The organism is Ruegeria sp. AL11 (genome assembly GCF_056540865.1).
Genome location: NZ_JBQFXO010000002.1, coordinates 222,537 through 278,772, shown reverse-complemented (window position 1 = coordinate 278,772; position 56,236 = coordinate 222,537). Strand labels below are relative to the sequence as shown.

Annotated in this window: 57 protein-coding genes and 2 tRNA genes (2 of these 59 only partly in view); 30 read left to right on the top strand and 29 right to left on the bottom strand. The window is 58.6% G+C overall.

Going from position 1 to position 56,236, the window contains the following annotated elements; all coding sequences use genetic code 11:
- The 3 genes in view from ACR0IP_RS05080 to radC are tightly spaced (at most 36 nt apart) and all read left to right on the top strand, a layout consistent with a single transcriptional unit that may run on beyond the window.
- Window positions 1-138 carry the 3' end of an ABC transporter ATP-binding protein gene (locus ACR0IP_RS05080; protein ID WP_170689509.1) on the top strand. Its footprint begins 588 nt before the window's first position, so only the last 138 of its 726 coding nucleotides appear in the window; its start codon lies off the left edge, out of view; the stop codon is at window positions 136-138.
- On the top strand, window positions 135-869 hold the full coding sequence (locus ACR0IP_RS05075; protein ID WP_170643454.1) for an ABC transporter permease: 735 nt from the start codon (window positions 135-137) through the stop codon (window positions 867-869). Before ACR0IP_RS05080 ends, ACR0IP_RS05075 begins: the two co-directional genes overlap by 4 nt.
- 36 nt (window positions 870-905) lie before the next feature.
- Window positions 906-1,661: a RadC family protein gene (gene radC, locus ACR0IP_RS05070; protein WP_170689507.1), complete on the top strand. Its 756-nt coding sequence runs from the start codon at window positions 906-908 to the stop codon at window positions 1,659-1,661.
- 277 nt (window positions 1,662-1,938) lie between these two features.
- Here the strand turns inward: radC and ACR0IP_RS05065 are convergent, their stop codons facing one another.
- The 3 genes from ACR0IP_RS05065 to secA form a co-directional block, all read right to left on the bottom strand.
- Window positions 1,939-3,495, bottom strand: a complete 1,557-nt coding sequence (locus ACR0IP_RS05065) for a phosphate ABC transporter substrate-binding/OmpA family protein (protein ID WP_480524175.1) — start codon at window positions 3,493-3,495, stop codon at window positions 1,939-1,941.
- A gap of 24 nt (window positions 3,496-3,519) precedes the next feature.
- Entirely contained in the window at window positions 3,520-4,428 is a 909-nt protein-coding gene (locus tag ACR0IP_RS05060; RefSeq protein WP_170550697.1) for a hypothetical protein, read from the bottom strand.
- A gap of 100 nt (window positions 4,429-4,528) precedes the next feature.
- Window positions 4,529-7,246 (bottom strand): preprotein translocase subunit SecA, encoded by a 2,718-nt coding sequence (secA, locus tag ACR0IP_RS05055; RefSeq protein WP_480524173.1) that lies wholly within the window; start codon window positions 7,244-7,246, stop codon window positions 4,529-4,531.
- A 176-nt stretch (window positions 7,247-7,422) separates the two neighbouring features.
- Here secA and ACR0IP_RS05050 point away from each other — a divergent pair, with 176 nt between their 5' ends.
- From ACR0IP_RS05050 to mutT, 3 genes are read left to right on the top strand one after another with little or no spacing between them, the layout of a single operon-like run.
- The gene (locus ACR0IP_RS05050) at window positions 7,423-8,271 is read left to right on the top strand and encodes a peptidylprolyl isomerase (RefSeq protein ID WP_480524171.1); all 849 of its coding nucleotides are present in this window, start codon (window positions 7,423-7,425) and stop codon (window positions 8,269-8,271) included.
- 6 nt (window positions 8,272-8,277) lie between these two features.
- Window positions 8,278-9,504 (top strand): bifunctional glutamate N-acetyltransferase/amino-acid acetyltransferase ArgJ, encoded by a 1,227-nt coding sequence (argJ, locus tag ACR0IP_RS05045; protein WP_480524169.1) that lies wholly within the window; start codon window positions 8,278-8,280, stop codon window positions 9,502-9,504.
- Window positions 9,501-9,899, top strand: coding sequence for an 8-oxo-dGTP diphosphatase MutT (gene mutT / locus ACR0IP_RS05040; protein ID WP_170334201.1), 399 nt, complete (start codon window positions 9,501-9,503; stop codon window positions 9,897-9,899). Before argJ ends, mutT begins: the two co-directional genes overlap by 4 nt.
- Window positions 9,900-9,959: 60 nt before the next feature.
- Here the strand turns inward: mutT and ACR0IP_RS05035 are convergent, their stop codons facing one another.
- Window positions 9,960-10,886, bottom strand: a complete 927-nt coding sequence (locus tag ACR0IP_RS05035) for a sterol desaturase family protein (protein ID WP_480524167.1) — start codon at window positions 10,884-10,886, stop codon at window positions 9,960-9,962.
- A 406-nt stretch (window positions 10,887-11,292) separates the two neighbouring features.
- Between ACR0IP_RS05035 and ACR0IP_RS05030 the strand changes: the two genes are divergently transcribed.
- The 10 genes from ACR0IP_RS05030 to ACR0IP_RS04985 all read left to right on the top strand — a co-directional run bounded on the left by ACR0IP_RS05030 (window position 11,293) and on the right by ACR0IP_RS04985 (window position 22,196).
- Window positions 11,293-13,236 (top strand): AMP-binding protein, encoded by a 1,944-nt coding sequence (locus ACR0IP_RS05030; protein WP_480524322.1) that lies wholly within the window; start codon window positions 11,293-11,295, stop codon window positions 13,234-13,236.
- A gap of 79 nt (window positions 13,237-13,315) precedes the next feature.
- Complete coding sequence (locus tag ACR0IP_RS05025; RefSeq protein WP_170380262.1) at window positions 13,316-14,134, top strand: ABC transporter ATP-binding protein; 819 nt, start codon at window positions 13,316-13,318, stop codon at window positions 14,132-14,134.
- Window positions 14,135-14,163: 29 nt separating this feature from the next.
- On the top strand, window positions 14,164-15,150 hold the full coding sequence (locus ACR0IP_RS05020; RefSeq protein ID WP_170462900.1) for a branched-chain amino acid ABC transporter permease: 987 nt from the start codon (window positions 14,164-14,166) through the stop codon (window positions 15,148-15,150).
- 2 nt (window positions 15,151-15,152) lie between these two features.
- Complete coding sequence (locus ACR0IP_RS05015; RefSeq protein WP_170380264.1) at window positions 15,153-15,410, top strand: hypothetical protein; 258 nt, start codon at window positions 15,153-15,155, stop codon at window positions 15,408-15,410.
- Between the two features lie 3 nt (window positions 15,411-15,413).
- The gene (locus tag ACR0IP_RS05010; RefSeq protein ID WP_170380265.1) at window positions 15,414-16,490 is read left to right on the top strand and encodes a branched-chain amino acid ABC transporter permease; all 1,077 of its coding nucleotides are present in this window, start codon (window positions 15,414-15,416) and stop codon (window positions 16,488-16,490) included.
- A 75-nt stretch (window positions 16,491-16,565) separates the two neighbouring features.
- Window positions 16,566-17,849 carry an ABC transporter substrate-binding protein gene (locus ACR0IP_RS05005; RefSeq protein WP_170380266.1) on the top strand — a complete coding sequence of 428 codons (1,284 nt, stop codon included), beginning with the start codon at window positions 16,566-16,568 and terminating at the stop codon, window positions 17,847-17,849.
- 72 nt (window positions 17,850-17,921) lie between these two features.
- Window positions 17,922-18,755: an ABC transporter ATP-binding protein gene (locus ACR0IP_RS05000; protein WP_170380267.1), complete on the top strand. Its 834-nt coding sequence runs from the start codon at window positions 17,922-17,924 to the stop codon at window positions 18,753-18,755.
- 19 nt (window positions 18,756-18,774) lie between these two features.
- On the top strand, window positions 18,775-19,992 hold the full coding sequence (locus tag ACR0IP_RS04995; RefSeq protein WP_480524320.1) for a phenylacetate--CoA ligase family protein: 1,218 nt from the start codon (window positions 18,775-18,777) through the stop codon (window positions 19,990-19,992).
- Window positions 19,993-20,107: 115 nt separating this feature from the next.
- Window positions 20,108-21,772, top strand: a complete 1,665-nt coding sequence (locus tag ACR0IP_RS04990) for an ABC transporter permease (RefSeq protein WP_480524165.1) — start codon at window positions 20,108-20,110, stop codon at window positions 21,770-21,772.
- A 73-nt stretch (window positions 21,773-21,845) separates the two neighbouring features.
- Window positions 21,846-22,196 (top strand): DUF2794 domain-containing protein, encoded by a 351-nt coding sequence (locus ACR0IP_RS04985; RefSeq protein WP_170380289.1) that lies wholly within the window; start codon window positions 21,846-21,848, stop codon window positions 22,194-22,196.
- Here the strand turns inward: ACR0IP_RS04985 and ACR0IP_RS04980 are convergent.
- The 3 genes from ACR0IP_RS04980 to ACR0IP_RS04970 all read right to left on the bottom strand — a co-directional run bounded on the left by ACR0IP_RS04980 (window position 22,193) and on the right by ACR0IP_RS04970 (window position 24,763).
- A complete protein-coding gene (locus tag ACR0IP_RS04980) occupies window positions 22,193-22,930 on the bottom strand; it encodes a C40 family peptidase (protein WP_480524163.1) in 738 nt (245 codons plus the stop codon). The genes ACR0IP_RS04985 and ACR0IP_RS04980 overlap by 4 nt on opposite strands.
- Window positions 22,927-24,309, bottom strand: coding sequence for a leucyl aminopeptidase family protein (locus ACR0IP_RS04975; RefSeq protein ID WP_480524161.1), 1,383 nt, complete (start codon window positions 24,307-24,309; stop codon window positions 22,927-22,929). Before ACR0IP_RS04975 ends, ACR0IP_RS04980 begins: the two co-directional genes overlap by 4 nt.
- 64 nt (window positions 24,310-24,373) lie before the next feature.
- Entirely contained in the window at window positions 24,374-24,763 is a 390-nt protein-coding gene (locus ACR0IP_RS04970) for a hypothetical protein (protein ID WP_480524159.1), read from the bottom strand.
- 144 nt (window positions 24,764-24,907) lie between these two features.
- Between ACR0IP_RS04970 and ACR0IP_RS04965 the strand changes: the two genes are divergently transcribed.
- A complete protein-coding gene (locus tag ACR0IP_RS04965; RefSeq protein ID WP_170380271.1) occupies window positions 24,908-25,558 on the top strand; it encodes a carbonic anhydrase in 651 nt (216 codons plus the stop codon).
- A gap of 84 nt (window positions 25,559-25,642) precedes the next feature.
- The gene (locus ACR0IP_RS04960) at window positions 25,643-26,179 is read left to right on the top strand and encodes an SRPBCC family protein (RefSeq protein ID WP_170380272.1); all 537 of its coding nucleotides are present in this window, start codon (window positions 25,643-25,645) and stop codon (window positions 26,177-26,179) included.
- Window positions 26,180-26,200: 21 nt separating this feature from the next.
- Here the strand turns inward: ACR0IP_RS04960 and ACR0IP_RS04955 are convergent, their stop codons facing one another.
- The 4 genes from ACR0IP_RS04955 to ACR0IP_RS04940 form a co-directional block, all read right to left on the bottom strand.
- Window positions 26,201-28,033, bottom strand: coding sequence for an amidohydrolase (locus ACR0IP_RS04955; protein ID WP_480524157.1), 1,833 nt, complete (start codon window positions 28,031-28,033; stop codon window positions 26,201-26,203).
- 160 nt (window positions 28,034-28,193) lie between these two features.
- Window positions 28,194-29,216 (bottom strand): aspartate-semialdehyde dehydrogenase, encoded by a 1,023-nt coding sequence (locus tag ACR0IP_RS04950; protein ID WP_480524155.1) that lies wholly within the window; start codon window positions 29,214-29,216, stop codon window positions 28,194-28,196.
- Between the two features lie 103 nt (window positions 29,217-29,319).
- Window positions 29,320-30,351, bottom strand: a complete 1,032-nt coding sequence (locus ACR0IP_RS04945) for a glycosyltransferase family 4 protein (RefSeq protein ID WP_480524153.1) — start codon at window positions 30,349-30,351, stop codon at window positions 29,320-29,322.
- Between the two features lie 21 nt (window positions 30,352-30,372).
- Window positions 30,373-31,545 (bottom strand): MFS transporter, encoded by a 1,173-nt coding sequence (locus ACR0IP_RS04940; protein WP_480524318.1) that lies wholly within the window; start codon window positions 31,543-31,545, stop codon window positions 30,373-30,375.
- 141 nt (window positions 31,546-31,686) lie between these two features.
- On the opposite strand from ACR0IP_RS04940, the gene ACR0IP_RS04935 reads away from it, so the two are divergent.
- The 3 genes from ACR0IP_RS04935 (at window position 31,687) to ACR0IP_RS04925 (ending at window position 34,590) form a co-directional block, all read left to right on the top strand.
- On the top strand, window positions 31,687-32,829 hold the full coding sequence (locus tag ACR0IP_RS04935; RefSeq protein WP_480524151.1) for a DUF3095 domain-containing protein: 1,143 nt from the start codon (window positions 31,687-31,689) through the stop codon (window positions 32,827-32,829).
- A gap of 99 nt (window positions 32,830-32,928) precedes the next feature.
- The gene (gene hpaR, locus ACR0IP_RS04930; RefSeq protein ID WP_170380277.1) at window positions 32,929-33,363 is read left to right on the top strand and encodes a homoprotocatechuate degradation operon regulator HpaR; all 435 of its coding nucleotides are present in this window, start codon (window positions 32,929-32,931) and stop codon (window positions 33,361-33,363) included.
- 531 nt (window positions 33,364-33,894) lie between these two features.
- On the top strand, window positions 33,895-34,590 hold the full coding sequence (locus ACR0IP_RS04925) for a fumarylacetoacetate hydrolase family protein (RefSeq protein ID WP_480524149.1): 696 nt from the start codon (window positions 33,895-33,897) through the stop codon (window positions 34,588-34,590).
- A gap of 3 nt (window positions 34,591-34,593) precedes the next feature.
- Here ACR0IP_RS04925 and ACR0IP_RS04920 read toward each other — a convergent pair whose 3' ends face one another.
- Together ACR0IP_RS04920 and ACR0IP_RS04915 are read right to left on the bottom strand one after the other, a co-directional pair.
- Window positions 34,594-35,808: a DNA glycosylase AlkZ-like family protein gene (locus ACR0IP_RS04920; RefSeq protein WP_170380278.1), complete on the bottom strand. Its 1,215-nt coding sequence runs from the start codon at window positions 35,806-35,808 to the stop codon at window positions 34,594-34,596.
- Window positions 35,809-35,812: 4 nt separating this feature from the next.
- A complete protein-coding gene (locus ACR0IP_RS04915) occupies window positions 35,813-36,838 on the bottom strand; it encodes a LacI family DNA-binding transcriptional regulator (RefSeq protein WP_170380279.1) in 1,026 nt (341 codons plus the stop codon).
- Window positions 36,839-37,326: 488 nt separating this feature from the next.
- On the opposite strand from ACR0IP_RS04915, the gene ACR0IP_RS04910 reads away from it, so the two are divergent.
- The gene (locus ACR0IP_RS04910; protein ID WP_480524146.1) at window positions 37,327-37,908 is read left to right on the top strand and encodes a hypothetical protein; all 582 of its coding nucleotides are present in this window, start codon (window positions 37,327-37,329) and stop codon (window positions 37,906-37,908) included.
- Window positions 37,877-38,587, top strand: coding sequence for an IS6 family transposase (locus ACR0IP_RS04905; RefSeq protein WP_480524144.1), 711 nt, complete (start codon window positions 37,877-37,879; stop codon window positions 38,585-38,587). Before ACR0IP_RS04910 ends, ACR0IP_RS04905 begins: the two co-directional genes overlap by 32 nt.
- A 145-nt stretch (window positions 38,588-38,732) precedes the next feature.
- Here the strand turns inward: ACR0IP_RS04905 and ACR0IP_RS04900 are convergent, their stop codons facing one another.
- The 4 genes from ACR0IP_RS04900 to ACR0IP_RS04885 are packed head-to-tail and all read right to left on the bottom strand — an operon-like array spanning window position 38,733 to window position 42,860.
- The gene (locus ACR0IP_RS04900) at window positions 38,733-39,626 is read right to left on the bottom strand and encodes a hypothetical protein (RefSeq protein ID WP_480524142.1); all 894 of its coding nucleotides are present in this window, start codon (window positions 39,624-39,626) and stop codon (window positions 38,733-38,735) included.
- Between the two features lie 4 nt (window positions 39,627-39,630).
- Window positions 39,631-40,356 carry a class I SAM-dependent methyltransferase gene (locus ACR0IP_RS04895; RefSeq protein WP_170693453.1) on the bottom strand — a complete coding sequence of 242 codons (726 nt, stop codon included), beginning with the start codon at window positions 40,354-40,356 and terminating at the stop codon, window positions 39,631-39,633.
- Between the two features lie 7 nt (window positions 40,357-40,363).
- Window positions 40,364-41,899, bottom strand: a complete 1,536-nt coding sequence (locus tag ACR0IP_RS04890; RefSeq protein ID WP_480524140.1) for a hypothetical protein — start codon at window positions 41,897-41,899, stop codon at window positions 40,364-40,366.
- A complete protein-coding gene (locus ACR0IP_RS04885; protein ID WP_170380126.1) occupies window positions 41,883-42,860 on the bottom strand; it encodes a glycosyltransferase family 2 protein in 978 nt (325 codons plus the stop codon). The genes ACR0IP_RS04890 and ACR0IP_RS04885 overlap by 17 nt, the downstream gene beginning before the upstream one ends.
- 281 nt (window positions 42,861-43,141) lie before the next feature.
- Between ACR0IP_RS04885 and ACR0IP_RS04880 the strand changes: the two genes are divergently transcribed.
- The 6 genes from ACR0IP_RS04880 (at window position 43,142) to nadC (ending at window position 48,878) form a co-directional block, all read left to right on the top strand.
- On the top strand, window positions 43,142-43,852 hold the full coding sequence (locus ACR0IP_RS04880; RefSeq protein WP_170781556.1) for an IS6 family transposase: 711 nt from the start codon (window positions 43,142-43,144) through the stop codon (window positions 43,850-43,852).
- A 445-nt stretch (window positions 43,853-44,297) separates the two neighbouring features.
- Window positions 44,298-44,374 (top strand) — tRNA-Arg (locus tag ACR0IP_RS04875).
- 156 nt (window positions 44,375-44,530) lie between these two features.
- The gene (locus tag ACR0IP_RS04870; protein WP_480524139.1) at window positions 44,531-45,412 is read left to right on the top strand and encodes an NUDIX hydrolase; all 882 of its coding nucleotides are present in this window, start codon (window positions 44,531-44,533) and stop codon (window positions 45,410-45,412) included.
- A 77-nt stretch (window positions 45,413-45,489) separates the two neighbouring features.
- Window positions 45,490-46,461, top strand: coding sequence for a quinolinate synthase NadA (gene nadA, locus ACR0IP_RS04865; protein WP_480524138.1), 972 nt, complete (start codon window positions 45,490-45,492; stop codon window positions 46,459-46,461).
- The gene (locus tag ACR0IP_RS04860) at window positions 46,458-47,996 is read left to right on the top strand and encodes an L-aspartate oxidase (RefSeq protein ID WP_480524137.1); all 1,539 of its coding nucleotides are present in this window, start codon (window positions 46,458-46,460) and stop codon (window positions 47,994-47,996) included. The genes nadA and ACR0IP_RS04860 overlap by 4 nt, the downstream gene beginning before the upstream one ends.
- Before the next feature lie 3 nt (window positions 47,997-47,999).
- Window positions 48,000-48,878, top strand: coding sequence for a carboxylating nicotinate-nucleotide diphosphorylase (gene nadC, locus ACR0IP_RS04855; protein ID WP_480524136.1), 879 nt, complete (start codon window positions 48,000-48,002; stop codon window positions 48,876-48,878).
- A gap of 122 nt (window positions 48,879-49,000) precedes the next feature.
- Here the strand turns inward: nadC and ACR0IP_RS04850 are convergent, their stop codons facing one another.
- The 7 genes from ACR0IP_RS04850 to ACR0IP_RS04820 form a co-directional block, all read right to left on the bottom strand.
- Window positions 49,001-49,225 carry a DUF6538 domain-containing protein gene (locus tag ACR0IP_RS04850; protein WP_480524134.1) on the bottom strand — a complete coding sequence of 75 codons (225 nt, stop codon included), beginning with the start codon at window positions 49,223-49,225 and terminating at the stop codon, window positions 49,001-49,003.
- 96 nt (window positions 49,226-49,321) lie between these two features.
- Window positions 49,322-49,396: transfer RNA gene (locus tag ACR0IP_RS04845), tRNA-Phe, on the bottom strand.
- Between the two features lie 79 nt (window positions 49,397-49,475).
- A complete protein-coding gene (locus ACR0IP_RS04840; RefSeq protein WP_480524132.1) occupies window positions 49,476-49,658 on the bottom strand; it encodes a DNA gyrase inhibitor YacG in 183 nt (60 codons plus the stop codon).
- Entirely contained in the window at window positions 49,655-50,677 is a 1,023-nt protein-coding gene (locus tag ACR0IP_RS04835) for a ribonuclease E/G (RefSeq protein WP_480524130.1), read from the bottom strand. The genes ACR0IP_RS04840 and ACR0IP_RS04835 overlap by 4 nt, the downstream gene beginning before the upstream one ends.
- Window positions 50,674-51,252 carry a Maf family protein gene (locus ACR0IP_RS04830; protein WP_170660876.1) on the bottom strand — a complete coding sequence of 193 codons (579 nt, stop codon included), beginning with the start codon at window positions 51,250-51,252 and terminating at the stop codon, window positions 50,674-50,676. Before ACR0IP_RS04830 ends, ACR0IP_RS04835 begins: the two co-directional genes overlap by 4 nt.
- An 11-nt stretch (window positions 51,253-51,263) precedes the next feature.
- The gene (gene infA, locus ACR0IP_RS04825; protein ID WP_005978431.1) at window positions 51,264-51,482 is read right to left on the bottom strand and encodes a translation initiation factor IF-1; all 219 of its coding nucleotides are present in this window, start codon (window positions 51,480-51,482) and stop codon (window positions 51,264-51,266) included.
- 90 nt (window positions 51,483-51,572) lie between these two features.
- Window positions 51,573-52,448, bottom strand: a complete 876-nt coding sequence (locus tag ACR0IP_RS04820; protein ID WP_170689441.1) for a carbon-nitrogen hydrolase family protein — start codon at window positions 52,446-52,448, stop codon at window positions 51,573-51,575.
- A 146-nt stretch (window positions 52,449-52,594) separates the two neighbouring features.
- Between ACR0IP_RS04820 and ACR0IP_RS04815 the strand changes: the two genes are divergently transcribed.
- On the top strand, window positions 52,595-52,810 hold the full coding sequence (locus tag ACR0IP_RS04815) for a hypothetical protein (RefSeq protein ID WP_170462965.1): 216 nt from the start codon (window positions 52,595-52,597) through the stop codon (window positions 52,808-52,810).
- Between the two features lie 97 nt (window positions 52,811-52,907).
- On the opposite strand, the gene ACR0IP_RS04810 is transcribed toward ACR0IP_RS04815, so the two are convergent.
- The 5 genes from ACR0IP_RS04810 to hisD form a co-directional block, all read right to left on the bottom strand.
- On the bottom strand, window positions 52,908-53,507 hold the full coding sequence (locus ACR0IP_RS04810) for a GNAT family N-acetyltransferase (protein WP_170643485.1): 600 nt from the start codon (window positions 53,505-53,507) through the stop codon (window positions 52,908-52,910).
- Complete coding sequence (locus tag ACR0IP_RS04805; RefSeq protein ID WP_480524127.1) at window positions 53,500-53,898, bottom strand: ketosteroid isomerase-related protein; 399 nt, start codon at window positions 53,896-53,898, stop codon at window positions 53,500-53,502. The genes ACR0IP_RS04810 and ACR0IP_RS04805 overlap by 8 nt, the downstream gene beginning before the upstream one ends.
- Before the next feature lie 3 nt (window positions 53,899-53,901).
- Window positions 53,902-54,354, bottom strand: coding sequence for an arsenate-mycothiol transferase ArsC (locus ACR0IP_RS04800; protein ID WP_170462968.1), 453 nt, complete (start codon window positions 54,352-54,354; stop codon window positions 53,902-53,904).
- A 3-nt stretch (window positions 54,355-54,357) separates the two neighbouring features.
- Complete coding sequence (locus ACR0IP_RS04795; protein WP_170379879.1) at window positions 54,358-54,837, bottom strand: UPF0262 family protein; 480 nt, start codon at window positions 54,835-54,837, stop codon at window positions 54,358-54,360.
- Between the two features lie 98 nt (window positions 54,838-54,935).
- Window positions 54,936-56,236, bottom strand: the 3' portion of a protein-coding gene (hisD, locus tag ACR0IP_RS04790; protein ID WP_480524126.1) for a histidinol dehydrogenase. Its footprint extends 1 nt past the window's final position; only the last 1,301 of its 1,302 coding nucleotides appear in the window; its start codon straddles the right edge of the window (only 2 of its three bases are visible, at window positions 56,235-56,236); the stop codon is at window positions 54,936-54,938.

Below are 56,236 nucleotides of genomic sequence, written 5' to 3'. Positions count from 1 at the left end.
CAATCCATCGTCGTGATGACGCAGCAGGGGCTGACGCCCTGTGCTCCGCCTGCCGCGCCCGCACCGCGCCATGTGGATGATCTGGAGACATTGGAAACCCAAGGCGCGCTACTGAAACTATTGAGAGAGGCGGCATGAAACTCCTCTCTGCCCTCGCCGCAACCCTGTTTGCGTTGGCCGTCTGGCAGGCGATTGTCAGCCTGACCGGCCTGCCCAAATTCATCCTGCCCGGTCCGGCGCTTGTGGCCGAGACCTGGTGGCAGAACCGCTGGGTGATTGCGGAACATACTTGGATTACCGCGGTTGAGGTCGTGATTGGCCTGGCGGTTGGTACGGTTCTAGGCGTCGTCACCGCACTGCAGCTGGCTAATTCACGGGCCGCACGGGTGTTGGTGCAGCCGATGCTGGTGTTCACCCAGGCTCTGCCGGTATTCGCGCTGGCGCCGCTGCTGACCCTGTGGCTGGGCTACGGCCTTTGGTCCAAGGTCGCGATGGCGGTTCTGATCATCTACTTCCCGATCACCTCATCTTTCTTTGACGGTCTGATGAGGACCCCGCCCGGGTACCTTGATCTGGCGCGCACGATGCAGGCAAGCCCGCGTTCGGTTCTGTGGCACATCCGTATCCCGGCGGCGTTGCCTTCGCTGGCCTCGGGGATGCGATTGGCGGCGGTTTATGCACCGATTGGCGCGGTGATCGGCGAATGGGTTGGGTCCTCGCAAGGGTTGGGCTACCTGATGCTGCTGGCCAATGGCCGGGCCAAGACCGATCTGATGTTTGCAGCCATGCTGACTTTGGGCGTGTTCTCGATCCTGCTGCACATGCTGGTACGCCGCGCCACAGCGCGCATGGCCGGTGAGGCGCGTTAACCTTTCAGAAACCGATTCTGCGCCAAGGTGAGGCCCATGACACAGGACGCCTTTGCCGAAGCCCCAATGCTTTTCGACACGGACGAAGCGCCAGCGCAGCCGCTGCCGACGGGTCGGTTACCCTCCTACATCAAAGACCATCGCAAGCGGCTGCGCGAACGTTTCATGTCTGGCGGCTCAGGCGCTATGCCGGATTATGAGTTGCTGGAACTGGTGCTGTTCCGGTCCATCCCGCGTCAGGATGTGAAACCTCTGGCCCGCCTGCTGATGGATACGTTCGGGGACTTCAACCGCGTATTGACTGCGCCAGAGGAGCGGTTGCGTCAAATCAACGGCGTTGGGGAAACGGTCATCACCGATCTGAAAATCCTAGAGGCCTGTGCCCATCGTATGGCCCGCGCGCGGGTGATGCAGCGCCACGTGATCTCAGGCTGGGATGCTTTGCTGGATTATTGCCACACAACGATGGCGCATCGAGAGATTGAGCAGTTTCGCGTGTTCTACCTTGACCGCAAGAACGTGATGATCGCGGATGAAGAGCAGGCGAAGGGCACCGTCGATCATGTCCCGGTTTACCCGCGCGAGGTGGCGAAACGGGCCTTGGAGTTAAACGCTTCGGCCCTGATTTTGGTGCATAACCATCCCTCCGGCGACCCGACGCCGTCGCAATCGGATATCGACATGACAAACCGCATACAGAATGCCTGCACGGCCTTGGGGCTGACGCTGCACGACCATCTGATTATCGGAAAATCAACCGAGCTGAGCTTTCGGTCAGAGGGGTATCTGTGACGGGAAGACTCGTGTTTCTTGTCGATTGCCCTATCGACTGAAATTGCTATCTGGTTTGAGAGTTCCAGGTTGTCCGATTCATATCGATGAGGACAGTTTCTCGCTTTCGCCCATGTTGCCTCTAGCCAAATGCGTCACAGGGTCTTACACTTTTTTGCGTCTCGCCGGAAAAAGCGTCGCGTATCTAGAGATCATACATGGTCTCCGCGCGGCTGGCGGAACCCTCATTGCTTGCAGAGGCGGTTTCGTCCGAGTTTCTGTCCGACATCGTCACTCTCTAGTTCACCCAAACCTCAACCCGGCGGTTTGTTTTTCGGCCCCACTCAGTGTCGTCGCAGGCCATCGGCATCGCTTCTCCGAAACCTTCGGTTGTGATCTCGATACTATCAGGGATTTCGGTCTCAATAGCGGCCAGAACCGCATTGCGCACCGTTTGTGCCCTGCGATGGGCGATCCGTGCATTGGCGCTTGCGCCTCCATCCCCGTCACTGAATCCAGCGAATACAAGCTTGCGAGGGGTCAAACTGCCGGATTCAAGCGCCTGCGCCAATTGCAGAATGTTGGACCGCGATTGTGCATCTGGGCGAGAGCTTCCCGGCTCGAACCGGAAAGAGATCGACAATCTAGACAATGGCCGCAAAGTTTCGACCATGTGTTGAAGCTCTTCCAGCCCGACCTCGGCCCCACCAGAAACGATGGCATTGGCAAGACGATCCCCTTGTAGCCCAACGGGCAGGTTCTCGTTCGCCTGATCCACATACCCGGCTTTCCGTATGGCCATCTGTGCGTCGGCTGAACGGGTATATGCCAGAAACTGGCGTGCGATCCGTGGCATGCGGCGTTGTGGCAGGTAAAGGAACATCGGAGAAGTCAGCGGGTAATCTTCGGTCTTGATAGACTGTCGAGTCGCCGCAAGCGCATGTCCGCAACCTCCGGTCAAAGGCAGCGCGCGGGTCGGGCCCGAGACCGCTTGCGTCGTGATGCCGATCGCGAATGGGTCGTTGACCACTGCTTGGACAAGATCGCGATTGCGCTGGTGGCGGAGAACGCCTTCGGATAGCTTAACCTGAGCGGGGCGCAACAGCTGATCCTCGACATCCTGGGACAAGCCTGACCCGGCGTCTGGCATGTGAAGGGCAATCGGAGCGTCCGGCCCTTCCAGATCTGTCCAATTGTTGATCTCGCCCGACAGAACACGGACCAGATCCGCGGGTGAAATCTGCTGAACGGTGTTCTCTGGCGCAACCACCGGCACGATCGCATCCAGAGCCACAATCCGCGCGCGGCGGGGGTGGGTCAGGTCTCCCAGACCTGCGGCCTCGGCCGCGCTGCGTTCCTCATCCCGGATTTCGCGTTGCGTCATCACGATATCGGCGTCGTTGTTCATGAGGTCGGCAAACCCCTGATCCGTCGTTCCAACGCGAAAGAACAGGCGGGCGAGAGGGGCCGTGCGGTCTGGCTGGCGCAGTTCATAGGCAAAGCTGCGTTCATCCACGCGCGATGGGGTTGCTGTCAGACCCTCTTGCCGGGCGAAGCCGATGATCAGGGCAGGCAGGACCGTCTCGGCCATGACGGATGATCCTGAGAACCGGACCTCGGCCACGAAATCGGTCAGGCTGGGGCAGGCCGGGCCGTCGCATGTGACGCCAGAGCCATCGACTGTCAGTTCTCCGAACTGGGTGTCGACCCGGTAGAATTCACCGTCAAAGCCCAGCAGGGTGCCGGAGACTTCGATCTTGCCATCATGCGATGTCAGAACAATATCCTGCGCTGCGGCTGAAACAGCCAGCGAAACAGAAAACAGTACGGCCAGCGCCGCACGAAAAAGTGTCATGAGAAGGTCGAGCCTGCCTGCGGTTTAATTTGCCGCGATTGTCAGGTCTTGAAACAGATTATTCAACACCAGAAACTCACCGACTTCGGTACACATCGGCATCGTCAGGATCAGATCGCGCGACCGCAGCCGGCGATCACTGCGCAGTTCCAACGACTGGACGTTCAGATCGCGGCCACAATTGGCCTCAGTCACTTCGGTTTCAACCGTCAAAGCGACCGAGCCGGATTGTTCCGAACGCGCAGCCGGGAACGAGTAAATCTGGATATTCTGTCCATCATTGAAGCTCGCACTTCCCAGGTGGACCACGGAACCCGCGCCCTGCGATGCGCTATTGGCCGAGATATGCCCCTGCTCACCATAGCTAGCACCAAACTCCAAGGCGTGGATTTGCAGATCGGTCTGACCCTGCCATTGCAATGCGACCCGGTCGAATTGGTCAATGTCCATGATGTGAGTGGTGGCGACCGTGCCGGTCTGATCCTCGAATGAGATCAGGAAAATGGCGTATTCGGACAGGGCCGGAATGGTCAGGTCCAAGGCACCGTTTTCGTCGGTTTGCTGTGTCAGCGTTAGACCGCTGTGGTGAATTTCAACACGTTCGTTGCTGCGGCAGGGGGCCTTGATCCGCAGCCGTGCATTGGCGCCCATTTGGGCGGTGGCACGCGCGCTGATGCTGCAGTTGGTGTGCTTTTGAGCTGCCTTCGGCGCAGGGCGCTCAATCGGTTGCGAGGGGGTCTCGTCAGAGGAAGAGGTTTGCACGATACGCTCAAGCCCGGCAATGACCGAGGCCTGATCCGCGACAGAGGCCACGGCGACAGGTTCCTGCGCGCCATTCTGCTGCGCAGGCGCACCATATTGCATCAGGTAACCAATACCCAGGGCACAAGCGACCGTGCCGCACATGGTCACGTAATTTCTGACTACGAACAAAACACCCTCCCCAGTTGAAGGAGCGAGTCGCACTTTCGTTAACAATCGCGGCCAATTTGTGGCCGCGAAGCGGAGCGATTGTGACTGATATTTGTTGACGTTAGGTCAATCTACCATGGCAGTGTTTGAATTTCTTGCCCGAGCCACAGGGGCATTGATCGTTGCGCGAGGGATTGCCCCAAGTCGAGGGATCGTTCTCGTCAAAGCCGGGCAGTGCATCGCCCGACGCGACCGCCTCGGCCTTGGCCTCGGCAGCACCAGCAGCCTGATCAACCGCTTGCTGCGCTTGCGCTTGCTGGGCCGCCATCTGCGCCAGCATCTCGCGCTGTTCTTCTTCGGTCAGCGGGCGCACGCGAGACAATTGCTGAGTCACGGTTTCGCGCAAACTGTCCAGCATACCTTCGAACAGCTGGAAGCTTTCGTTCTTATACTCGTTCAGCGGATCGCGCTGGGCGTAGCCCCGGAATCCGACGACCGAGCGCAGATGTTCCAGCGTCAGAAGATGCTCGCGCCATTTGCCATCGATGGTCTGCAGAAGGACCTGCTTTTCGATGTTGCGCATGTTCTCGGGGCCGAAGGCGACGGCCTTTTGCGCCATCATCTCATCGGCGGCCTTAACCAGACGCTCGCGCACCTGTTCGTCATCCACGCCTTCCTCGGCGGCCCAGTCCTGAACCGGGGCATCGATGGTCAGCTTTTCTTTGATCGCCTCATGCAGCCCATCGGTATCCCACTGATCTGCATAGGATTTCGGTGGCATGTATTCGTCGATCAGATCGTCGATCACCTGTTCGCGCATGTCCGAGACGATCTCGGACAGGTCGTCGGCTGACATAATCTCGCGCCGCTGGCTGAAGATCACCTTACGCTGATCGTTCATCACGTCGTCGAATTTCAGAACGTTCTTGCGCATGTCAAAGTTGCGGCCTTCGACCTTGGATTGCGCGCGTTCCAGCGATTTGTTGACCCAGGGGTGCACGATGGCTTCGCCCTCTTTCATGCCCAGCGTGGTCAGCACCTTGTCCAGACGTTCCGAGCCGAAGATGCGCATCAGATCGTCTTCGAGGCTGAGGTAGAATACCGTGCGACCGGGATCGCCCTGACGGCCCGAGCGACCACGCAGCTGGTTGTCGATGCGGCGGCTTTCATGGCGTTCCGAGGCCATGACATACAAACCACCCGCATCCAGAACCTTTTGTTTTTCCTCGGCGTGCTTGGCCTCTTCCGCGGCGCGCAGTTCAGCCGGGTCGGCCTCGGGGTTTTCGGCCAGGGCCTGCAGAACCTTCATCTCGACATTGCCGCCCAGCTGAATGTCAGTACCACGACCGGCCATGTTGGTGGCGATGGTAACCGCACCGTAGCGGCCCGCATCGGCCACGATCTGGGCCTCTTGTTCATGCTGGCGTGCGTTCAGAACGTTGTGTTCGATCTTTTCCTTGGTCAGCATCTGACTGAGAACTTCGGATTTCTCGATTGAGGTGGTGCCGATCAGAACCGGTTGACCCTTTTCCTGGGCTTCCTTCGCCTCAGAGATAATCGCGCCGTATTTCTCCATCGCGGTGCGATAGACCTGATCGTCTTCGTCGAGACGCGCAATCGGACGGTTGGTGGGGACTTCGACCACACCCAAACCATAGATTTCCTGGAATTCTTCGGCTTCGGTCAGCGCGGTCCCGGTCATGCCGCCCAGCTTGTCATAGAGGCGGAAATAGTTCTGGAAGGTCACGCTGGCCAGAGTCACGTTCTCGGGCTGAATCTGGACGTTCTCTTTCGCCTCAATGGCTTGGTGAAGACCTTCCGACAAGCGACGACCCGGCATCATGCGGCCAGTGAATTCGTCGATCAGAACCACATTGCCGTCACGTACGATGTAGTCCTTGTCGCGTTGGAACAGCTTGTGCGCACGCAGGCCCTGATTGACGTGATGCACCACGGTGGTGCTTTCGGGATCGTACAGAGAATGATCCTCGGGGATCAGGCCCGCGGCGATCAGTTGCTGTTCCAGAAACTCGTTGCCCTCATCGGTGAAGGTCACGTTGCGGGATTTTTCGTCCAGCGAATAGTGATCGTCACTCAGGCTTGGAATCAGCGCATCAATCGCGGTGTACAGGTCCGACCGGTCCTGCGCCGGCCCCGAGATGATCAGCGGCGTCCGCGCCTCATCAATCAGGATCGAGTCGACCTCATCCACAATCGCGAAATTGTGGTATTTCTGATAGATATCGGCCATATCGGCCTTCATGTTGTCGCGCAGATAGTCGAAGCCAAGCTCGTTGTTGGTGGCGTAGGTCACGTCACAGGCATAAGCGGCTTTCTTCTCGGCATCTTGCTGGCCCGACCAGATCACACCAGTGGTCATACCCAACGCGGCAAAGACTTTGCCCATCCATTCGGCATCCCGTTTGGCCAGGTATTCGTTGACCGTGACGACATGTACGCCTTTGCCGGTCAGCGCGTTCAGGTAAGCGGGGAAGGTTGCGACCAGTGTCTTGCCCTCACCCGTCTTCATCTCGGAAATATTGCCCTGATGCAGGAAGGTGCCGCCCATCAGCTGCACATCAAAGGCACGGAGACCCAGTGCGCGTTTGGCACCTTCGCGCACGTTCGCAAAAGCTTCGGGCAGCAGGTCATCCAGGCTCTCGCCATCCAGCGCACGTTTGCGCAGTTCGGCGGTCTTTTCGATCAGACCCTCGTCAGAGAGTTTTTCGAACTCGGGTTCCAGCGCGTTGATCTTTTCGATCAGGGGGCGGGTCGCCTTGATCTTGCGGTCGTTCGGTGTTCCGAACACCTTTTTGGCGAGCGTTCCGAGTCCCAGCATGTTCACTCCAGCGGATCTGTTCTTGTCTTGGTTGCGACAGGCTTGCCCACCTTGCGCGCAACCCATAGATACGGGGGGTGAAAGGCGGCCCTGTCCAAGGCTTCAAAGCGATGTAAGCGGCAGGTTCTGAAGTGTCAACGCTGCGCCCTGTCGCGGCAAAGAAATAGGATGATTCCATGCCCAAAGGCCTCACTTTTCTGCCATCGCTGGCTTTGACCGCCGTGATGGCGCTGCCGCTGGCCGCCGAAACCAAGCCAGATGCAGGCACTGTTCTGGCCACGGTCAACGGGGACGAGATCACACTGGGTCACGTTGTCGCCACCGTCGCGGCGTTGCCGCAGCAATATAAGCAGATCGAGGACGATGTGCTGTATGACTTCGTGCTTGAACAGCTGATCCAACAGCAATTGCTGGGCCAACAGCAGGAAGAGCTGACCCAGCAAAACGCGCTAACGCTGGACAATGAGACACGCTCTTTGCTGGCGGTGCAGACTGTGAACGCCTTGACCAACGATGTTGTGACGGATGAGGCGGTACAAGCGGCCTATGACGCGCAGTTTGCCGAATTTGAAGGCGAAGACGAGTTCGATGCGAGCCATATTCTTGTTGAATCCGAGGACGAAGCCAAGGCGCTTAAGGCGCAATTGGATGACGGTGCCGACTTTGCCGAGATGGCGCGCGAGCATTCGACCGGGCCGACCGGCCCCAATGGCGGTGCGCTGGGTTGGTTCGGCAAGGGCCAGATGGTGCCTGAGTTTGAAAACGCCGTGCTGGGCCTTGAAAAAGGTCAGATCTCAGACCCGGTGCAAACGCAGTTCGGTTGGCATCTGGTGATCCTGAACGACAAGCGCAAATCTGAAGCCCCCGCGCTTGAGGCCGTGCGCGATGAACTGGCCCAGACCATTCAGCAAGAGGCTATTCAGGCCCATATTGATGAGTTGACCCAACAGGCTCAGATCGAGCGCACCGCCCTTGAAGGGGTTGGTCCTGAAGTCATCCGCCAGCTGGACCTGATTCAGGAGTAAAAACCCGTGGCCACGATCACCAAAACTTCGCCACTGGCCCCTGCCGGTTTCCCCGACCTGCCCGCAATTGACGGTGTGCGTTTTGCAACCGTTGAGGCGGGGGTGCGCTACAAAGGCCGGACCGACGTCATGTTGGCGGTTCTCGATCCCGGTACGTCCGTGGCTGGGGTGTTTACGCGCTCGGCCACACGCGCTGCTCCTGTGCTGGACTGTCAGGATAAGATCGGCGGCGCCAACGATGGACCGGCGGCGATTTTGGTGAATTCGGGCAACGCAAACGCGTTCACCGGCCATTACGGCCAGACCTCGGTTGTCGAGGTGACGCAAGCGGTCGCCACCGCGACCGGCGTTCCGGTTGAGAGGGTCTTTACCTCATCTACCGGCGTGATCGGAGAACCTCTGCCGCATGATCGCATCGTCGCGCAGCTTGAAGCGCTGAAATCCGACCTCAGCCGTCACGCGATCGAGGACGCGGCGCGGGCCATCATGACCACCGATACCTTCCCGAAAGGGGCCTCTGCGCAGGTCGAGATCGATGGCAAAACAGTCTCTATTGCGGGGATCGCCAAGGGATCGGGCATGATCGCGCCAGACATGGCGACGATGCTGGTCTACATCTTCACCGACGCTGTGGTTGACCAATCAGCGCTGCAATCCATGCTGGGCGCGCAGACCGACCGGACCTTCAACTGCATCACCGTCGATAGCGATACCTCGACCTCGGACAGCCTTTTGCTGTGCGCAACCGGTGCGTCGGGTGTAGATGCCACCGGCAATGCGGCCTTCGCCGAGGCGTTGGAAACCGTGATGTTGGACCTCGCGCAACAGGTTGTGCGCGATGGCGAAGGGGCGACGAAGTTCGTGGAAATCCGCGTGACCGGAGCCGCCTCGAACGCAGATGCCAAGGTGCATGGGCTAGCGATTGCGAACTCCCCTCTGGTGAAAACCGCCATCGCAGGTGAGGACCCAAACTGGGGCCGCGTCGTCATGGCCATCGGCAAATCCGGAGCCGCAGCAGATCGCGACCTGCTGAGCATTTCCTTCGGCGATATTCTGGTCGCTGAAAAAGGCTGGGTCAGCCCCGACTATCGTGAAGAAGACGCGGCCGCCTATATGAAAGGCCAAGATCTTGTTATCGCAGTCGATCTTGGGCTGGGTGAGGGGCAATCCACCGTTTGGACCTGCGACCTGACCCACGGCTATATCGAGATCAACGCGGATTATCGCTCGTGAAAACAGTTCTGGTATCCGCTGTCGCCCTGATCGACATCGAGGGCCGCGTTTTGCTGGCCCAACGTCCCGAGGGCAAATCCATGGCTGGTCTGTGGGAATTCCCCGGTGGCAAGATCGAACCCGGCGAAACCCCCGAGGCCGCCCTGATTCGCGAATTGCACGAGGAACTTGGTATCGACACCTGGGCCTCCTGCCTCGCGCCGCTGACCTTCGCCAGCCACAGCTACGACGATTTCCACCTGCTCATGCCGCTGTTTGCCTGCCGCAAATGGGAGGGGATACCGCAGTCGAAAGAAGGTCAGGCGCTGAAATGGGTGCGGGCTAATGATCTGCGCAATTACCCGATGCCAGCGGCGGATGTACCGCTGATTCCGATACTGCGGGATTGGTTGTAGTTTAGACGCAGACAAAAGCTTGAAGGCGGCTACGAGTAGCTAACTTACTTCGTAAACCCTTCAACTGCGTTGAAAGATGCGGGTCGCTTTGATCAATGGCTCAATGAAAACGCCGTAAAGCGTCCGATAGTCTTCCGTCTCAGGGCCGATGCCAAACTGAAGCTCTTCTCGGCCCTGAGGAACGTAGAGCGTTCCACCCATCCGATCCCAGATTGCTAGTCCGCCACCCATGTTTTTGTCCCAGTGTTTAGGGTCGCTCGAATGGTGGATCTGATGCATCGCCGGTGAAATCAACCACTTCTCGACTTTAGGTCCATAGCTAACCCAGATCGGGCTATGACGTAGAACCCCTCCGATAAGGTTCGATCCAAAGAAAATGATGTTGGCTCCACCGATTTGGTAGGCTGTCAGATGACTTCCGAACAAGCCCAAAAAAACACCATTTACGATTGCTGCCGAGCTTATGACCCCGACTGCAAAGAATAGCCCATCAATCGGGTGATGCCGTTCAGCTGTCGCAAAATTCAAGTGCTCTGCCGAGTGGTGAATCTTGTGGAACTCCCATAGCACTGGAATTTTGTGCTGAAGGTAGTGCAGCCACCAACGCATGAAGTCGTTGACCAGATACAGCGTTACGGTCAGCGCGACAGCAACCCAAATGGAGCCACCCGCATCCTGCAGATCCGCACCCAAACCTCTGATCCAATCGGTAGTCATAGGAGTCAGCTGCCAAAGAGCTTTAGAAATCCAATCGAGGCTGAGCGCAAAGATGACGGGATTGGCCACTAGAAGAACGTAGTCAATAAGCGCTGATCGGGACCCCCAAACCTCTTTCTCAAAGAAGACGGAAACGAACCTTCTGTCATCTCCACTAACGCGATGTGCAATGATCGCGATGCTCATTCCGCACAGGACATAAACCCAAAAAAAACGCAGATTTGCATTGCCAGTAATACCAGAGATTTTGGAGACGGCTATCTGCGCCAACTCTGATAGATCCATCATGTCGTGCCTAAACGAGGTTTCCTGTATCAGTCTTAAGTCTCATGCAAAATCGGCGGAAATATGACGCGATTCTTGGTTCCGTTACAAATGAGATACGTGTCAGTTTTGAAAACCATGCACCGGGTGAGGTTCAATCGAGACCTGATTGTCGAGACTAAAAATAGCTTTGGCAGCATGGGTTGTACGCCTCCGACGGGCTGATCGCTTCTCTGTTACAATTCGTAAGAATTGAGAAAACATCAGGCAAAACTTGACGCTGATCGTGACCGTGCTCTTAATCGGGGCATTGGCGTTCGGGCACCATCCCGGACCCGCCATTTCCGACCCGGGGAGGGGTCGGGTGGGGAGGAGAAAGAGATTGGCTCAGACGCAGTTGGGCGCTGAAGGGATGCAGTCCCTTCCGGCGCTGCTACATCGCAATGCGACAGAGTTCGGGGATGCCCCGGCTTATCGGGAAAAGGAATTTGGGATCTGGCAATGCTGGACCTGGGCGGAAGCCGCTAAGGAAATCCGCGCCATCGCGCTTGGGTTCCTGGAGTTGGGCGTTGAGAAAGGCGACCACATCGCTGTCATCGGTCGCAACCGTCCGGCGCATTACTGGTCGATGGTGGCTGCTCAGATGGTGGGCGCGGTTCCGGTGCCTCTGTATCAGGACTCGGTCGCGGAAGAGATGGCCTATGTGCTGGAACATTGCGGCGCGAAATTTGTCGTCTGCGGTGATCAGGAACAGGTCGACAAGGTCATCGAGATTCAGGAAAACCTGCATCAGGTCAAACACATCCTCTATACCGACAAGCGCGGGATGCGGAAGTATGACCACTCTCAGATGAACGCGCTTGAGGACATCATGGCCGAAGGCAGCGCTGGGCACGCGCGGTTCGATACCGAGCTGGACAAGCGCACCGCGGCGATCACTTATGACGATACTTGCGTTATGCTCTACACCTCCGGCACGACGGGCAAGCCCAAGGGTGTTGTGCTGTCGAACCGGAATGTCATTGAAAGCGCCAAGAACTCGGCCGAGTTCGATCATCTGACGCGGAACGAAGACATTCTGTCCTACCTGCCGATGGCCTGGGTGGGTGATTTCATCTTCTCGATCGGTCAGTCCTATTGGTGCGGCTTCTGCGTGAACTGCCCCGAAAGCGCCGACACAATGATGACGGACCTGCGTGAGATCGGGCCGACCTATTTCTTTGCCCCTCCGCGTGTTTTTGAAACGCAGCTAACTAACGTGATGATCCGGATGGAGGATGCGGGTAAGCTGAAGCGCAATATGTTCCACCACTTCATGGCCCATGCCAAGAAGGTCGGTGGTCTGTTGCTGGACGGCAAGCCGGTGGGCTTTGGCGACAAGCTGAAATACGCGCTGGGCAATATGCTGGTTTACGGCCCGTTGAAGGATACGCTTGGATACGGACGGTTCCGCGTAGGCTATACCGCGGGTGAGGCCATCGGGCCGGAAATCTTTGATTTCTATCGCTCTTTGGGCATCAACCTCAAACAGCTCTATGGTCAGACCGAAGCGACTGTCTTTATCACGCAACAGCCGGACGGCGAGGTGCGGGCGGATACGGTCGGCGTTCCAGCCCCTGCGGTCGAGTTGAAAATCGACGATACGGGCGAGATCCACTACCGCTCACCCGGTGTGTTTGTCGAATACTACAACAACCCGGACTCGACGGCCTCCACCAAGGATGCTGAGGGTTGGGTTGCGACAGGGGATGCCGGGTTCATCGAGGAAAGCTCGGGCCATTTGCGGATCATCGACCGCGCAAAGGATGTGGGCAAAATGGCCGATGGGTCTATGTTCGCGCCGAAATATGTCGAGAACAAGCTGAAATTCTATCCCGATATTCTTGAGGTCGTGCTGTTTGGCAACGGCAAGGATCGCTGCGTGGCCTTCATCAATATCGACCTGACGGCGGTCGGAAACTGGGCCGAGCGCAACAACGTGGCTTACGCATCCTACCAGGAATTGGCAGGCCATCCGCGTGTGTTAGAGACAATTAAGGCCCACGTGGAAGAGGTAAACAAGTCGGTCGCAGCGGATGAGATGCTGTCGGGTTGTCAGGTGCATCGCTTTGTGGTTCTGCACAAGGAACTGGACGCCGATGATGGCGAGATGACCCGGACCCGCAAGGTGCGGCGCGGTTTTGTCGAGGACAAGTTCCAAGACATTATCGCCGCGCTTTATGACGGGTCCTCGAGCGTTTCGACGACAACCGAAGTGACCTATGAGGATGGGCGCAAGGGGTCGATTTCTGCGACGCTAGAGATCGTTGATGCGCCGGTTGTGTCGGTCGCGCAGCACAAGGTTGCGGCGGAATGATGGGCCGTTCGAGCGCCGCTCGACCTGCGGTCATCGCCCCGCCCGCCGTCCCGTTTTTGCGTAAGTCTGGGAGAGGCTGATGCTGGATAATTCCGAAGGATATGTCACCGAAGACGGCCGCAAGATCGGTGGTGTGGTGATGGAGATGAAAAACATCACCCTGCGATTTGGCGGCGTGGTGGCGATCAAGGATATCTCGTTTGATATTCGCGAGGGCGAAATCCGCGCCATTATCGGGCCGAACGGGGCTGGCAAGTCCTCGATGCTGAATGTGATCTCGGGGTTTTATGTCCCGCAGGAGGGGGAGGTTTGGTTCCACGGCTCCAAGCGCCCTCCGATGCGGCCGTTTGAGGTGGCACAGCAGGGGATTGCGCGGACCTTCCAGAACATTGCCCTGTTCGAAGGCATGAGCGTCCTAGACAACGTCATGACCGGACGCCTGAGCTTTATGAAGACCAATATCCTTCAGCAGGCTTGGTGGAAGGGGAAGGCCGAAGCGGAAGAGACCGAGAATCGTGAGGCGGTTGAGAGGATCATTGACTTCCTTGAGATCCAGCACATCCGCAAGACGCCTGTGTCACGCCTGCCCTACGGGTTGAAGAAGCGGGTGGAGCTTGCGCGTGCTCTGGCGGCGGAGCCGAAGCTGCTGCTGTTGGATGAACCCATGGCGGGCATGAACGTCGAAGAGAAAGAGGATATGAGCCGCTTCATCCTCGATGTGAATGATGAATTTGGCACCACCATCGCTCTGATCGAACACGACATGGGCGTGGTGATGGATCTAAGCGATCGGGTCGTCGTGATGGATTACGGCAAGAAAATTGGCGACGGCACGCCCGACGAGGTGCGCAACAACCAAGAGGTCATCGACGCCTATCTGGGGGTCAGCCATGACTGACATCGGAGTAGTAAATTGGGGAGGCACCAATGCCTGAACAACTCGTATTTGCGATGGAGGTCATCCTCAACGGTCTGATGGCCGGGGTGCTTTATGCGCTGGTCGCGCTGGGCTTTGTGCTGATCTACAAGGCCTCGGGGATTTTCAATTATGCCCAAGGGGTTATGGCGCTTTTTGCGGCGATGACGCTGGTTGGGATCATGAAGGGGCAGGTGCCGTTTGCCCATCTGATCAATGCGATTTTCGGGACGCATATCCACTACTTTGGCTGGAACGTGCCTGCGCTCTTGGCGATCCTTTTGACCATGGCGGTGATGGTATTGCTGGCCTGGGCGGTGCAGCGCTTCGTCATGCGCCATCTGGTCGGACAAGAGCCGATCATTCTGTTCATGGCCACCATTGGTCTGGCTTACTTCCTTGAGGGCGTGGCCGACCTTATGTGGGGGTCTGAGATCAAGACGCTTGACGTAGGTCTGCCGCAAGGCATCAACCTGTGGATTGATGAAACGACCTACAACATCTTCGACTACGGCTTCTTCATCGACAATCTGGACATCGTGGCGACGATCATCGCGGCGCTTCTGGTGGCAGCTCTGGTCGCATTCAGCCAGTACACCAAACAGGGCAGGGCAATGCGCGCTGTTGCAGATGACCATCAGGCGGCGCTGTCGGTTGGGATTTCGCTGAACTTCATCTGGGTCATGGTCTGGTCGGTCGCCGGGTTCGTAGCTCTGGTCGCAGGGATCATGTGGGGCACCAAATCGGGCGTGCAGTTCTCGCTATCGCTGATCGCGCTTAAGGCGCTGCCGGTGCTGATGCTGGGTGGCTTCACCTCGATCCCCGGAGCCATTGTCGGCGGGCTGATCATCGGCGTGGGCGAGAAGCTGTTCGAATTCGCCTTAGGACCTGCGCTGGGCGGCGCGACAGAGAACTGGTTTGCCTACGTGCTGGCGCTGATCTTCCTCGTGTTCCGTCCTCAGGGCCTGTTCGGCGAGAAGATCATCGAGAGGGTGTAGCGATGACCAAGCTGATCGCCATCATCAACGTCATCGCATGGGCCGGGTTCTGGGCGTTTGGGTATATCGCCCTCACCTCGGACGATCTGTCCGAAGGCCAGCTCACTATCGCGGCAATCCTGGCTTTTGCGGGTCTGATCATGGGCGTTCTGGCCTATTTGAAACTGGTCCGCGCGTCTGAGGCGAGCGGATACGCCAAGGGCTCAAACCAATTGGACGCCGCGGCCCGGAACCGGGCGCAGGAAGAATGGGGAAAGTAAGACATGTTCTATCGTGAGGCCGGGGATTTCAAAACCTCGTACATTGCTGACAGCCAGACTTTCCCGATCAAGTTTGACCGGTATCGCTACTATGTCGTGCTGGCGGTGGCGTTCGGGATCATTCCCTTCATCATCAACGACTATTGGGCCAACGCGCTGCTGCTGCCCTTTCTGATCTATGCCATCGCGGCGATCGGGCTGAACATCCTTGTGGGTTATTGCGGGCAAGTCTCGCTGGGCACCGGGGGGTTCATGGCTGTGGGTGCCTATGCCTGCTACAAGCTGATGACTGCTTTCCCGGATGTCAGCATGTTCATCCACGTGATCCTTGCCGGAGGTATCACGGCCTTTGTTGGCGTGTTGTTCGGCTTGCCGAGCCTCAGGATCAAGGGTTTCTATCTGGCCGTGGCGACGCTGGCGGCGCAGTTCTTCCTGGTGTGGCTCTTTAACCGGGTGCCATGGTTCTACAACTACTCGGCTTCGGGACAGATCAACGCGCCGGAACGGGATGTGTTTGGCATCATCATCACCGGCCCGAATGCTCCGGCATGGGCGACCTATCTGTTCTGCCTAATCTTCCTGACCGTCTGCGCCATCCTTGCGCGCAACCTGACGCGGGGCACCACGGGCCGGACCTGGATGGCGATCCGCGACATGGATATCGCTGCCGAGATCATTGGCGTGAACCCCCTCAAGGCCAAACTGACCGCCTTTGCCGTCAGTTCATTCTTCGTCGGCATCGCAGGGGCGCTGTTCTTTGCGGTCTATCTGGGCGCAGTCGAAGTCGGTGAGGTCTTTGGCATCCAGAAATCATTCCTCGTGCTCTTCATGGTCATTATCGGCGGATTAGGGTCTATTTTTGGATCCTTTGCGGGGGCTGCTTTCCTTGTGCTGTTGCCAGTCGTGCTGAAGCTGATCGGCGTAGACCTGCTGGGTTGGCCCACGGACATCGTGGCGCACCTGAACCTCGTGATCGTAGGCGGGCTGATCATCATGTTCCTGATCCTCGAACCACATGGGCTGGCGCAGCTGTGGCGTGTCGCCAAGGAGAAACTCAGACTCTGGCCATTCCCGCACTAGGGACAGGCCCAATCAAAAAAGACGGGTGCAAACGCCCGAACCCACCATCGGATCAATCAAGGGAGGAGACACCCGATGAACAAGAAACTGGCAACCCTGGCGCTGGGCGCCGTGATGGCCGCAGGCCCGGTCATGGCCGACCTTGTGTTCCCGTCGCTCAGCTACCGGACGGGTCCCTACGCGGCAGGCGGTATTCCGTTTGCTGACGGTTACGCCGACTATTTCACCCTGCTGAATGAACGCGATGGCGGCATCGGGGGTGTTCCAGCCAAGGTTATCGAATGCGAAACCGGCTATAACACTGAAAAAGGTGTGGAATGCTATGAATCGACCAAGGGCGAAGGTGCGCTGGTCTATCAACCACTCTCCACTGGGATTACCTATCAGCTGATCCCGAAAGTGACGGCAGATGGCATCCCGCTGCACACGATGGGATATGGCCGGACCTCGGCTGCGAATGGCGAGGTGTTCAGCCATGTGTTCAACTATCCGGCCAACTACTGGAACGGAGCTTCGGGCGCGATCAACTATCTGCTGGATGAAAACGGCGGAGACCTGAGCGGCAAGAAAATCGCGCTGGTCTACCACAACTCTGCCTACGGCAAAGAGCCGATCCGCACACTGGAAACGCTGGCCGAAAAGCACGGCTACGAGCTGTCTCTGCTGCCTGTCGACCACCCAGGTCAGGAGCAGAAGTCGCAGTGGCTGCAAATCCGCCGCGAAAAGCCCGATTTTGTGATCATGTGGGGCTGGGGCGTCATGAACCAAGTTGCGGTTCAGGAAGCGGCCAACATTCGCTTCCCGATGGAGAACTTCATTGGCGTCTGGTGGTCAGGTGCTGAATTCGATGTCGAGCCCGCGGGTGAAAAAGCAACCGGCTACAAGGCGCTGACCTTCACGGGCCTAGGTATGGACTATCCGGTCTATGACGATCTGCAGAAATACGTCGTCGATGCCGGTAAAGCCGCAGGTGCAGGCGATCAACTGGGTACGGTTCAGTATAACCGCGGTCTCTATGCTGCGATGTTGGCGGCTGAGGCGGTAAAGACTGCTCAGGAAATGCACGGCACGGCCGAGATCGACGCGTCGATGATGCGCGATGGCATGGAGGCGTTGGAAATTACAAATGCCAAGATGGAAGGTCTGGGCATGGTCGGTTTCGGACCGGAATTCTCGGTTTCCTGTGAAAACCATGGCGGCCCCGGTCTTGTGGGCGTGGTCCAGTGGGATGCAGCAGCCGGAACCTGGAACCCGGTTCAGGACTTCAAACCGACAGATGCCGAAGTCATCAACGCTCTGATCGCAGAAGACTCAGCGGCTTATGCGGCTGAAAACAATATCGAAACGCGCTGCAACTAAAGCGCTCTGAACCAAGCGGGGCGGCGGTTTGCTGCCGCCCTGACCCGAACACGCGAACGAGGATAGGCGCTGATGCTGGATGCGGCCCAAACCACGGATGTGCAGGCGGAAACCCTGCTTGAGGTCAACAATATCGAGGTGATCTACAATCACGTGATCCTCGTGCTGAAGGGCGTCAGCCTGACGGTTCCCAAAGGCGGCATCACCGCGCTGCTGGGGGGGAATGGCGCGGGCAAAACCACGACGCTCAAGGCAGTGTCGAACCTGCTGCATTCCGAACGGGGCGAGGTCACCAAGGGCTCGATCAAATATCGCGGTCAAAGCGTGCATGAAAGCGACCCGGCGGATCTGGTGGAAAAAGGCGTCATTCAGGTGATGGAGGGGCGCCACTGTTTCGAGCACCTCACGGTCGAGGAAAACCTGCTGACCGGGGCCTATACCCGCAAGGACGGTAATGCCGCGATCCAGAGTGACCTGGAGCTGGTTTACAATTACTTCCCGCGCCTGAAAGAGCGCCGCAAAAGTCAGGCGGGCTATACCTCGGGCGGGGAACAGCAGATGGTCGCGATGGGCCGCGCGCTAATGTCACGGCCCGAGACGATCCTGCTGGATGAACCCTCAATGGGGCTTGCCCCGCAGCTGGTCGAAGAGATTTTCGGCATCGTAAGAGATCTGAACGAGAAAGAGGGCGTCTCGTTCCTTTTGGCCGAGCAGAACACCAACGTGGCGCTCAGGTTTGCGCATTACGGCTATATTCTGGAATCCGGGCGCGTGGTGATGGACGGCCCTGCTGCCGAACTGCGTGAGAACCCGGATGTGAAGGAATTCTATCTCGGCATGTCGGACGAAGGCCGCAAAAGCTTTCGCGATGTGCGCTCGTACCGCCGCCGCAAGCGGTGGTTGTGATCTGATGGAGGATATGGCGATGACCTATTTCGATGCACTCGAAACGCGCTCGGCGGATCAGCGCGCCTCAGATCAGGCGGTGGCGCTGCAGGCGCAACTAGAACGGGCGCGGTCTGCGCCTGGGTTTATGGCGCATTTCGCTGAAACAGACACTAATACGGTGAAAACGGCCGAAGACCTGCCCTTGCTACCGGTGTTGCGCAAGTCGGACCTGACCCGCGCGCAAGGGGAGCGCTCGCCCTTTGGCGGCTTTACGGTCAAACCGGCGAGGCACTTTCACCATGTGTTCCAATCCCCCGGCCCGATATATGAGCCGGGCAGCACCGACTACGATTGGTGGCGCATGGGTCGCTTCCTGAACGCCGCCGGTGTTGGCGCGGGCGACATCGTTCAGAATTGCTTTGGCTATCACCTGACGCCTGCGGGCATGATCTTTGAAAACGGCGCTCGCGCGGTTGGCGCGGCTGTTCTGCCTGCCGGGACCGGCCAGACCGAGCTGCAGGTGACCGCCGCCCGCGACGTTGGATGCACGGCCTATGCGGGCACGCCGGACTATCTGAAAGTCATTCTGGACAAGGCCGATGCCATGGGCGTTGCGCTGAGTTTCTCCAAGGCCGCTGTGGGTGGTGGCGCGCTGTTCCCGTCGTTGCGGCAGGAATATGCGGATCGCGGCATTGCCTGTCTGCAATGCTATGCCACGGCCGATCTGGGCAATATCGCCTATGAGAGCGCCGCGATGGAGGGGATGATTCTGGACGAACACGTCATCGTAGAAATCGTCACCCCTGGCACCGGCACTCCGGTTTCGCCCGGTGAGGTTGGTGAGGTCGTGGTGACCTCTCTCAACCCGGATTACCCGCTGATCCGGTTTGCGACCGGCGACCTGTCGGCCATCATGCCGGGTCAGTCGCCTTGCGGTCGTACGAACGCTCGGATCATGGGATGGATGGGGCGTGCCGATCAGACCACCAAAATCAAGGGCATGTTCGTCCGGCCCGAGCAGGTGGCCGCGCTGGTCGACAAACATGCCGAGATCGTCAAAGCCCGCGTGATCGCAGCCCGTCAGGGTGAGATGGATACAATGACCGTCCAGATCGAGAGTGCTGGTGGCGATGACATGGCTTATGCGAAATCCGTGGCCGAAGTGCTGAAGCTGAAAGGCGCGATCGAGGTTGTGGCCCCCGGGTCCTTGCCCAAGGATGGCCTGGTGATCGAGGATCAGCGCGTCTATGACTGATATCTGCGGCGTTTGATGCCGCAGATTTGTTGCTAGATTTGTTGCTCTGGGCACTGGCGTTTCCTAGCGTTTTAGTCGAGAAAGAGGACGCCCTCGTCCCTTACAAGCCCGGAAAATGGCCCAGATCGAATATTCTGAAAATGGATCACGAAACCGCGGCGTGCGTGGCACGCGGCTGTTGGCGGCCATCGCCTATATCGTAGCGGCCGCCTGCTTGTTGCCGATGGTCGCGGTGGTCCTAGCGGCGCTGACCGGTGGCACGGAAACCATCTCGCATCTGGCTGAAACCGTATTGCCGCGCTACACGATGACCACCGCCATATTGGTGGTTCTGGTGGCCGTGGGCACGTTCAGCATCGGGACCGGGGCCGCGTGGCTGGTGACAATGACGCGGTTCCCTGGCGTACGCCTGTTGGAGATCGCGCTGGTCCTGCCATTGGCCTTCCCCGCCTACGTTTTGGCCTATGCCTACACGTTCATATTGGATCATCCCGGTATCGTGCAGGCCACGCTGCGCGATGTGACGGGTTGGGGGCCGCGCGACTACTGGTTCCCCGAAATCCGCTCGACCGAGGGCGCGGCGGTGATGCTGACGCTGGTGCTATACCCCTATGTCTACCTGCTGGCGCGGGCGGCGTTCCTGCAGCAAAGCGCCACCGCGTTTCTGGCGGCGCGGGCGTTGGGAAACAGCCCCTGGCTGGCGTTCCGGCGGGTCTCGCTGCCGATGGCGCGCCCGGCCATTGCCGGAGGCGTTCTTCTGGCGATCATGGAGACCATTGCCGATTTCGGAACCGTCTCGTATTTTGGCGTCCAGACCTTCGCCACGGGCATTTATACCAGTTGGTTTTCGCTGGGAGATCGTGCAGGCGCCGCACAACTGGCTTTGTGTCTGCTGACCTTCGCGCTTGTGTTGGCTGTGGCTGAACGCACTCGGCGCGGCAAGGCCAAGTACTATCAAGCGGGCAAGCAACATGCAGCTCTGCCCGCAGCGCAACTGACTGGATGGCGCGCGATCGGGGCTTTTGCCCTCTGCGCCATTCCCGTGTTTTTCGGGTTCCTTCTGCCGTTGGTCGTTTTGTTCGAGATGGGGTTGAAATCCGAGCAGAACCTGCTGTCGCCCCGCTACCTCGGCTTCATTCAGAACTCGCTGACCCTTGCCGGGACGGCTGCTGTCATCACAGTTATTGCGGCCGTCAGTGTTGGGTTCTTTCAGCGCTTGAGGCCGGGGCGGCCCTCGACCATCGCGGGCTATATCGCGCGGCTGGGCTATGCGGTGCCGGGCGGGGTGATCGCCGTTGGCCTGCTGGTGCCTTTTGCCAGCTTTGACAATGCGTTGGACGCGTGGATGCGCGCGACATTTGATGTATCGACGGGCCTGCTGGTGACCGGGTCTATCTGGCTGCTGGTGGCGGCCTATATGGTGCGGTTCCTTGCGGCGGCCCTAAGTGCCTATGAAGGCGGGCAGAGTACGGTTCACGCCAATATGGACGCCGCAGCCCGGTCTTTGGGGCAGACGCCTCTGGGTACACTGAGGCGGGTGCATCTGCCGATCCTGACGCCCTCATTGCTGACGGCCTTGTTGATCGTCTTTGTCGACGTGATGAAGGAATTGCCCGCAACGCTGATCATGCGCCCCTTCAACTTTGACACGCTGGCGGTACAGGCCTACCGGCTGGCTTCGGACGAGCGGCTCGAGGGGGCGGCGGTGCCATCCTTGGTCATTCTGGCCGTTGGATTACTGCCTGTGATCCTGATATGTCGACAAGTCGGACGGCGGTAACACCCGTTGACGAATTATGGCCCGCTTGCGCATCGGGCTTGATTCAGTCGCGTTTTCCGGCAAGGCTTGGGGTATGAACATGCAGCCTCCCAGCCGGTTCCCTACAAACTCGGCCCAGATGCCCGTCGCGTTCGACCGGCGCGAGATGTCCCATATCCTGTCCGTCTATGGTAAGATGGTCGCCGCCGGAGAATGGCGCGACTACGGAATTTCCAACCTGCGCGACATGGCGATTTTTTCGATCTTCCGACGGACCGCCGAGCATCCGATCTACCGGATCGAGAAGCACCCCCGTCTGCGCCAAAAGCAGGGGATGTATTCCGTTGTGGGGATGGACGGACGGATTCTGAAACGCGGCCATGACCTGCGCACGGTCTTGCGGGTATTGGAGCGCAAGCTGATCCGCTCAGTTTCCCCGGATTAGAGCCTTTTATGGGCCGTCACAGGCCCGTCGCCTTGCGTCTCTATGCGCGTGATGGCCTGATCCAAGGCCTCGTAAGCGACCGCCATGTGATGCGCATTGGCATGCAACAGCATATTCGGTCCTGAAACCCATGCGACATGGCCTTTCCAAAACAATAGATCGCCGCGTTTGGCCTCTGATCCTTCGGGCAGATTGATACCAAGGGCCTTTTCCTGATCGCCGCTGTCGCCGGGACACGCCATACCGCAGGCCAGCAACCCCACCTGAACCAGTCCAGAACAGTCGATCCCGAACCGACTGTTGCCGCCCCACAGATATGGGGTGCCCAGAAACAACTCGGCCACAGCGACAGGATCACGGTTCAATTCGGCAATCGGGGCCGTGTGGGTTTTTGGGATGAAGCCCAGTTCAGTTTCAACAAACCTATCCGCTTGGGAGAGCGCGTGTACGGAGCTGCCAAAACTCAGCGAGGCCAGATCGCGGGTTTTCATATCCGCCTGTTCATAGGCATGTGTGGCGGGTGCAACAATCCTATGGGTCGTGGTCTGTTGCGGCCCCAATTGGGCCGAGCGAACCCATCCGACATAGCCATCCTTGTCAGCCTTGATACGACTCCACCCGTTTTTCTGCTCTGCAAGCTGTACTGTGTCTCCGAACAGCAACTGACGATCGCGCAGGCCATCAGGGCTGCGCAGCAGGTCAACGACCGGGTCCAAGACGCGAAGCTGGGTCATAGGCCCAAGATATCGGGCAGTGCGGTCAGTAGGGCGCGTGGGCCTTGCCCCAGACCTCCCTTGCTGCGACCCGGTTGCTTGCTGGGCTGCCAGGAATAGATGTCGAAATGCATGTAATTGCTGTCTTCAACAAAGCGGCGCAGGAACAGAGCTGCGGTGATGGAGCCTGCAAAACCGCCCGAGGGCGCGTTGTCCAGATCGGCGATGCCGGGTTCGATCATCGCCTCATAGGGCGTATGGAAAGGCATGCGCCAGACCGGATCAGCGGCTTGGGCAGCAGCTTTGCTCAGCGCCCCGGCGGCCCGGTCGTCATCGGTGTAGAACGGCGCCAGATCAGGCCCCACGGCCACACGGGCCGCACCGGTCAGGGTCGCCATCGAGATCACGAGATCAGGTTTCCCCTCATCCGCCAGCGCTAGCGCATCAGCCAAAACCAGCCGCCCCTCGGCATCGGTGTTGTTGATCTCGACGGTCAGACCCTTGCGCGAAGTCAGGATATCCCCGGGTCGGAAGGCGTTTCCAGCCACCGCATTCTCAACCGCCGGGATCAGCACCCGCAGCTGTAGCGGCAGGCTCAGCGCCATGATCATCCGGGCAAGGCCCAGAACATTGGCGGCACCCCCCATGTCCTTTTTCATCAGACCCATCGACGCGCCCGGTTTCAGATTCAGCCCGCCGGTATCGAAACACACACCCTTGCCGACAAGCGTCAACGTCGGCCCGGTCGCGCCCCAATTCATCTCGATCAGGCGCGGGGCCTGATCTGCGGCTCGTCCGACCGTGTGGATCATCGGGAAGTTCTGCTCCAGCAACGCGTCGCCGGTGATCGTTTTGCAGGTGGCTCCGAATTCGTCCGCCAACGCCTCGGCTGCCGCTTGCAGTTGATCCGACCCCATATCGGAGGCTGGCGTGTTGACCAGATCGCGGGTCAGCGCCTCGGCATTTGCCAGTACCTCCAACCGCGCGGCATCAACGCCTTCGGGAGCTACCAGACGCGCTTTAGCGGCGGATTGAGGCGCATAGCGATCAAAGGCGTAGCCGGTCAGCAACCAGCCCAGACACTCCATCTCCAGATGCTCCGTCGGAACGCCCGCTGCGATGTGATAGCCGCCTTCCGGCAGCGCATCCGCCGCAGCGGCCAGAGGGAACCGCTTGCGGGCGCGCTTGCTCTGGGTCCCGTATCCGGCCAGCGCAAACCCCGCACCGCCCTCCGTGCTTGGCACGGTCAGGACTTGACCCAAAGCGCCCTTGAACCCGTTTGCCGTTACCCAATTTCGGATGTGATCGGACTGACCGGCCAGCCAATCGTCCAGATCAGGTTGCGCCACCACATGCAGCGGCACAGAGGTGTTAGAGGGTTGGGCAAAGCTGAGGGTCATAGTCGTCTCGGGCTGAGTGAATTTGCGACCAGACTATCCGCCTGCGGCCTGCCCGCAACCCCCGTCACACCGAAAGGTCCTGCTGATCCCAGATCGCGGTCAGAGAGCGCTCTCCAACCCGGATCAACCGCCCCAGCGTTGCACCTGCTGCAACAGCATCACCCGCATCCACAGTACCGGCGACATCACCCGCAACCCGCGCCAGCGCCGTCATTCCGGTCTGATCGGCGATCGCCACCAGCGATTTGGAGCATTTGCGCAAGGCCTGCCAATCGCGCTGCCGCCAATGCCGTTCGCAATTCGAAAGACGCACGGCCAGTTCCTCGACCGTGCGGCACAGCACGTCCAACGCGTTCTTGTCGCCCAATTGCCGGTACAGCCCGCTGAGGCGATCCGGATCCAGTCGCACGGTTTCCTTGTGTTCAAGCCTGAGTATGTTTTCCACCACATTCACCCTAGTTTCGTCGCCCCCACGGCGTGGCTATGATCCTTGCTGTCAATTCCTTTGCAAAACCTTGCGATGAATTTGGATAATGGCTCGAATTTTTCTTGAATTCGGTTTACAGCAGCCTACGCAACGAAAGACGGGAATGCCGAAATGGATTTAGCCAAACCTTTGCCGACCTATCTGGTGAAACGGTATCACGGCTGGAAAGCGACGACCTATTCCGAAAATCAGGTCTGGTATCGGCGTTTGGCGGATGAGGGGCAGCGCCCACGTGCGATGGTGATTTGCTGTTGCGACAGCCGGGTTCATGTGACCGCGATCTTCGGTGCCGATCAGGGCGAGTTCTTCATTCACCGCAACATTGCCAACCTGGTGCCGCCTTACGCTCCGGATGGGGATCACCACGGGACCAGTGCAGCCATCGAATATGCGGTGACCGCGTTGAAAGTGGCGCACCTGATCGTGCTTGGTCATTCGCAATGCGGTGGGGTGCAGGGCTGTATCGACATGTGCAAGGGTGAAGCTCCGCAGCTGGAAGCAAAAGAAAGCTTTGTTGGCCGTTGGATGGATATCCTCAAGCCCAAGTACGAACAGGTCGCGGATATCGAAGATGGCGTCGAGCAGGCCCGCCAGTTTGAACGTCAGGCCGTCGTAGCGTCGCTGGAAAACCTGATGACCTTCCCGTTTGTGTCAGACGCGGTCAAGAACGACACGCTCAGCCTGCACGGGCTTTGGACAGATATCGGCGCGGGCGGGTTGGAGTGTTTCGACCCCTATCAGAAAAAGTTCGTTCCGGTCTGACGCCCTAGCATCGCGGTAGGCGGCGGTTCCGTCCAATTTTCTATGATATGCTCCGGACAAAGGAATTACCCTTTGGAGCATATTATGAAATTGATTAAGCGCGTTTTTCTTGGCCTGATCGTTGTTGTACTGGCACTGGTCGGCATTGCGTACCTGCTGCCCTCAAAAGCTGATGTATCCCGCAGTATCACCATCAACGCCGCGCCTGAGGTGATTTTTCCCTATGTGAACTCGATGCAGCAGACCGAGCATTGGTCACCCTGGTTGCACCGGGACCCCGAGACCAAGCTGACCTATTCCGGGCCAGAGTCGGGGGTTGGGAATATTTTGAACTGGAGCTCTGACGACCCGCAGGTCGGCACCGGATCGCAAGAGATCGTGGCGAGCGTCGAAAACCAAAGCGTCCAGACCGCGCTTGATTTCGGTCCGATGGGAACAGCCTCGGCCGCATTTGTCCTACAGCCCGATGGGGATCAGACTCAGGTTACGTGGGGGTTCAAGTCTGAGTTGGGTATGAATCCGATGTCTCGTTGGATGGGGGTGATGATGGACCGGTGGCTAGGCCCGGACTATGAGCGTGGTCTGATGAACCTCAAGGTTTTGGTGGAAGGGCAGGGATAGCCCTATCCTCGGAAACGCCCTTTAATTGCGTTTTGGCTCTGTCGCCAGCCAAGGCTGTTCGACTTTCATCCCCTGATAAATCGCGTGCAGGAAGGTATGTGCCACAACCGGATCGCTAGAAAAGGGCGAGACGTCCAGCTTTCCTTCTCGAATGCCTTCTTCAGCCTCGTAGACAACTGTATCGTTCTTCACGGTCACCAGAACCTGAAGCTCGGCCAGAGTTTCCGGGTCCACCGCTGTCGGATCGTCCGAAAGGATGACGAAGTCGGCGACCTTCCCAACTTCGATTGAACCCTTGTGATCCTCTTCGAAATGCTGCCATGCGGGCCAAATCGTCATGGCCTTGAGGGCGGTCATAACATCGACACGTTGATGCGGGCCAAGTATGTCGCCTGACCGGGTACGTCGCGTTACTGTCGCGGCCAGAACGCGCATGCTGTCGGGCAAGGCCACCGGCGCATCGTGATGCGTTCCGAACATCATTTCCCGCTCTCGTATCCATCCGGTCGGCGAGATATTCTCACCGTTGATCGGGCCGACGGTATGGTCGCGATGCCAGTCTCCCCAATAGAATGTGTGCATAGGAAAGACCGACGGGAATACACCCAAGCGCTTGAAACTGGCGACCTGATCCTCGCGCAGAAACTGGCCATGGATCAGAACCGGGCGGTTTCCGGGGTCGCCGTATTTCATTTGGGCTTCTACCAGAGCGGCGATCAGCATATCCGATGCGCCTTCGCCATTCGAATGCACCAGGATCTGAATGCCGTTCTCATAGCACCAGTTCACCGCGCCCTGAAGCTGCTCCATCGTGATCGCGGAATACCCGGCATAGCCTGCAGGGTAAGAGCCGACCGGGTCGTAATAGGGACGGTCGCGCAGCGCCGTGAAACCCTGGGGCGAGCCATCAATAGTAAGCTTGCAGCCGCCGACGCGGACCCTATTCGTGTAGTCCTCTGAGACATTGCCACCGATGTAGTCCTGTGCCTCCAGAACGTCCGGAAAGGCAACCACGTCAATGGGCAGTTCGCCAGCGGCTCCAACCTTTTTCAGCACCTCGACGATCTCGCCGGATGACCGGCCCTCTTGCCCGGTGGTGTATCCGAACCGCGCCCAAAGCTGGCTGCCGGCGCGGGCAAATTCAGCCAGACCGTCTTCGCCCAGATCACCAAGAAGAGGCACTAACAAGGCGAAAAACGCGTATTCTTCTAGTACGCCGTTGGGTTCTCCGTTTTCATCCCGCTGGATAACGCCGCCTGGCGGCGCTTCGGATTCGGCGGTGATGCCCGCCAGTTCCAGTGCCTTTGAGTTGCCCACACCCAGATGTCCGGATTGGTGGATGATCACGACAGGTATGGTGGTGGAAACCGCGTCCAGATCCTGGCGCGTGGGATGCCGCAATTCGGCCAGTTGCGCATTGTCATACCCAAAGCCAATGATCATGTTCGCGTTTTCCACGGCTTCGGCATTTGCCTCGGCCCATGCTGTCAGAGTGGCCTGCAGGCTGGCGATGTCTGTCACCTCGCCGTCCGGAGGTGCCAGCATGTTTGCCGACAAGGCTTGCAGCCCGCCCATCACAACGTGCCCGTGGCTGTCGACAAATCCAGGCAACATTGCTCGGCCTGCAAGATCGAATGCTGTGGTCCCATCGCCTTGATGCGCGGCCATATCGGCAAGCGATCCAACCGCCAGAATGCGGCCATCTCGGACCGCCACGGCCTCGGCCGAGGGTTGGTCATCATTGATCGTCAGAATGGGACCGCCGGAATAGATCGTATCGGCGATCTCTTGTGATGTCGCAGACAGCGGAGAAAGAATGGCGAGTATTATGAAAGGAACAGAGAAAATGCGCATCGTGAAACCCTTTGGATGGTTTTCTTAAGGCTATGGGCGCAACTTAGCACGGATTGCTGTGTCTGTCCTTTGTCTTGAACAGGATCATGGCTGAGCACACGCAAAGAAAAAGGGCCGCTTCTGACGAAACGGCCCCTTGCGAAGAATATCAGGTCAGGGATCAGCCCTTTTTCAGAACCTCACGACCCAGAAGCTCGGCAATCTGGACTGCGTTCAGGGCGGCACCCTTGCGCAGGTTGTCCGAGACGCACCACAGGTTGATCCCGTTTTCAACGGTCGAATCCTGACGGATGCGGCTGATGAAGGTTGCGAAATCGCCTACGCATTCGGTTGGAGAGACGTAGCCGCCGGCCTCACGCTTGTCGATCACCATGATACCCGGCGCTTCGCGCAGGATATCGCGCGCTTCATCCTCGTCGAGGAATTCCTCGAACTCGATGTTCACGGCCTCGGAGTGGCCAACGAATACAGGCACGCGAACGCAGGTGGCCGTGACCTTGATCGACGGATCGACGATCTTCTTGGTCTCGACAACCATCTTCCACTCTTCCTTGGTCGAGCCGTCTTCCATGAAGACGTCGATCTGAGGGATGACGTTGAAGGCGATCTGCTTCTGGAACTTCCTCGGCTCAACCTCGTTGATCGGGTTGTAGACGGCCTTGGTCTGTTCCCACAGCTCGTCCATACCCTCTTTGCCTGCACCGGACACCGACTGATAGGTGGACACGACAACGCGTTTGATCTTGGCGCGGTCATGCAGCGGCTTCAGCGCGACGACCATCTGCGCGGTCGAGCAGTTGGGGTTGGCGATGATATTCTTGTTTTTATAGTCGTGGATCGCCTGCGGGTTGCACTCGGGCACGATCAGCGGGATCTCGGGGTCGTAGCGGTAGAGCGACGAGTTGTCGATCACCACGCAGCCCGCCGTAGCGGCCTTGGGTGCATAGTCCTTGGTCGCGGCAGAGCCTACAGCGAACAGGGCCATATCCCAGCCGGTGAAATCAAAGGTGTCCAGGTCTTTGGTCGTGAGTGTCTTGTCGCCAAATGTCACCTCAGTACCCAGCGAACGACGGCTTGCCAGCACGGCAATTTCGTCCACGGGGAACTGGCGTTCCGCCAGGATGTTCAGCATTTCGCGGCCCACATTACCTGTGGCGCCGACGACGACGACGCGATAGCCCATTTCATGTCTCCAAAGTTAAGGACGCGCGTTCATAGCCGCGTTGCCGTCGGGACAAAAGAGCTTTTGCGCCGTATTTCGACGAATGACGCCGATTTGAGGCGCTTCACTCGCTCAGCAGGCGCTTGTAGAGGGCCACGAGGGTCTGTGCTTCACCTTGGATATCGAAATTCTGCTCAACATGGGCGCGGGCGGCCTGTCCGGCCTGGGATAGGGAATCACGGTTTTCCAGCATTTCTGCCGCCGCATTGGCCAGTGCCGGGATGTCACCCGGGTCCACCACCCGGCCCAGAGACGGGTCGGTCACGATCTCAGAAAACGCGCCGACATCGGTTGCAACAACGGGCACGCCGCAGGCCATCGCCTCAAGCGGGGTGAGGCCGAAGCCCTCCCACCGTTGGGGGGCGATGAACAGGTCCAGTACCTGATACCATTCGGCAATCTGATCGACCGTCACCTCGGGCATAAAGAGGATACGGTCCGACAGGCCCGCCTTGGCGACCTTGTCTTTCTGCTCGGCCAGAAAACCCGTGTGTTTATCCGTCGCGCGACCCATGACGATGCCCGAGACGCCCTCGGACCGGGCGCACAGATCAATCATGGCGTCGACGAAAGCGTCCGTACCTTTCTGATGGCGGATGCGTCCGTAGCAGCCTAGCAGCAGGCCGTCCGGCAGGCCCAGCCGTGCGCGAAGGGCGGCTTTGTCCTCAGGCGGGGTAAAGTCGTCCAGGTTGATGCCATGCATGATCACCTGCGCGTCCCGTTCCAGATAGCCTGCGGTCTTGCGCGAGGTCGCGACAATCGCGTCCATCTTGTCGATCAGCCATTTGGTATAGCCCGTATGCGCCCGTTGTGAGGCGCTGGTGAACAGCAGTTTCAGCTTCAACCGGAACACATTGCGCAAGATCAGGCCAAGAAGCATCTCGGTATTGCGGCGCGCGTGCCAGACCCGCAGCGTTCGACGGGACAGGAATGGTAGGCGGCCCAGTGGGATATGCGGGATGTCAGCGGGCAGCCCCGGCCCGGTAGCGGCGATGTCGATCTGTTGCGCCTGCAAGGGGACCAGCCGCGCAATCGTTGCCGTCACGCCCGAAAGCCTGCGTTTGAGATTGGGGGCAATGACGACGGGGTCTTTCACCGGGCTCTCCTGATCGTTGCGTCAGTCGACGCTATCCCGGCTGAATAGATAGATCACGCATCCAATGGCAAGGGTCACAGCGAAAAAGCCGAATATCGCCGTGTAGGGGGCCGTGGGGCTTGAGCCCGCATAGGCGGCGTGAATTTGCCCGGTGGCAAATTGCGCAAGCCCTACGCCGCCGATGCCGAAAAGGTTCAGCAAGGTCACGCCGCGCCCAGTCAGATGCGGCGGAATGAAGGCGCGACCATGGGCCATTATGACTGGAAAGCTCGCGCCCAAAAACCCGATCAGCGACAACATCACGACGGACACCCAAACAGCGTTGTCGACCCATAGGCACAAAAGCCCAAGCGCAGCCGCACAGAGGACATTGCCTCCGACAATCACCCATTTGCGGGTGCCCAGAAGACGGTCCAACGGGCCGTAGACAAAAGTTCCCGCGATCATTGCGGTTCCCATCACCAACGTGGCCGTGCCGATTTGCGTGGTGGTCAGGTTGAACACATCGTTCAGGTATGGCCCCGCCCAAAGCCCGCGCAGTGCAGCCGCCGGGGCGTAAGCGACCAGCATTAGTGGCAGGATGAGCCACAAGGCAGGCTCTTTCAGCAAGTCCAGTAGAGATCCTTTGTGGTCGGTCTCTACCTTTTTCGGATCGCGCACGCTGAACCAGATGCCCAAAGCGATTGCGGCGGACAGAACCGCCAACCCAACCATCGTGGCGCGCCAACCCATCAGCTCGACAGCTAGCGCCGTTGGGTAGGACGCAACAAGATTGCCAACCGACCCGACGCCCAACATCAGCGCCGCAAGCGTAGCAAACCGAGCCGGAGGATATTCGCGCGCAAAGATGAAGTACGAGGCCATCAGAACCGGGGAACAGCCAACACCGATCAGGGCCATCGCGATGCTGACATGCAGCGAGTTGGTGGCGGCAGCAAAAACAAGCGCCCCTCCGGCCCCGCCGATCATCAACAGAACGGATGCGCTGAGCCGTGGTCCAATGCGGTCCAGCGCCCAGCCCACCGGTAGCTGCATCGCGGCAAAGACCAGAAACCACAGGCCCGAGGCAAAGGCCAGATCCTCGGGCGAGGCTCCGATATCGCGCGCCAGATCAAGGCTGAGAACGGCAAGGAACGCGCGAAAAAACTGGCTCAGGACATAAGCCAGACATAGTACAACCAAACCAGCCTGCATGAACGGCCCTTTCCTGCGCATTTCCACCGCCCTGATTGGCACGCCGTGGCAAAACGCACAAGCACGTGTACTATGTTGCAAGGGGAGGACAGCGATCACATTCGGGCTAGCTTAACCTCCAATTGGAACAAAGGGGGGACGATGAAAGACCTCCATTCAGATTTTTATGAGTCCCTGCCGCTTTGGCGCGATTTTTCCCTTCTGTCGGACCCGGCGCAGTTTGCCTCGGTTCCGGACGATTGGGTCGTGGGTGTTGCCGACATTGTGGATTCGACGACGCAGATTGCGCGGGGACGGTACAAAACCGTCAACATGGTCGGTGCTGCGGTGATCTCGGCCATGATCAACGCTTTGGAAAACAAGCCTTTCCCATATGTCTTTGGTGGCGACGGGGCTGGCTTTGCCGCGCCCCCCAGTGCGGCCGATATCGTGGCTGGAGCGTTGGCAACCCTGCGGCGCTGGGCCGAAGAGGAGTTTGAGATGCCGTTGCGCGCGGCCCTCGTTCCGGTGGCTGAGTTGCGAAAGGCTGGAAAAGACCTGAGGGTGGCCCGCTATGCCCCGTCCACCGGGGTGGACTACGCTATGTTCGCGGGCGGAGGTCTGGCCTGGGCCGAGGCGCAGATGAAATCCGGGCACTATTCGGTCGAGCCCGCCGCGCCCAACGCGCAACCAAACCTGACCGGCCTGTCCTGCCGCTGGTCTAACAGTCCTGCGCAGCATGGACAGATCGTCTCGGTCGTGGTGCAGCCGACGGCTCAGGCGACCGAGCGGGATTTTGCGGATTTGGCGCAATCTGTTGTCACCATGGCCGCAGAACTGGATCGTTCGGGGCATCCAGTTCCGGAAAACGGACCTCCGATGACATGGCCGCCGCCGGATGTTGGGCTGGATGCCCATGTCTCGCGCGCAGGGGGCAATCTGTTTGCGCAAAAGCTGAAACTGCTTGGGCAGAACCTGTTGATCGCCCTGTTGTTTCTGACAGGCAAGCGGTTGGGGCAGTTCGAACCGGGCCACTATCGGCGTATGGTCAGCCAAAACGCGGATTACCGCAAATTCGACGATGGCTTGAAAATGACGCTGGACTGTGACCCTGCCACGTTGGACCGCCTCCAGCGGATGCTGGATGAAGCCCGCGGTCGCGGCAAAATCCGCTACGGCCTGCACGCACAGGATGAGGCGATGATGACCTGCTTTGTCCCTTCAGCCATGCGGGACGATCATGTGCATTTCGTGGATGGGGCTTCGGGTGGATATGCAAAAGCCGCCGAGGCGATGCGGCGGTAGCTTACCGGATTCGGCTTTAAACTTTTACTTATTAGTAGCTTACAAACCTTCCCTCTCGGGGCGACTTGAGACTTCCCGCTTTTTCGGCGATGATTCAGCATGTCCGATCAACTCCCCTTGGTGTCGCGATCCCTTCCCATCGCGTTGTTGCGCGCCCGTGAACGGGTGATGGGTCCTATTCGCAAATTGCTGATTGATGCCGGGGTAACCGAGCAGCAATGGCGCGTGCTGCGCTTGTTGAAAGAAGAAGGTGCAAGCGAACCGACTGATATCTCGGAACGGGCATGCCTGTTGTTGCCCAGCCTGACGCGCATCCTGCAAAAACTGGAAGACAAGGGCCTGATCAAGCGCCGCTGTCACCCCAAGGATCGACGACGTCAGATTGTCGAGATCACCGCGAAGGGGGAACAGATCATTCAGGACAACCTAACGGGCATTGTTCAACAGGCCGATCGCATGCGCGCGCATCTTGGTCCCGAAAAGCACGAAACGCTTCTGGATATCCTCAACGAGCTGAAAAACTTCAAAGAGTGAGCCGCTGAGCTAAAACCCCGCCGGAGAAGGTAGGGGGAATTCTCCGGCGGGGTGGCCAGACCCGGGTTGGATTCTGTGCCTGGCCCAAGGCCGTTGCGTGTCGTCTTACCCGACGGCCCGGCCCACGTGTCGGAAGGCGCGTCAGCCCTGAAACAGGGTCTAACACGGGCGAAACTCCCAGGGGGATGGGTGTCTTCGCCTGCCGTCTCCGATACGTTCACGTCCCAATGCCGACATGTTGAGGCGTCCGCAAGAGGTATCTTCAGGTCATTTCAGTCGTATTGATCTTTCCGGCAGAACTTCTGTGCCGGGCAGGTGGTGGGGGTGCCATCAATTCTCAAATCTACTAGGCGATCTAGCGCGATTTTACCTGTTTCCAAGGGATTCATACGCCCAGATGCGCCGCGGAAGGAATTGGGCGGCTTTGTGCCTGATCTCGCTGCAGATGTCGGCGTGAACCGGCGCATCGCTACGGCTTGCCAGTTACGTGCCAGACGGTAAGCTGCGCGGCGCAACACTCAGGGGATCGCCATGTCGCATCTGTTTTCACTACCCGGACCAATCTCGATCCCCGTGGTCGGCGAACAGGCGACCTATCCCATCGGTCGGATTTTCTGCGTTGGGCGGAACTATGCGGCGCACGCCGCTGAAATGGGCCACGAGGTAGACCGCGAGGCACCGTTCTACTTCACCAAGTCGCCCGCAAACGCCGTTCTGACCGGAGCGACCGTGCCATACCCGCCGGGTACCGAGAATTACCACCACGAGATGGAGCTGGCCGTCGCCATCGGTCGCCCCGTGTTCCGCGCCACCCCTGCAGAGGCGTGGGAGGCAGTCTTTGGCTATGGCTGCGCGCTGGATATGACCCGTCGCGATCTTCAGATCCGCGAGCGCAACAAACAGCGCCCTTGGGATCTGGGCAAGGATGTGGAGAACGGCGCTGTCTTTGCGCCTTTGACCCGAGCCGCCGAGTGGTCCCCAGAGGACAACAAGCGCATTCACCTGAACGTCAACGCCGAGGTTAGGCAAGACGCGACTTTGCATGAGTTGATCTGGAAAATTGATGAGATCATCTGCCACCTGTCCGGTTTCTATCACCTGCGCCCCGGCGACGTGATCTTGACGGGCATTCCCGCCGGGGTAGGTCCAGTTGCTGCAGGGGATGAAATTGAAGGTGGGATTGACGGGTTGGAGCCCATTCACCCGACCCTGACGGATCCAGAATAGAGCCTATTTAGGCTCTTTCAGCCAGTAATTGGCAAATTCGACCGTATCAAGACCGGCAAACCGGCGCACTCTGTCCAACTCGGAATCCAATCGTCGCGTGCGCGCATCCGACCAGCGTATCGCGCGCTCTGGCCAGAGGGCTTTGACGCGTAGAATGCCTTCGTCGCGATGGGCTTTCATGTCGATCCGGCCAATCAGCTTGCCGCCTTCCAGCAGCGGGAAAACATAGTAACCGTAGGTCCGCTTGGCCTCGGGCACGAAGACTTCGATCCGGTAGTGAAAACCGAACAACCGCTCGGCCCGGTTCCGGTCACGTAGCATCGGATCGAATGGGCTGAGAACTCGGATGCGGCCTGTTGGTGCGGGCAGATCGCTCAAGCCATCGGTCAGATCGGGGCGGGTAAACAGTTTGCGAAGGCGTCCGTCGACGCAAGCGACCTCGACCTCCTCTAGTGCGCCTGATTGCAACCCTTGGGCGCACCAGGCCTTAGCCTCAGCCGCGCTAACGGTATCCCAGAACGCGGCCAGCTCACCCGAAGTGGCAAAGCCAAGCCGGTCCAGCGCCGCATTGCAAAGCCAATCAACCGTCGCCTCGGCGTCATAGGGTCGCTGACCGGGGCAGAGATGCGTTTCGATAACCCTTTCGGTCAGATCATAGCGTTTCTGAAACCCCTCCCGCCCGACAACTGTCAGCGCGCCAGAGCGCCACAGATACTCAAGCGCGGTCTTGGACGGGTGCCAATCCCACCACCCGCCAGAGCCCTTCTTTTCATCCTTCCCCACGTCGGACGAGGATACTGGCCCATGATCGCGGATATGGCTCAGAACGGTTTCGAACTGCTGCTCAAACCCATCCCGACGCCAGTTCTTCCACCGCGATTTCAGCAGATCCGCATCGCGCTGAAACCGCAGATGCCAATGCGCGTAATACTCCATCGGTATGACGGCGGCATCGTGGGTCCAGTGTTCGAACAGCGCCCGGTCCCGCTCATACAAACGTTTGAGGTTACCGCTGCGATAGCTGGGCCTGCGCGAGAACAGGATCATGTCATGCGCGCGCGCCACCGTATTGATGCTGTCGAGTTGAACGAAGCCCAGCCTCTGGATCAGATCCAGCAAATCGGTGCCCTTAGAGCCGCCCGAAGGAGGTTCGGCCAGCGCGTGGCGATCCATGAAGATCGCCCGCGCCGTGCGGTTGTCCAGCTGTTTCAGCGTCACGATATCAGCGCCGTTTCAGCGTATCCCCAAAGTTGACCTTGGGGGTCAGAGTCACGCGGGTCTCGATCTCGGCATTCGGATCGTCAAGCTGCGTGGCAATGATCTTAGCCGCTTGCTGTCCGATCTCAAGTCGGCAGGCATCCATAGTCGCCAGTTTGCGGGGCAGGCCTTGCAGAAGTTCGACGTTGTTGAAACCCGCCAAGCCGATCTGGCCGGGAATATCGATACCTTGCTCTAGTAAGTACAACAGCCCCCCAGCACCGATCATGTCATTGGAATAATACAGGAAATCCAGATCGGGCGAGCGTTCCAGCATGGCTTGCGTCATCTCACGCCCCTTGGCCAGAGCCGAGCCGCCGGAATAGAATTCCCGATCCTCAATCTCGATCCCGTGCTTGCCCATGACCTCGGTGAAGCCTTCGAACCGTTTCCGCGCCCGGTGGTCCAGAGGCATCTTGGTGCCCATGAAGCCGATATGTTCATAGCCCGCTTTCAGGATTGCCTGCGCCATTTCGCGCCCGGCGCGTCGATGAGAGATCCCGACCATCGCATCAACCGGTTTGCCATCGGTATCCATGATCTCAACCACAGGAATTCCGGCCGAGTCCAGCATTGCCCGCGCCGCGTCTGTATGCTCGAGCCCTGCAATGATCACCCCCGAAGGCCGCCACGAGAGCATCTCATACAGCACTTTTTCCTCTTTCTCAGGCAGGTAGTCGGTCACCCCGACCACAGGCTGCAGATCGGTGTCCTCCAATACCTGATTGATGCCGGTTAGAACCTCGGGAAAGACCATATTGGATAGGGATGGAATGATGACCGCCACCAGATTAACCCGGCTTGAGGCCAGCGCGCCCGCGATCTTGTTGGGCACATAGCCCAGTTCCTTCGCGGCGGCCAAAACGCGGGTGCGCGTCGCATCCGACACATCGCCCCGATTGCGCAGGACCCGGCTGACCGTCATCTCGGATACCCCAGAGGCCTCAGAGACATCGCGAAGGGTAAGCGGGCGTTTTGTTTCTGTGTTCACGGAAGGCACCTGCGTTGTTGTTTTATCTGATGCTAGCGTAAACACCGTGCAGTTTACAACTGTTCAGCACGCCTACAGCAAACCCACAGTAAACCCCATGACTAGCCGAAAAAACAAAGGTAGAGAGGGCTTTGCACGGCCCCGTGGCTCAACTGGATAGAGCAGCCCCCTCCTAAGGGGTTACAGCACCCACGAAACAAGCCTCTCAGTTTCAGGAAAGACTAATAAAACAGTGCGTTATGCCCGGTTAAGCCCGGACCGTCCTTTACTAAGCACGGTTATTATACTAAGCCATTCTTAAGCCCAGAGGGGGCCTGGATGCTTTAGGAATAGCCATGGCTAGGACCGTACAGGACAAACCAATCACCACTCGCGCTGCCCGCGCGAGGCTGAATCCGTCGCCGAATGCCCACTTCCGGCGGCTGACGGACAAGTTACATGTCGGATACAGGAAGGGAGCCAAGCTGCCCGGTCTATGGACGGTGCGAATGCTGGACGCTGATGGCGTGTCTAAACAGAAGCGCATCCCCGGTGTGGCAGACGATCTTGAATCTGCGAACGGCAACGATGTGCTGAACTTCGATCAAGCCTGCGAAGCTGCCCGCAACATCTTCGCTCCGGCTCCTGCGGCCATAACGGTCGCTCGTGCGCTGGACGACTGGTTTGCTGACAAGTTGGCTCGCGGCATGAAGCCCAGAGCGGAACACAGCACCATGAACTATGTCCTGCGGACCAAGCGATGGTTCGGCGATATGTTGGTCCTGGACCTGACTGTAAGCGACATTGAACGCTACCGTGACTCCTTCCTTGAGGGCCATGCGGAGGACCGCCTGCGCGCTCGGAGCGCTACCGCCAACCGGGACATGAACGCGCTGAGGGCCGCGTTAAACTTCGCGGCTGACAGACACCTGCCAGACGCTGCCCGGCCTTGGGGCAAGGTGAAGAACTTCGCCAAGGCTGATGCCTTCGGCAAACGTGTCGTGGTCCTGACGGCATTGCCAACTTGTTTGGGCGTTGTGAACGGGTTACCGCTCATGCATGAACATACTGCCCCAAATGCCGCGCCTTAAAGGCTTTCGCTTTCCTCGTGAGATCATCGCCTATGCCGTCTGGGCTTACCATCGCTTTGCTCTCAGCACGGCTGATGTTGAAGATCTGCTCGCGGAGCGCGGTGTAATGGTCAGTCGGGAAACGATCAGGAAATGGGTCAATCGCTTTGGTGACCATTTCGCAAACTGCATCTGGCGAGACCGGCCTTCCGCGGCCGATAAATGGCATTTGGACGAAGTGGTCATCCCAATCAATGGTCGGAAATGCTGGCTCTGGCGGGCCGTGGATGCGAAGGGAGATACTCTTGATATCCTCGTCCAACCACGGCGGAATGCTAAGGCAGCCCGGCGCTTCCTGAAACGGTTGATTTCGCAATTTGGCGAACCTCGCGTTGTGATCACGGACAAATTGCGAAGCTATTTCAAGCCGATCCGCGATCTTGCGCCGGGTGCGGATCACCGAGCACACAAAGGGTTGAACAACCGGATCGAAGGATCACACAGGCCAACTCGAAAGCGTGAGAAACTGATGGGTCGGTTCAAGTCCCCGCGTCAGGCCCAAAGGTTCCTCGCCGCTCACGGCCAGATCAACACCGTCTTCCGACCCCGCCGCTATCAACTCTCCACCGCATCATACCGTCATGCCAGAACCGATGCCTTCGACCTCTGGGAAGGTTACACTCTCGAAATGACCGCCTGACTGACGCAAACCAGACCAACCTCTGCCCCGTGCAAACAAGTTGGCAATGCCGTTGATAGAGGTGTCCAGGTTTCCAACTTACCTCTTCCTGCCTTCGATAGGTAAAACGGAGAGAAATTCGACACTGGTTGTCCGCATACCCGCGCTAACGCCTAAAAAGGGCAATCCCTATCGCAAAGCAGATGACGTCGCCGGCAACAGTAATCAGTCGAAAAACAGCCGCAGCGATCAGGGCTGAACCGGGTGTCGTAACGCCAATTAAAATTGCGATGAACGCGGCTTCGCGAGGGCCTAAACCGCCTGGCGCACCAGGCGTTGCGTACCCTATCAACCAAGAAACAACACCGGCGAGGGCCACAACGCCAATGGGTACATCGTCGATTTCGCTCAGGACCCAGGCGGCGACGGAGCTCATGCCAAGAAGAAATGCGATCGCAAGAAGCGCAATCAAGAGCAAAGCAGAAAGTGTGAGGCTCTGCTTGAAGGCAAAAAAACCCAGTACCAGGGTCAGCAGAACAGCGATTGAAATCGTAAGCATAGGCCAGACAGGGCCAACAGCTTCGAACGGCAATATGTCAAAAGGCACGAACCAAACACCAGTTACCAAGATCACCAAAGCGGCGACGGGTAAGCAAATTAGTTCGGCAAAGGTCGCCATGGCCAACTGCTTGTCGCTCAGTGCCCCGCCGCGCAGCAAAACAGCCCGTCCCAAAAGGTGGACAACATTGCCGGGCACGTATCGCGCGATTTGAGACAGGGTGAATGACCGATATGTTCGACGACGCGGCTCGGGTCCGAATAGTTGCACGATGCGGTGCCACATCTCGGCCAGCACAAATAGCAAAGCTGAATAGAGGGCAACCATCACTGCGCAGCGTATAAAGAACCCATCGGGTGGATCGAAACTGATCAGCGCGTCCCAATTGCGTGAAATCTCGCGTCCAATGAAAATGACGGACAGCGCCAGAACCAGCAGGCCAAACCTGCGCGCCAGTCTTCGACGTAGCAACTCATCCTTGAGCAGATGCGCCACTGGCATCGGCCTATCCCGCCGGTTCGGCGCGCAGGAGCGAGGTCTGATCTGGATAAGGCAAGGTCGGAACCAGCCCGCGCAACCTGGTTTCGGACAACCCGCAATCGTTGATCGATTGGCGGTAGCGCGCGCGATGAGAATTGTCGAACACGATAATCCCATCCGGTGCCAGCTTGGGGATTGCATGTTTCAAGCAGGCTGGACGCGCGCGACCATCCACGACGATCAGATCAAACAGACCCTCTTCCTCATCTATTGCACTGGCATAGGCCATAAAATGTACTAGAGAACCATCGGCTTTTTCTGAATGATACAGAGCGTCAGCGGGCGCATCACTACTTGCCTCAAACAGTTTGACCTCGGTAGGACACAAGCCCTCGATCATCGGAATCTTGGCTGTCACATTCTTGTACCAAGGCGCGTCATGTTCGACGCTGGTAACATATGACGCGCGGCGTGCCAGCCAAACTGTGCTGGCACCCGATCCATATTCGAACACGCGCGCCGGGCGTGAAGCCAAGAATGAATCCACTTGCTCTATGGCGTCGTAGGTCCACCATGGCACGTCGAGCCCGACCATCGCATCAATATCGTAGATTGCGAACAGGCTGGACATCCAATGCCATCCGCGCCCTTTGTCACACCGCCGCTCTAGAAATCCAGCAAGCCCGGTTACCTGGGCAAGCGCCGCCAAGAAGCGAAACAGGCTGACATAGATAGACTTTAGCAAACGCATCCCGATCTTATCCCTTCAACTCAGTCGGTGCTCGGCAGATCACGGACATCTGGTTGGACGGCAACCCTGCGCCTTCGGCCAGGTTGGTGCAGTAGCCGTTGCTCCATGGCGCGAAGAAACTACCTTCGATCTCGCGGAACAGGGCGGTGTACGGAAACGCCGCCATCGCCGTTACCGTCGTTCCCATCAACGCCGCTGCAAAGACCAGTCGTTTGAAGATGCCAGGCTGATGACGGTTCGAAAAACCCGGCAAAACGCGAGATATCCCAAGAAAACTTAGGAATGCTACCAGTGGCCACAGATCAAAACGGTATCTCAGCGTGATCGTCCCATAAGAGAGCGTGACCAAAACGCCAACCAACAAACCGGCAGCCAATACCAGATGTTCTGCGCGCCTTAGTTGCACCAAGCCGACAACGGCGAAACTCAACCAAATCGGCCAGAGCCATAGAAGCCCGTAACGCGGACCTTCGACCCTTATATATCCGAGCCTATCTTGGGTCGCCTTCTGAAAGAGGTTGTAAATCGCCATCGATGGGCGGTGCGTCAGTTCCAGAGCAGGCAGGTCAAACGCATACAATCCTGCATTCGGTGGAATACGCTGAACATTAAATCGGCCATGTTCGGTAAAGGCCTGCGCGCGGGGGGACTCTTGAGGCTCTATCCCCCAGAAGACCGTCCCGTATTGGGTCTCGCTTGCCTCGAACGATCCATGGACTTCGGCAGCGCCGCCGAACCTCAGGGTGTTCAGACCCAGATAAAGCAAACCGCCCGCAGCCAGGATTGCTCCGGCAACCAACGCGGGCAGCAGCATTCGCACACCGTGTTTAATCACGCTCCAACCGCACAGGGCGATCAGAGCCACATACAGTCCAATTGCCAGGTTAGGGCGGGCATGCACCGTGATAGCTGCACACAAAGCCAATACCGAAAACGCCAGCAGAGGATGCAGCTTGTCCTTACTAAAGCGCACCCAAACCGCCACAAAGGCACCCGCCGCGCCATATGCCAGCGCGATAGGTTCGTGATAGAGCGATTGATTGACCACAAGCAGGGTCGCAGGTCCGCAAACCCACAAAGCCGCTGCAAAAAAGACTGCCCAACCCTGCGCATTCCTTTGTACCGGTGTCGCGGTTTGAGCAATCAGATCTTTCAGCGCCACCTGATAACCCAGTGTTCCAAGTGCGGTCCAGAACCAGATCGAAAACCCGGCCATCGGGATCGACTCGAACGGCCAAGCCCAACCGAACAAAAAGCGCAGAAGCAACGGCCCTGCCCCGTGATAAAGATAACCTTGAGCGTCAGGTGTATAATGTCCTTCGAACCGCAAGAGTCGGGGCGGTAAATCAAAATGCCCGTTCAGGATGGCGTGATAATAGCCATCGTAGATAGCGCCCCCGAAAAACGGATCAGGGTACAGACCCGGTGCAAACCAGCACAAAACCGCAAGGTAGGCTGAGCCAACAAGGGCGACTATCGCAAACGGTCTGCTTGTCCAGAATGCCACAAATCCCGTTTGCGAAGCGTTATGCACGATCTGCATGCTCCGCCCTTTGCTCCAACTCCCGAACCCGGCGCAACGTCGCTTCGAGCAGGCGCCGGTTTGTGGCAATCGTTTCCGACAGGATCGCAATAATGATCGTGAAGTACCCCATCACCACAAAGGCACCGCCCAGGACAAGCGACTGAACTTTTCCGTCGCCATCCCCCATCAGATAGAAAAAGACGAACCGCGCGATCGGTATGATCCCGATCAGCAGCAGCACCAGCCCGATTGTGGCAAAGGCTTTTAGCGGGCGGTACATCACGTAACTGCGCAAGATGGTCCCCATCTGGCGCGAGATGAAGGACCGCATGGATTTGAACAGACGCGATGGGCGTTCAACTTGATTGACCTCAACCGGGACCGTCACAACGCTCAGGCCGGTTTGCCCGGCATGGATCAGTGTTTCGGTTGTATAGCTGAATTTGGTCATGACGTTGATATGCAGCGCCGCATAGCGCGAATAGGCGCGAAATCCAGAGACCGCGTCATTGACCTCAAGCCCCGCAAAGCCCGACACAACGCGGCTGCCAACCCGCTGCAATATCCGTTTGACGGGCGAGAATGACTGGTTTTGGCCGGGCTTTCGATCCCCGACAACAACGTCGGCTTTGCCGGCCAGAATGGGTGCAATCAGATCAGGGATGGACGCGCCAGAATATTGGTTGTCACCGTCCGTATTGACGATGATATCGGCCCCCTGAGCCAATGCGTTGTCGATTCCGATCTGGAACGAACGGGCAAGCCCTTTGTTGCCGCGGTTGCGAACAACATGCTCAACACCAAGTTCTTTTGCGATCTCACTGGTGCGATCCGTTGATCCGTCATCAATGACCTGAAGCTCGACCACCCCCACGCTGGAGATTTCGCGTGGGATGTCGCGAATGACGGCCGGTAAGGTCTCTTCTTCGTTCAGACAGGGTACCTGAACCACAAGCTTGGGAAGCGCCTTTAGCGTCATTTTGTTCACTCTACCTGCCCGACACGACATTCTGCGATCGCCTGGCGAGTGTTGTCTATTTTCTCTGAGTTGTCACCATCGGCCCAAAAAGACGAAACCCAACTGCGACCTGATTGCACTGCCGATGACACCAGGGCCTTAGCCAAGCCCACGGAACACAGGTTAAGTTAACAAAGAGGGCAGCATATTGATCATTGTATCACAATCGCGCCCAAAACTGTCATGATATTGTAAGGCATTGCCAACTTGTTTGGGCGTTGTGAACGGGTTACCGCTCATGCATGAACATACTGCCCCAAATGCCACGCCTTAAAGGCTTTCGCTTTCCTCGTGAGATCATCGCCTATGCCGTCTGGGCTTACCATCGCTTTGCTCTCAGCACGGCTGATGTTGAAGATCTGCTCGCGGAGCGCGGTGTAATGGTCAGTCGGGAAACGATCAGGAAATGGGTCAATCGCTTTGGTGACCATTTCGCAAACTGCATCAGGCGAGACCGGCCTTCCGCGGCCGATAAATGGCATTTGGACGAAGTGGTCATCCCAATCAATGGTCGGAAATGCTGGCTCTGGCGGGCCGTGGATGCGAAGGGAGATACTCTTGATATCCTCGTCCAACCACGGCGGAATGCTAAGGCAGCCCGGCGCTTCCTGAAACGGTTGATTTCGCAATTTGGCGAACCTCGCGCTGTGATCACGGACAAATTGCGAAGCTATTTCAAGCCGATCCGCGATCTTGCGCCGGGTGCGGATCACCGAGCACACAAAGGGTTGAACAACCGGATCGAAGGATCACACAGGCCAACTCGAAAGCATGAGAAACTGATGGGTCGGTTCAAGTCCCCGCGTCAGGCCCAAAGGTTCCTCGCCGCTCACGGCCAGATCAACACCGTCTTCCGACCCCGCCGCTATCAACTCTCCACCGCATCATACCGTCATGCCAGAACCGATGCCTTCGACCTCTGGGAAGGTTACACTCTCGAAATGACCGCCTGACTGACGCAAACCAGACCAACCTCTGCTCCGTGCAAACAAGTTGGCAATGCCAAATCCCCCCTTGGCGCTGTCCCATCCCGAAATCGCCAGGTTGTGGCACCCGAAAAAGAACGGAAAGGTTACTCCAAATGAAATCAAAAAGTGGTTCGTCTACAAAGCGTTGGTGAGTTTGTTCTGAAGACCCTCGGCACTAGTGGGTGAATTCGCCAAATAACTTGACTAAGCCGACCCGAAAACTTGGCTACTGCCCGTTTTGTACCGGGCGTCGTATATTCAAAGGGTAGTATGTTCATTTTTTGCCGCTTGGCGCTAATTTGCGTTTCCTTGCTCGCAAAACCTTGGAATCAAGAGAACATTCTACTATTCAGTAGAGCAAAGGTGGTTTCCTAAGCGATACTTAATCGCAATTGGCAGGGTTTGACTTAACCCTTTGTTTTTATTAAATGGCCCCGTGGCTCAACTGGATAGAGCAGCCCCCTCCTAAGGGGCAGGTTGCAGGTTCGAATCCTGCCGGGGTCGCCACTGCAATTGCCGGAAATACCTTCAATCATCGGCGAAAACCCCATTTTGAGGTCGGTGTTGGCGCCATGGCATTTTCCTCAAGCAAAGGTTTGAAATCTGGGTTAGAAATCAAACACGATGTCAACGACTGGCATTGCGCAATACACAGGTACCTTCTTGCCCAGCGGACTAGCCCCTGCCGAACTGATCGCAATCCTTGTCGCCGTGACCGACAACCAGCCGCGTGTTATGACCTTGCAGGGGGGTGAGGCGCTGCCATCGGGGCCGTTCGAGTCTTCTCATCGCAGCCTGCAGAGCAGTTTGCGCGCTTGGATCGAGGCGCAGACCGGCCATCCCGTGGGTTATCTTGAGCAACTCTATACCTTTGCGGACAGGGATCGCGATCCTCGGTCTGGGGATGTAGAAACCTCGCAGCGGATTTCGATCAGCTATCTAGGGCTGGTGCGCGAACAGGATGCAGCCGGAGCAGGGCGCCCGTCCTGGCGCAGCTGGTACCGGTACTTCCCCTGGGAAGACCATCGCGACAGCATCCCCGAGGAAGTGCCGCGTATCGCTGATCGCCTGACGGCTTGGGCAGGGGCAGATCCGCTCAAGTCACAGCGTATCGACTATCTGTTCGGTCTGAACGGAAAGACGTGGAACGAGGAACTGGTTCTGCAGCGCTATGAGCTGATGTATGAGGCCGGTCTGGTCGATGTGCCCGAGTTTGGCCTGCCCATGGCGGGCGACAACCGCCGCATCCTTGCCACTGGCATTTCGCGGTTGAGGGCCAAGATCAAATATTCTCCGGTCGTGTTCGAGCTGATGCCCGAAAGCTTTACCCTGCTTCAATTGCAGCGCACGGTCGAGGCGCTGTCGGGTCTGCACTTGCACAAACCCAATTTCCGCCGCCAGATCGACCAGCAGGAACTGGTTGAAGAAACGGGCGAAATCTCGAGCGGCACCGGCGGCCGCCCAGCGCGATTGTTCCGGTACCGACCCGCCATTCTTGAGGCCCGCATGCTGTCGGGCGCAAGGCTGCCTCTGTCCAAATCCTGAGTTGCGCTTGACATAATCTCGAATCGAGAATAATCACGGCTCGAATGTACTCGAATCGAGTATAAATGGAGGAGCCAATGAAAGATTTCCGCCTGCCAGAGTTGTACGATCGGGTTAAGCAAATCATTCCGCCAGCCGAATGGATGCAGTACGAAGAGGATCTGGAAGCCATCCTCGACCTGAAGCGGCAGAAGAATGCCGTCATCCTTGCGCACAATTACCAAACGCCCGAGATCTTCCACGGTGTGGCCGATATCGTAGGTGACAGCCTCGCCCTGGCGCGCGAAGCCGTTGAGGTCGACGCCGATGTCATCGTGCTGGCGGGCGTGCATTTCATGGCCGAAACCGCCAAGCTGCTGAACCCTGAAAAAACCGTGCTGATCCCGGATATGGGGGCGGGATGTTCGCTGGCAGATTCCATCACGCCCGAAGATATCGCGCTGTTGCGCGAAGCGCATCCGGGTGTGCCGGTGATCACCTATGTCAACACATCGGCCGCGGTGAAGGCCGCCTCAGATATCTGCTGCACCTCGGGTAACGCGGTGAAAGTGGTGGAATCCCTCGGGGTACCGCGCGTTTTGATGATACCGGATGAGTACCTTGCCAAGAACGTCGCCAAAGAGACCGATGTCGAACTGATCGCCTGGCACGGGCATTGCGAGGTGCATGAGCTGTTCACCCCAGACGACATTCGGGCGATGCGCGAGGCATGGCCGGGTGTCACGGTGCTGGCCCACCCGGAATGTCCGCCCGAGGTCGTGGCCGAGGCGGATTTCTCAGGCTCTACCGCCGTGATGTCGGATTTTGTCGGCGACAAGAAACCGGCAAGGGTCTGTCTTCTGACCGAATGCTCCATGAGCGACAACGTAGCACTGAACCACCCAGATGTGGAATTCGTGCGCCCGTGCAATCTGTGCCCGCATATGAAGCGCATTAGTTTGGCCAATATCCGCGAAGCTCTGGAATTGGGTCGCCACGAAGTCACCGTCGATCCGGCCGTCGCCGACGATGCGCGCCGTTCGGTCGAGCGGATGCTGGCCGTGAAATGATCCGGCTTGAGGGGCTCCACGACCGGATCGCCATCATCGGTGGCGGAATCGCTGGGCTGGTGGCCGCACTGGAACTGGCACCGCAGCCTGTGGTGCTGATTTCCCACGCCGGGCTGGGGCAGGAATGCTCAAGCGCTTGGGCGCAAGGGGGGATTGCTGCCGCGCTGGGCGCTGATGACGATCCTGCCCAGCACCTGGCCGATACGCTGCGGGCCGGAGATGGGCTGTGTGATGCAACTGTCGCCTCAGGCATCCTGTCAGAGGCCGCCGAGGCGATCGCGGTGCTTGAGCGCTATGGCGTTCGCTTCGACAGGGCGCAGGATGGCACATTTGCCCTGGCGCGCGAGGCCGCGCATTCCCGTCGCCGTATTCTGCATATCGGCGGCGACCGAACCGGAGCCGAGATCATGTCCGCTCTGACCCGCGCAGTGCGGCATTGCCCCTCGATCACCTGCTTAACGGGCGTCGAAGCCCGGCGTCTTGTAACCGCCGACGGGTGCCTTGCCGGTGTTCATCTTCAAGCGATGGGTCAAGCGGCGGTGTTGCGGACCGCTCAGGTCATAATGGCGACAGGTGGCTGCGGGGGTCTGTTCGACGCCAGCACCAACCCGTCCGGCAATTTCGGGCAGGGTTTGGCGATGGCCGCACGTGCATGCGCAGCGCTGCGCGATATGGAATTCGTGCAATTTCACCCGACCGCGCTGGCGACTGCCCAAGCACCTTTGACCCTGATCAGCGAGGCGGTGCGGGGTGAGGGGGCAACTCTGATCGACCAGACTGGTAAGCGGTTTATGGCGCATATCCCGGATGCCGAACTGGCCCCACGGGACGTGGTGGCCCGCGCTATGCATCAGGTCATCGCAGGCGGAGGGCGCGCGTTTCTTGACGCTCGTGCCGCGCTGGGTGCGGGCTTTGCTGAACGGTTTCCTGGCATTCAGGCCTTGTGCGCGGCCCAAGGTATCGACCCCGCGCACGACCCGATTCCGATACGCTCGGCTGCGCACTACCACATGGGTGGCATTGCCGTTGACCAGACCGGCCAGAGCACGCTGCCCGGGTTGTGGGCCATCGGTGAATGTGCAGCGACCGGTTTGCACGGGGCCAATCGCCTTGCCAGTAGCTCTCTGCTTGAGGCTGTTGTAATGGCTCGTCGCGCCGCCAGCGATGTTGCGGCCAGCAAGATGCGAGACCGGGCTATTGTCCCCAACCCCGCTGCGTTGCCTGATCCCGATCCCGGCGCTGTCCGGCCGATGATGTCGGGGCATCTGGGTGTGATCCGGCATGGGGCCGGGATGCGGAACGCGATCTCGAACCTTTTGCCGCTGGTTCGGTCGTGCGGGCCTGCCTCGGACCCGGCCCTCGTAGCGCTTGCAATCGCAGTTTTCGCCGAAAAGCGCCGAGGCTCCTGCGGCGGGCACTATCGTAGCGACTTCCCTGAGCCAGAGACTAATCCGCGATCAACCCTGATGAACCTGACCGAAATCCTGTCGCATGCGGGTTCGGTCGACCAAGAACCCCAGCTGAGGACAGCCTGACCCATGACCGCCATGCCCCTAACCCCGTTGCTGCGCACGATGTTTGAGCCGATGATCCGACGCGCTCTGGATGAAGATCTTGGCTTGGCGGGCGATGTCACCTCTGCCGCCGTCATTCCACCAGATCACCGATCCGAAGTCGTCGCGAGCGCCCGTCAACCCGGTTGCATCGCCGGTCTGGACTGTGCCGAGCTGGCCTGCGCCTTGGTTGATCCGGCCATCACGGTGACCCGCCATGTGAACGACGGAGACTCGGTTGCGAGCGGTACGCCGATCGCAACATTCCGAGGGCCGTCCCGCAGCCTGTTGATCGCTGAGCGGACCGCGCTCAATTTCATGGGTCATCTCTCGGGCATTGCCAGCGTAACCGCAGATCTGTTGCGCCGTGTCGAAGGTACACGTGCCTCGATCGCCTGTACCCGCAAGACAACCCCGGGTCTGCGCGCGCTGGAAAAATATGCCGTGCGCGCTGGCGGAGGCATGAATCATCGCTATTCCCTAAGCGACGCGGTGCTCATCAAGGACAACCACATCGCCATTGCCGGAGGCGTCGGCCCGGCCCTGACCAGCGCGAAACAAACGGTCGGACATATGATCAAGATCGAGATCGAGGTCGATACACTCGCGCAGTTGGAACAGGTTTTGGAAATCGGTGCCGATGCTGTGCTGCTCGACAACATGACGCCGGCCACCTTGCGCGAAGCAGTGGGTATGATTGATGGGAGAGCCATTGCCGAAGCCTCCGGCGGGATCACACCCGACACCGTGCGCGTCGTGGCTGAAACCGGGGTCGATCTGATTTCCATGGGCTGGATCACCCACAGCGCACCCTGCCTCGATATCGGTCTGGATTTCGTCGCAAGTCACCCCCGAAAATACTGACCGCAAAAGGCTGGACAATGCGGCCTTCGCCGGCCCGGAGGGTAAGCGTCCCCAATATTTGGAATACAACAAGTCATAGGTTCGAGGGTTTAGTCGATCTGGTTAGATCTAATCTCGTCTCATCAAGGGAGCGCGGTCATCCTCAGAATATGCTTACCCAGTAGGTCTACGTCTTGGACGCGTAAGTGATACCAGTGTTCATCCAGTTGCTGAGGAGTTCTTTGCGCTCGGGACTTTGCGACCTCCGCTGATCTTGTCCGTAGCGAGAACGATGTTTTTCCGGTGGTATAGTGGTGATCGAGGTCCTTTGGGACCTGCCCTATGAAGTAGAAGACCCCAGTTTTCACAAATGAGAAGGGAACGGTTTTGTTCTCCAGAATGTACTACGCCCTTGGTCAGCTCTGGTTAAAGCTGAAAGAAAACAGTATCTTACCTGTTGGGAATGGTGCCCGGGGGCGGAATCGAACCACCGACACGAGGATTTTCAATCCACTGCTCTACCCCTGAGCTACCCGGGCACGGGAACGGCAATTGCCATTGGGTGGAGGCCTTCTATGACTTGCACCAAGCAGTGTCCAGAGGCTTTTTGACATTTTTTCAGTGTGGACGGCGGGGGATGTCTACGGGTTCTGAAATCGCGTCTTCGATATCCTCTTCGCGTTGCGAGGGCACGGCGTAGGATCCGTTCAGCCACTTCGCCAGATCCAGATCCGCACAGCGTTTGGAACAGAACGGGCGGTATTTGGAAACCGTCTTTTCCTGACAGATCGGGCAAGTCATTCCAGCACCTCGCTCAGAGGGATACGCCCACGTTTGCGTTGCAGCTCGAAATGGCCCAGCGGCGTCCAGCCTGCGAGCGTTGTTTCGATCCCATCCGCCTTGAACGCGGCGCGTAGGGCCTGTTCAAGACCGCGACGGTCTTTCTTGGGCATCGGGGCCATGTCGATAGTGATTTGCCCGCCCAGACCACGAACCCTAAGGGCGCGTGGAAGGGTCTTGGCGCAGGCGAAATTGGCCTTTGTGCCGGCTGCGAGCGAAGTGTCGGCTCCGGTGTTTACATCCACCGCAATAAGCGCGCGGGTGGGTTCGATGTATAGATGCCCTCCGCCCGGCAGAGGCTCTGCAATGCCTAGGGCAATGTCCAGCGCGTCTAGAACGCCGTAATGTTCGAAGCCACCGGCCTCGGTTACGACATCCGCAGGTTCGGTCCAATCGCGCCATGCCAGAATATGAGGGCCGTCGCCCTCGGCCAGGGTTTCAGGCTCGGTGCCCGGATCGTTCAGGACCTGTTCGGTCTGCGTTAGCATGGCGCCGATGTCTTCGGCGATGTCATCTGCATCCGCACCAACGCAGCATGACCGCAGAATCAGGCCATAGGCGCTGTCACCCATGACCTCGTGGGCGATTTCCAGCAGGCGGTCGCGCTCATCCTCATCCTTGATGCTGCGCGAGATGTTCAGGCCCGGAGCCTCGGGCGTGACAATCGCATAGCGGCTTTTAAACAGAACGCGATCGGTGACCGGAACGGCTTTGCCCGGTTCAGCAAAACCTGTCACCTGCACCAGCAGAAGCGCTCCGGGTGCGAGGCCCTTGACCTGACGCAGAAAGGCGGGCCCGTCCGGTGTGGTGAGGAACATGCCGCCTTGGCCTTTGACCGGGCGATCTGCGCGGGCCCGGTAGATCGTGCCGGGCGGCGGCGCGTCTCCGGCGATCAGAAAATCGTCGAGCTTGCCGTCGACCATCAACGCGGCTGCTTCGCGGCCATCGATATGATCCAGAACGATTGTGCGGCCTTTCATGGCGCCTCTCTGTACAATGGGTAGCCGATTGCCTGCAAAAGTGCGGCTGTCTCGGACAGGGGCAGGCCCACGATGCCGGTGAACGATCCGGAAATCCAGGGAATGAACGCCCCAGCCGGACCTTGGATGGCATAACCACCCGCCTTGCCCTGCCAGTCATCTGTCGCAAGATAGGCGTTCACCTCGAGATCCGACAAGCGTTTCATCTTGACCTGAGAGACCACGTCTCGCTGCAACACCCGGTCTCCGCAGCGCACCGCGACCGATGTCACGACCCGATGCCGACGCCCGGACAGAGCGTGCAGAAACTCGGCCGCTTCTCCTGCGTTTTCGGGTTTGCCCAGAATGCGACGCCCCAGCGCCACCGTGGTGTCCGCGCACAAGACAATATCTGCACTATCCGCCTGAACAGCCAGCGCTTTTTCGCGCGCAATACGGCTACAATAGGGAACCGGAAGCTCGCCCTTCAAAGGCGTTTCGTCGATGTCAGGAGGGCGCACGTAATCGGGCTGCACGCCAAGCTGCGCCAGCAGGTCCAGCCGCCTTGGGCTGCCCGATCCGAGGATAAACGCCATGAGGTAGGGCGTTACTTGAAGCGGTAGTTGATCCGACCCTTGGTCAGATCGTAAGGGGTCATCTCGACCTGAACTTTGTCGCCGGCCAGAACACGGATGCGGTTCTTGCGCATCTTGCCTGCCGTATGTGCGATGATCTCATGGCCGTTTTCCAGCTCGACCCGAAACGTCGCATTAGGCAGGAGTTCCTTCACGACACCGGGAAATTCGAGCGTATCTTCCTTGGCCATGTTGTCTCCATCATTACGTTGCACTCGCAGAATCTGCGAGGATCTGCGCTTAAATGAGCCTATTTTTCCCTTATTTCAAGGGCGGAATCATTAAAGCGCGGAGAATGTGACAGATTCGACTCGGGGGGATTGCTCGTCCCAGTGGGTTCGATTCAGGACATGCCCGTCGGCGCGGACATCGGCGATGGCGCTCAGGTCGATATCGGCATAGGTCCAGCCCGGTTGGTTCAACACACCTTCGGCCAGAACGCCCGTCTGTGGAAAGCCCTTGTCAGGCGGGCCAAAAATGCCGCCTGTGCCGGTGTTCATATCCACGGCCTCGGACCATTCATTGTTCCCCACCAAGGACGCCATGACCGTAACGCATTGATTTTCCAAGGCACGCGACATCGCCCCGATGCGCACGCGCCAATACCCCGCTAACGCTTCGGTACAGGAGGGGACAAGGATCAGATCCGCATCGCTCAGGGCGCGGCCTAGCAGGGGGAATTCGCTGTCATAGCAGATCAGTACGCCGATCTTGCCCAATGCCGTGTCGAACAGTTTAAGAGGGCCGCCGGGGGCGATGTCCCATTGTTCGCGCTCGAACCGGGTCATGATCTGCTTGTCCTGATGGTCCTGACGGCCATCTGGCGCATAAAGTTCCGCCCGGTTCACCGGACGCCCTGCACCTGTTGCGACTGGGGCCGAAGCCCCTAGGATGTACGTCTTGTATTCCTTCGCCAAGCGCTGGTGCAGGTTCTGCACATCTTCTATCCGGTCCGAGACCGCCTGAATCGACCGCTCCAGATCAACCGCCACGTCGGCCCCGTCCAGTGTCGAAAGTTCCATTGCGCCGTATTCGGGAAAGACCAGCAACTCGGCCCCGTTCCCGGCGGCCTGCGCCACCCAGGCGTTCAGCTTGTCCTCGTATTGCGCCCAACTGTCGAGCCAATCGAGGTCATAGGCGGAGGTGGCGACTCTCATGAATCTGTCCTTCGATACTGATTTGCCGGGACACTAAGTGACGATTGCTGGGCATGTACAGGCCCAACCTTTCAGTCGGACAAAACGACGACAAAGTGAATTGGAGGTCTAAGGCCCATGTGGTTTAATCGCACCCGGAGGGCACCATGCAAAAACCTGAAAGCTTCGAGAAGTTCTATTTCGCCAAGGTCGGCATGGGTGAGGCCTGCGGCTGCGCGGAACGTGTCATTGACGTCTATGAGTTCAATCGCAAAGGCGGCGCCCAGAGCAAAGACAGCGTGGTCCCGAAAAAGCGCAAGACCAGGTCACTCCGCGGCTGGGCCGTGAAATACGGTCTAATCAGTCGAAGGCGTCAAGGTTGAGAACTTTGCCTCGCTGGTCTTACAGGACTTTCTCAGAACGTGGCTGCAGTTTAAGCCTGCGTTGATTGGGTATGGCACCGGAGACTGCCGGCAAGGCTCATGCTGACAAATCCCGGATCCAAAACTGCAATGGCTTGAGTGTCTCGCCCTCGTCCCCGACATCTTTCCACGAGAATTGAGCGATGGCTCCGGGTAATGGTTCGTAGCCGCGGGATCTCCAGAACGTATCAAGTGGGTGATAGGATTCGGGCCGCATTGGGTGATCTGCCGGGCGTTGGACGCTGCAGAAGGCGCATTTGGTGAAACCCTGCGCGCGGGCGTGGGCTTCGCGCTGATCGAAGAATTTGTGACCGACGCCTTGACCTCGGTAGTCGGACAGAAGGACGGATTCGGCACAGTAGAAAATCTGTGACAGGTCCAGGCTTGTACTTTTAAACGCGGCGGCAAAATCGTCGGCGTGGTCGGTCAACGGCGCGCCCGTCGACGCTCCGATCAGGTGGTCATTGTCGAAGGCGCCGACAACGATGGCCTTGTCGCTGTCGCGATAGGATTGCAGGTAGCTGCGCTCGTATTCCAGATCGCCATCATAGAGGTAAGGCCAGGCCCGAAACACCTCGATCCGCAGTCGCGCGACGTCGTCCAGAGCGGCCTCGAGGGCTGCACCGATCAGGGGGCGGACGGATGTAACCTCAGCCATTCGAGACCTGTTTGGTCCAGTCTGCAAGGTTATAGAAGGTGGTGACGCGGGTGATCTTGCCGTCATGCAGGTCAAAGAACGAGCCTGCAGGCAGGCGGTAGGTCTGTCCATGCGCCTCGGGCAGGCCCTCATCGGTTTCCAGATAGGTGCCGTTGACGATGAACTCGGCCGCAGCGCGGGTGCCACCTTGGGCATCGAACACCACGATATCGGTCAGGTTCTCTTTGTAGCAGCGGTTCATATGAGCGCAGAAAGCTGCGAATTTCTCTTTGCCGACGCGGATCTGGCCTTCGTTCACATGATGGGCCACGTCATCGGACAGACAGGCCAGCATGCCATCGACATCACCGGCGTTGAAGGCGTTGAAATAGGTCTTCACGGTCTGGTTCATGGGTCACTCCGTTGGTTCGCCCCAGCGGTCTTTCAGATGCTTGATGATCTGATCGCGGGTCTGTCGGTAGTGATGTAGCTTTGATTCCCGTGTCTCGCCCATCCCGGTAGGGTCCATTATTGGCCAATAATCGACATCGAGGTGGAAAATCCGGGTCAACTCCAGCGCTTTGCGCTGACTGGCCGGGGACAAAGCGACGATCAGATCGAACGAGCTGAGATCGTCACCCCATTCCTGCATCTCGTCAAAGGATCGGGTGCGGTGGCGGGACAGCTCAACGCCCATTTCCTGACAGACTGCGATGCAGAAGCCGTCAATATCCAGATCGTTGCGGACGCCGGCGGACTGCACATAGGTGCCGGTGCCGTAGAACTTTTTCATGATGCCTTCGGCCATCGGAGACCGAACCGAGTTGTGGTCGCAACAGAACAGAATGGACTGCGGCAGAGGCGTCACCCGTTAGCCTCCGAAATGTAGCACGCAGATCAGCGTGAACAGGCGTCGGGCGGTGTCGGTGTCTACGTCGGCCTTGCCTTCCAGCCGTTCCTGCAGAACCCGGCTGCCTTCGTTGTGAATACCGCGCCGGGCCATGTCGATGGTTTCGATCTGGCTGGGCGGCAGAGATTTGACCGCGTCGAAATAGCTTTGGCAGATCTGGAAATAGTCCTTCACCACCTGTCGGAACGGCCCGAGGGACAGGTGGAATTCAGCTGCCTTCTGGCTGTCTTCGGTGCTGATATCAAAGACCAGTCGTTTGTCGCGGATCGAAAGCTGCAGGTGATAGGGGCCGTCGGGAATGGCGCGATCATCCCGCTGAGGCAGGTCAAAGCTGTTCTCCTCAAGCAGATCATAGATGGCGACCTTGCGCTCCTGCTCGATCTCAGGGGTCGGCGGGGGCAGGTTCCGGTCATCCAGTTCGATATGCGAGATACGGGTCATTTTAACAGTCACATCCTTCACGTCTGCTCAGACCTATAACAATGAATTTCAATGGGCAACGCACAGAAACGCCACAAGCTGGCGATCTTTGCGTCCCATCAGCCGTTCAGCCGGTTCAGACGTGCGGTGACGGACAAACCATGCGCTTCGAGGCTTTCCGACTGCGCCAATGTCTCAGCCGCAGGGCCGATCGCGCGCAGCGCTTCGGGGGTCATCTGGCTGAGGGTTGTGCGCTTGAGGAAATCCATCACGCTGAGGCCGGATGAGAACCGCGCCGACCGTGCCGTGGGAAGCACATGGTTGGGGCCGCCGACATAGTCTCCGATGGCTTCCGGAGTGTACTGTCCAAGGAAAATCGCGCCTGCGTGGATGGTCTTTTCGCTCAAATTCACCGGGTCGGCCACGCATAGTTCCAAATGCTCCGGGGCGATGCGGTTCGACAGCGCGGCGGCCTCATTCAGATCGCGCACGGTGATGATCGCACCAAAGTCGCGCCAGCTGGCTCCGGCGATGGCGCGGCGTTGCAGGGTCTCAAGGCGTTTTTCGACGGCCTGCGCCACGGTCTGACCGAACCCGGCATCGTCTGTGATCAGGATCGACTGCGCGCTTTCATCATGTTCGGCCTGGCTGAGCAGATCCAACGCGATCCAGTCGGGCTCATTGTCCTTGTCGGCAATCACGAGGATCTCCGAGGGGCCTGCGATCATGTCGATTCCGACCTTGCCGAACACCCGACGTTTGGCCGCGGCGACAAAGGCATTGCCCGGACCGGTGATCTTGTCGACCGGAGCGATGGTGTCGGTGCCATAGGCCAGCGCGGCGACGGCTTGCGCACCGCCGATACGGTAGATCTCATCCACACCGGACAGTTGCGCGGCCAGAAGGACCAGCGGGTTTGCCTGCCCGTCCGGCGTGGGCACGACGATGGCCAGCCGCTCAACCCCTGCCACCTTGGCCGGGATTGCGTTCATCAGAACGGACGAGGGGTAGGAGGCCAAACCGCCCGGCACGTAAAGACCCGCGGCCGAGACAGCCGACCAGCGCCAACCCAGCGTTGCGCCGACCTCATCGGTCGACTGGTGATCCTCGGGCATCTGCTTTTCGTGATAAGCCCGGATGCGCTCTGCCGCCAGTTCCAGCGCGGCACGGTCTTCCGCGGTCACTTGCGCGACCGCCTCAGCAATCTCGTCAGCCGAAAACGCCAGTGTCTCGGGCGTCAGTTCCAGGCGGTCGAATTTCGCGGTCAGCTCGATCACCGCCGCATCGCCACGGTTGCGGACATCGTCGATGATCCCGGCCACCACCGCATCCACATCCGGGCTGTCTTCACGCTTGGCCGATAGCAGCGTTTGAAAGGCGGCTTCAAACTCGGGTGATGTGGTGTCGAGGAAAACGGGCA

Coding starts and splice junctions, on each gene's coding strand:
- ACR0IP_RS04820 (WP_170689441.1), bottom strand. CDS start 52,448: ATGAGAGTCGCCACCTCCGCCTATGACCTCGATTGGCTCGACAGTTGG.
- ACR0IP_RS05005 (WP_170380266.1), top strand. CDS start 16,566: ATGAACAAGAAACTGGCAACCCTGGCGCTGGGCGCCGTGATGGCCGCA.
- ACR0IP_RS05050 (WP_480524171.1), top strand. CDS start 7,423: ATGCCCAAAGGCCTCACTTTTCTGCCATCGCTGGCTTTGACCGCCGTG.
- ACR0IP_RS04835 (WP_480524130.1), bottom strand. CDS start 50,677: ATGAAAGGCCGCACAATCGTTCTGGATCATATCGATGGCCGCGAAGCA.
- ACR0IP_RS04910 (WP_480524146.1), top strand. CDS start 37,327: ATGCTGGACGCTGATGGCGTGTCTAAACAGAAGCGCATCCCCGGTGTG.
- nadC (WP_480524136.1), top strand. CDS start 48,000: ATGACCGCCATGCCCCTAACCCCGTTGCTGCGCACGATGTTTGAGCCG.
- infA (WP_005978431.1), bottom strand. CDS start 51,482: ATGGCCAAGGAAGATACGCTCGAATTTCCCGGTGTCGTGAAGGAACTC.
- ACR0IP_RS05065 (WP_480524175.1), bottom strand. CDS start 3,495: ATGACACTTTTTCGTGCGGCGCTGGCCGTACTGTTTTCTGTTTCGCTG.
- ACR0IP_RS04995 (WP_480524320.1), top strand. CDS start 18,775: ATGACCTATTTCGATGCACTCGAAACGCGCTCGGCGGATCAGCGCGCC.
- ACR0IP_RS04935 (WP_480524151.1), top strand. CDS start 31,687: ATGAAAGACCTCCATTCAGATTTTTATGAGTCCCTGCCGCTTTGGCGC.
- ACR0IP_RS04905 (WP_480524144.1), top strand. CDS start 37,877: ATGAACATACTGCCCCAAATGCCGCGCCTTAAAGGCTTTCGCTTTCCT.
- ACR0IP_RS05025 (WP_170380262.1), top strand. CDS start 13,316: ATGCTGGATAATTCCGAAGGATATGTCACCGAAGACGGCCGCAAGATC.
- ACR0IP_RS04900 (WP_480524142.1), bottom strand. CDS start 39,626: ATGCCAGTGGCGCATCTGCTCAAGGATGAGTTGCTACGTCGAAGACTG.
- ACR0IP_RS04895 (WP_170693453.1), bottom strand. CDS start 40,356: ATGCGTTTGCTAAAGTCTATCTATGTCAGCCTGTTTCGCTTCTTGGCG.
- ACR0IP_RS05000 (WP_170380267.1), top strand. CDS start 17,922: ATGCTGGATGCGGCCCAAACCACGGATGTGCAGGCGGAAACCCTGCTT.
- ACR0IP_RS04795 (WP_170379879.1), bottom strand. CDS start 54,837: ATGACCCGTATCTCGCATATCGAACTGGATGACCGGAACCTGCCCCCG.
- ACR0IP_RS04990 (WP_480524165.1), top strand. CDS start 20,108: ATGGCCCAGATCGAATATTCTGAAAATGGATCACGAAACCGCGGCGTG.
- ACR0IP_RS04960 (WP_170380272.1), top strand. CDS start 25,643: ATGAAATTGATTAAGCGCGTTTTTCTTGGCCTGATCGTTGTTGTACTG.
- ACR0IP_RS04805 (WP_480524127.1), bottom strand. CDS start 53,898: ATGAACCAGACCGTGAAGACCTATTTCAACGCCTTCAACGCCGGTGAT.
- ACR0IP_RS04880 (WP_170781556.1), top strand. CDS start 43,142: ATGAACATACTGCCCCAAATGCCACGCCTTAAAGGCTTTCGCTTTCCT.
- ACR0IP_RS04975 (WP_480524161.1), bottom strand. CDS start 24,309: ATGACCCTCAGCTTTGCCCAACCCTCTAACACCTCTGTGCCGCTGCAT.
- ACR0IP_RS04885 (WP_170380126.1), bottom strand. CDS start 42,860: ATGACGCTAAAGGCGCTTCCCAAGCTTGTGGTTCAGGTACCCTGTCTG.
- ACR0IP_RS04810 (WP_170643485.1), bottom strand. CDS start 53,507: ATGGCTGAGGTTACATCCGTCCGCCCCCTGATCGGTGCAGCCCTCGAG.
- ACR0IP_RS04860 (WP_480524137.1), top strand. CDS start 46,458: ATGATCCGGCTTGAGGGGCTCCACGACCGGATCGCCATCATCGGTGGC.
- ACR0IP_RS05010 (WP_170380265.1), top strand. CDS start 15,414: ATGTTCTATCGTGAGGCCGGGGATTTCAAAACCTCGTACATTGCTGAC.
- ACR0IP_RS04940 (WP_480524318.1), bottom strand. CDS start 31,545: ATGCAGGCTGGTTTGGTTGTACTATGTCTGGCTTATGTCCTGAGCCAG.
- ACR0IP_RS05075 (WP_170643454.1), top strand. CDS start 135: ATGAAACTCCTCTCTGCCCTCGCCGCAACCCTGTTTGCGTTGGCCGTC.
- ACR0IP_RS05030 (WP_480524322.1), top strand. CDS start 11,293: ATGCAGTCCCTTCCGGCGCTGCTACATCGCAATGCGACAGAGTTCGGG.
- ACR0IP_RS04950 (WP_480524155.1), bottom strand. CDS start 29,216: ATGGGCTATCGCGTCGTCGTCGTCGGCGCCACAGGTAATGTGGGCCGC.
- radC (WP_170689507.1), top strand. CDS start 906: ATGACACAGGACGCCTTTGCCGAAGCCCCAATGCTTTTCGACACGGAC.
- ACR0IP_RS05020 (WP_170462900.1), top strand. CDS start 14,164: ATGCCTGAACAACTCGTATTTGCGATGGAGGTCATCCTCAACGGTCTG.
- secA (WP_480524173.1), bottom strand. CDS start 7,246: ATGCTGGGACTCGGAACGCTCGCCAAAAAGGTGTTCGGAACACCGAAC.
- ACR0IP_RS04955 (WP_480524157.1), bottom strand. CDS start 28,033: ATGCGCATTTTCTCTGTTCCTTTCATAATACTCGCCATTCTTTCTCCG.
- hpaR (WP_170380277.1), top strand. CDS start 32,929: ATGTCCGATCAACTCCCCTTGGTGTCGCGATCCCTTCCCATCGCGTTG.
- ACR0IP_RS04815 (WP_170462965.1), top strand. CDS start 52,595: ATGCAAAAACCTGAAAGCTTCGAGAAGTTCTATTTCGCCAAGGTCGGC.
- ACR0IP_RS04925 (WP_480524149.1), top strand. CDS start 33,895: ATGTCGCATCTGTTTTCACTACCCGGACCAATCTCGATCCCCGTGGTC.
- ACR0IP_RS04980 (WP_480524163.1), bottom strand. CDS start 22,930: ATGACCCAGCTTCGCGTCTTGGACCCGGTCGTTGACCTGCTGCGCAGC.
- ACR0IP_RS04965 (WP_170380271.1), top strand. CDS start 24,908: ATGGATTTAGCCAAACCTTTGCCGACCTATCTGGTGAAACGGTATCAC.
- ACR0IP_RS04830 (WP_170660876.1), bottom strand. CDS start 51,252: ATGGCGTTTATCCTCGGATCGGGCAGCCCAAGGCGGCTGGACCTGCTG.
- ACR0IP_RS04840 (WP_480524132.1), bottom strand. CDS start 49,658: ATGACTTGCCCGATCTGTCAGGAAAAGACGGTTTCCAAATACCGCCCG.
- ACR0IP_RS04890 (WP_480524140.1), bottom strand. CDS start 41,899: ATGCAGATCGTGCATAACGCTTCGCAAACGGGATTTGTGGCATTCTGG.
- nadA (WP_480524138.1), top strand. CDS start 45,490: ATGAAAGATTTCCGCCTGCCAGAGTTGTACGATCGGGTTAAGCAAATC.
- ACR0IP_RS04985 (WP_170380289.1), top strand. CDS start 21,846: ATGAACATGCAGCCTCCCAGCCGGTTCCCTACAAACTCGGCCCAGATG.
- ACR0IP_RS05015 (WP_170380264.1), top strand. CDS start 15,153: ATGACCAAGCTGATCGCCATCATCAACGTCATCGCATGGGCCGGGTTC.